This is a genomic window from Pseudomonas sp. LBUM1655, from assembly GCF_059716085.1.
Genome location: NZ_CP166801.1, coordinates 516746 through 574416 on the forward strand (window position 1 = coordinate 516746; position 57671 = coordinate 574416).

48 protein-coding genes, 2 pseudogenes and 1 riboswitch (2 of these 51 running past the window's edge) are annotated in these 57671 nt (G+C 59.1%); of the genes and pseudogenes, 34 read left to right on the forward strand and 16 right to left on the reverse strand.

Annotation, left to right across the window (positions count from 1 at the left end):
- The 3 genes from ACA074_RS02305 to ACA074_RS02315 form a co-directional block, all read left to right on the forward strand.
- Positions 1–264, forward strand: partial view of a type VI secretion system Vgr family protein gene (locus tag ACA074_RS02305; protein ID WP_497678363.1) — the 3' portion only. 1752 nt of this gene lie to the left of the window's left edge; only the last 264 of its 2016 coding nucleotides appear in the window; its start codon lies off the left edge, out of view; its stop codon occupies positions 262–264.
- Positions 254–961 carry a DUF4123 domain-containing protein gene (locus tag ACA074_RS02310; protein ID WP_497678364.1) on the forward strand — a complete coding sequence of 236 codons (708 nt, stop codon included), beginning with the start codon at positions 254–256 and terminating at the stop codon, positions 959–961. The genes ACA074_RS02305 and ACA074_RS02310 overlap by 11 nt, the downstream gene beginning before the upstream one ends.
- 330 nt (positions 962–1291) lie before the next feature.
- Entirely contained in the window at positions 1292–1612 is a 321-nt protein-coding gene (locus ACA074_RS02315; RefSeq protein ID WP_401269158.1) for a hypothetical protein, read from the forward strand.
- Between the two features lie 115 nt (positions 1613–1727).
- On the opposite strand, the gene ACA074_RS02320 is transcribed toward ACA074_RS02315, so the two are convergent.
- From ACA074_RS02320 to ACA074_RS02330, 3 genes are read right to left on the reverse strand one after another with little or no spacing between them, the layout of a single operon-like run.
- Positions 1728–2144, reverse strand: coding sequence for a T6SS amidase immunity protein Tai4 family protein (locus tag ACA074_RS02320; protein ID WP_095138064.1), 417 nt, complete (start codon positions 2142–2144; stop codon positions 1728–1730).
- A complete protein-coding gene (locus ACA074_RS02325) occupies positions 2141–2713 on the reverse strand; it encodes a type VI secretion system amidase effector protein Tae4 (protein ID WP_497678365.1) in 573 nt (190 codons plus the stop codon). The genes ACA074_RS02320 and ACA074_RS02325 overlap by 4 nt, the downstream gene beginning before the upstream one ends.
- Positions 2713–3297, reverse strand: coding sequence for a PAAR domain-containing protein (locus tag ACA074_RS02330; protein WP_497678366.1), 585 nt, complete (start codon positions 3295–3297; stop codon positions 2713–2715). Before ACA074_RS02330 ends, ACA074_RS02325 begins: the two co-directional genes overlap by 1 nt.
- Positions 3298–3425: 128 nt before the next feature.
- Here ACA074_RS02330 and ACA074_RS02335 point away from each other — a divergent pair.
- A pseudogene (locus ACA074_RS02335) lies at positions 3426–3605 on the forward strand (hypothetical protein); the annotation flags it as partial.
- A 182-nt stretch (positions 3606–3787) separates the two neighbouring features.
- Here the strand turns inward: ACA074_RS02335 and ACA074_RS02340 are convergent.
- On the reverse strand, positions 3788–4021 hold the full coding sequence (locus tag ACA074_RS02340; protein WP_497678367.1) for a hypothetical protein: 234 nt from the start codon (positions 4019–4021) through the stop codon (positions 3788–3790).
- Positions 4022–4234: 213 nt separating this feature from the next.
- Here ACA074_RS02340 and ACA074_RS02345 point away from each other — a divergent pair.
- Both ACA074_RS02345 and ACA074_RS02350 read left to right on the forward strand, forming a co-directional pair.
- Positions 4235–4444: pseudogene (locus ACA074_RS02345) on the forward strand (hypothetical protein); the annotation flags it as partial.
- A gap of 187 nt (positions 4445–4631) precedes the next feature.
- Positions 4632–5471 (forward strand): 23S rRNA (adenine(2030)-N(6))-methyltransferase RlmJ, encoded by an 840-nt coding sequence (locus ACA074_RS02350; protein ID WP_150593982.1) that lies wholly within the window; start codon positions 4632–4634, stop codon positions 5469–5471.
- A gap of 51 nt (positions 5472–5522) precedes the next feature.
- On the opposite strand, the gene msrA is transcribed toward ACA074_RS02350, so the two are convergent.
- The 5 genes from msrA to aceE form a co-directional block, all read right to left on the reverse strand.
- Positions 5523–6188, reverse strand: coding sequence for a peptide-methionine (S)-S-oxide reductase MsrA (msrA, locus tag ACA074_RS02355; protein WP_095187387.1), 666 nt, complete (start codon positions 6186–6188; stop codon positions 5523–5525).
- A gap of 109 nt (positions 6189–6297) precedes the next feature.
- The gene (locus tag ACA074_RS02360) at positions 6298–8994 is read right to left on the reverse strand and encodes a sensor domain-containing phosphodiesterase (protein ID WP_187677942.1); all 2697 of its coding nucleotides are present in this window, start codon (positions 8992–8994) and stop codon (positions 6298–6300) included.
- Positions 8995–9247: 253 nt separating this feature from the next.
- Positions 9248–10645 (reverse strand): alkaline phosphatase D family protein, encoded by a 1398-nt coding sequence (locus tag ACA074_RS02365; protein WP_497678368.1) that lies wholly within the window; start codon positions 10643–10645, stop codon positions 9248–9250.
- Between the two features lie 279 nt (positions 10646–10924).
- On the reverse strand, positions 10925–12886 hold the full coding sequence (gene aceF / locus ACA074_RS02370) for a dihydrolipoyllysine-residue acetyltransferase (RefSeq protein WP_401269169.1): 1962 nt from the start codon (positions 12884–12886) through the stop codon (positions 10925–10927).
- A gap of 11 nt (positions 12887–12897) precedes the next feature.
- On the reverse strand, positions 12898–15543 hold the full coding sequence (gene aceE / locus ACA074_RS02375; protein WP_489880389.1) for a pyruvate dehydrogenase (acetyl-transferring), homodimeric type: 2646 nt from the start codon (positions 15541–15543) through the stop codon (positions 12898–12900).
- A gap of 383 nt (positions 15544–15926) precedes the next feature.
- On the opposite strand from aceE, the gene glnE reads away from it, so the two are divergent.
- From glnE to ACA074_RS02435, 12 genes are all read left to right on the forward strand, one after another.
- Positions 15927–18866, forward strand: a complete 2940-nt coding sequence (glnE, locus tag ACA074_RS02380; protein ID WP_497616175.1) for a bifunctional [glutamate--ammonia ligase]-adenylyl-L-tyrosine phosphorylase/[glutamate--ammonia-ligase] adenylyltransferase — start codon at positions 15927–15929, stop codon at positions 18864–18866.
- 171 nt (positions 18867–19037) lie between these two features.
- Positions 19038–20072 (forward strand): lipopolysaccharide heptosyltransferase II, encoded by a 1035-nt coding sequence (gene waaF, locus ACA074_RS02385; protein WP_401271130.1) that lies wholly within the window; start codon positions 19038–19040, stop codon positions 20070–20072.
- A 1-nt stretch (position 20073) separates the two neighbouring features.
- A complete protein-coding gene (gene waaC, locus ACA074_RS02390; protein ID WP_187677936.1) occupies positions 20074–21135 on the forward strand; it encodes a lipopolysaccharide heptosyltransferase I in 1062 nt (353 codons plus the stop codon).
- Positions 21135–22256, forward strand: a complete 1122-nt coding sequence (locus ACA074_RS02395) for a glycosyltransferase family 4 protein (protein WP_497678369.1) — start codon at positions 21135–21137, stop codon at positions 22254–22256. The genes waaC and ACA074_RS02395 overlap by 1 nt, the downstream gene beginning before the upstream one ends.
- The gene (rfaP, locus tag ACA074_RS02400) at positions 22257–23063 is read left to right on the forward strand and encodes a lipopolysaccharide core heptose(I) kinase RfaP (RefSeq protein WP_187677934.1); all 807 of its coding nucleotides are present in this window, start codon (positions 22257–22259) and stop codon (positions 23061–23063) included.
- On the forward strand, positions 23063–23797 hold the full coding sequence (locus ACA074_RS02405; RefSeq protein ID WP_187677933.1) for a lipopolysaccharide kinase InaA family protein: 735 nt from the start codon (positions 23063–23065) through the stop codon (positions 23795–23797). The genes rfaP and ACA074_RS02405 overlap by 1 nt, the downstream gene beginning before the upstream one ends.
- The gene (locus tag ACA074_RS02410) at positions 23794–24546 is read left to right on the forward strand and encodes a lipopolysaccharide kinase InaA family protein (RefSeq protein ID WP_497616182.1); all 753 of its coding nucleotides are present in this window, start codon (positions 23794–23796) and stop codon (positions 24544–24546) included. The genes ACA074_RS02405 and ACA074_RS02410 overlap by 4 nt, the downstream gene beginning before the upstream one ends.
- Positions 24546–25997, forward strand: a complete 1452-nt coding sequence (locus tag ACA074_RS02415; RefSeq protein WP_497678370.1) for a lipopolysaccharide kinase InaA family protein — start codon at positions 24546–24548, stop codon at positions 25995–25997. The genes ACA074_RS02410 and ACA074_RS02415 overlap by 1 nt, the downstream gene beginning before the upstream one ends.
- Positions 25998–26140: 143 nt before the next feature.
- A complete protein-coding gene (locus tag ACA074_RS02420; RefSeq protein WP_497678371.1) occupies positions 26141–26476 on the forward strand; it encodes a YceK/YidQ family lipoprotein in 336 nt (111 codons plus the stop codon).
- Between the two features lie 172 nt (positions 26477–26648).
- Positions 26649–28403, forward strand: a complete 1755-nt coding sequence (locus ACA074_RS02425; RefSeq protein WP_497678372.1) for a carbamoyltransferase family protein — start codon at positions 26649–26651, stop codon at positions 28401–28403.
- Positions 28396–29304, forward strand: a complete 909-nt coding sequence (locus ACA074_RS02430; protein ID WP_497678373.1) for a glycosyltransferase family 2 protein — start codon at positions 28396–28398, stop codon at positions 29302–29304. The genes ACA074_RS02425 and ACA074_RS02430 overlap by 8 nt, the downstream gene beginning before the upstream one ends.
- Before the next feature lie 75 nt (positions 29305–29379).
- Positions 29380–30819: a hypothetical protein gene (locus tag ACA074_RS02435; RefSeq protein ID WP_497678374.1), complete on the forward strand. Its 1440-nt coding sequence runs from the start codon at positions 29380–29382 to the stop codon at positions 30817–30819.
- A gap of 3 nt (positions 30820–30822) precedes the next feature.
- On the opposite strand, the gene ACA074_RS02440 is transcribed toward ACA074_RS02435, so the two are convergent.
- A complete protein-coding gene (locus ACA074_RS02440; RefSeq protein WP_489880380.1) occupies positions 30823–31476 on the reverse strand; it encodes a BUD32 family EKC/KEOPS complex subunit in 654 nt (217 codons plus the stop codon).
- Between the two features lie 125 nt (positions 31477–31601).
- On the opposite strand from ACA074_RS02440, the gene msbA reads away from it, so the two are divergent.
- From msbA to ACA074_RS02475, 7 genes are all read left to right on the forward strand, one after another.
- On the forward strand, positions 31602–33422 hold the full coding sequence (gene msbA, locus ACA074_RS02445) for a lipid A export permease/ATP-binding protein MsbA (RefSeq protein WP_489880379.1): 1821 nt from the start codon (positions 31602–31604) through the stop codon (positions 33420–33422).
- Positions 33416–34312 carry a GNAT family N-acetyltransferase gene (locus tag ACA074_RS02450; protein WP_497678375.1) on the forward strand — a complete coding sequence of 299 codons (897 nt, stop codon included), beginning with the start codon at positions 33416–33418 and terminating at the stop codon, positions 34310–34312. Before msbA ends, ACA074_RS02450 begins: the two co-directional genes overlap by 7 nt.
- 4 nt (positions 34313–34316) lie before the next feature.
- Positions 34317–35717 (forward strand): PIG-L deacetylase family protein, encoded by a 1401-nt coding sequence (locus ACA074_RS02455; protein ID WP_497678376.1) that lies wholly within the window; start codon positions 34317–34319, stop codon positions 35715–35717.
- 64 nt (positions 35718–35781) lie between these two features.
- Positions 35782–37203: a bifunctional D-glycero-beta-D-manno-heptose-7-phosphate kinase/D-glycero-beta-D-manno-heptose 1-phosphate adenylyltransferase HldE gene (hldE, locus tag ACA074_RS02460; protein ID WP_497616192.1), complete on the forward strand. Its 1422-nt coding sequence runs from the start codon at positions 35782–35784 to the stop codon at positions 37201–37203.
- 130 nt (positions 37204–37333) lie between these two features.
- The gene (locus tag ACA074_RS02465; RefSeq protein ID WP_497678377.1) at positions 37334–38308 is read left to right on the forward strand and encodes a glycosyltransferase family protein; all 975 of its coding nucleotides are present in this window, start codon (positions 37334–37336) and stop codon (positions 38306–38308) included.
- Positions 38309–38995 carry a hypothetical protein gene (locus ACA074_RS02470; protein ID WP_497678378.1) on the forward strand — a complete coding sequence of 229 codons (687 nt, stop codon included), beginning with the start codon at positions 38309–38311 and terminating at the stop codon, positions 38993–38995. It abuts the gene before it with no gap.
- A 14-nt stretch (positions 38996–39009) separates the two neighbouring features.
- Entirely contained in the window at positions 39010–39810 is an 801-nt protein-coding gene (locus ACA074_RS02475; RefSeq protein ID WP_187677919.1) for a hypothetical protein, read from the forward strand.
- Positions 39811–39814: 4 nt separating this feature from the next.
- On the opposite strand, the gene ACA074_RS02480 is transcribed toward ACA074_RS02475, so the two are convergent.
- From ACA074_RS02480 to ACA074_RS02495, 4 genes are all read right to left on the reverse strand, one after another.
- A complete protein-coding gene (locus ACA074_RS02480) occupies positions 39815–40780 on the reverse strand; it encodes a metal ABC transporter ATPase (RefSeq protein WP_497678379.1) in 966 nt (321 codons plus the stop codon).
- A 31-nt stretch (positions 40781–40811) separates the two neighbouring features.
- On the reverse strand, positions 40812–41624 hold the full coding sequence (locus tag ACA074_RS02485) for an aldo/keto reductase (RefSeq protein WP_497678380.1): 813 nt from the start codon (positions 41622–41624) through the stop codon (positions 40812–40814).
- Positions 41621–42796, reverse strand: coding sequence for an NAD(P)/FAD-dependent oxidoreductase (locus ACA074_RS02490; protein WP_497616197.1), 1176 nt, complete (start codon positions 42794–42796; stop codon positions 41621–41623). Before ACA074_RS02490 ends, ACA074_RS02485 begins: the two co-directional genes overlap by 4 nt.
- Before the next feature lie 114 nt (positions 42797–42910).
- On the reverse strand, positions 42911–43243 hold the full coding sequence (locus tag ACA074_RS02495; protein WP_187677915.1) for a DMT family transporter: 333 nt from the start codon (positions 43241–43243) through the stop codon (positions 42911–42913).
- 109 nt (positions 43244–43352) lie between these two features.
- On the opposite strand from ACA074_RS02495, the gene ACA074_RS02500 reads away from it, so the two are divergent.
- The 3 genes from ACA074_RS02500 to ACA074_RS02510 all read left to right on the forward strand — a co-directional run bounded on the left by ACA074_RS02500 (position 43353) and on the right by ACA074_RS02510 (position 48423).
- A complete protein-coding gene (locus ACA074_RS02500; protein ID WP_187677914.1) occupies positions 43353–44249 on the forward strand; it encodes a LysR family transcriptional regulator in 897 nt (298 codons plus the stop codon).
- Between the two features lie 11 nt (positions 44250–44260).
- Positions 44261–45535, forward strand: coding sequence for a lipid IV(A) 3-deoxy-D-manno-octulosonic acid transferase (waaA, locus tag ACA074_RS02505; protein WP_489880369.1), 1275 nt, complete (start codon positions 44261–44263; stop codon positions 45533–45535).
- 134 nt (positions 45536–45669) lie between these two features.
- Complete coding sequence (locus tag ACA074_RS02510) at positions 45670–48423, forward strand: RHS repeat domain-containing protein (RefSeq protein WP_497678381.1); 2754 nt, start codon at positions 45670–45672, stop codon at positions 48421–48423.
- A gap of 96 nt (positions 48424–48519) precedes the next feature.
- Here the strand turns inward: ACA074_RS02510 and ACA074_RS02515 are convergent, their stop codons facing one another.
- Positions 48520–49953 carry a TolC family outer membrane protein gene (locus ACA074_RS02515; protein WP_187677912.1) on the reverse strand — a complete coding sequence of 478 codons (1434 nt, stop codon included), beginning with the start codon at positions 49951–49953 and terminating at the stop codon, positions 48520–48522.
- Between the two features lie 206 nt (positions 49954–50159).
- Positions 50160–50265: riboswitch (TPP riboswitch) on the forward strand.
- A gap of 146 nt (positions 50266–50411) precedes the next feature.
- Between ACA074_RS02515 and thiC the strand changes: the two genes are divergently transcribed.
- Together thiC and cytX are read left to right on the forward strand one after the other, a co-directional pair.
- A complete protein-coding gene (gene thiC, locus ACA074_RS02520) occupies positions 50412–52301 on the forward strand; it encodes a phosphomethylpyrimidine synthase ThiC (protein ID WP_187677911.1) in 1890 nt (629 codons plus the stop codon).
- Between the two features lie 199 nt (positions 52302–52500).
- Positions 52501–53793: a putative hydroxymethylpyrimidine transporter CytX gene (gene cytX, locus ACA074_RS02525; RefSeq protein WP_497678382.1), complete on the forward strand. Its 1293-nt coding sequence runs from the start codon at positions 52501–52503 to the stop codon at positions 53791–53793.
- Here the strand turns inward: cytX and ACA074_RS02530 are convergent.
- Positions 53762–54508 carry an RsiV family protein gene (locus ACA074_RS02530; RefSeq protein ID WP_401271993.1) on the reverse strand — a complete coding sequence of 249 codons (747 nt, stop codon included), beginning with the start codon at positions 54506–54508 and terminating at the stop codon, positions 53762–53764. The genes cytX and ACA074_RS02530 overlap by 32 nt on opposite strands.
- A gap of 227 nt (positions 54509–54735) precedes the next feature.
- Between ACA074_RS02530 and ACA074_RS02535 the strand changes: the two genes are divergently transcribed.
- The 4 genes from ACA074_RS02535 to ACA074_RS02550 form a co-directional block, all read left to right on the forward strand.
- Complete coding sequence (locus tag ACA074_RS02535) at positions 54736–55353, forward strand: NUDIX domain-containing protein (RefSeq protein WP_187677908.1); 618 nt, start codon at positions 54736–54738, stop codon at positions 55351–55353.
- Positions 55344–55796 carry a DUF1249 domain-containing protein gene (locus ACA074_RS02540; RefSeq protein WP_187677907.1) on the forward strand — a complete coding sequence of 151 codons (453 nt, stop codon included), beginning with the start codon at positions 55344–55346 and terminating at the stop codon, positions 55794–55796. The genes ACA074_RS02535 and ACA074_RS02540 overlap by 10 nt, the downstream gene beginning before the upstream one ends.
- Positions 55797–55895: 99 nt before the next feature.
- Positions 55896–56711 (forward strand): 3',5'-cyclic-AMP phosphodiesterase, encoded by an 816-nt coding sequence (gene cpdA, locus ACA074_RS02545; RefSeq protein ID WP_497678383.1) that lies wholly within the window; start codon positions 55896–55898, stop codon positions 56709–56711.
- A 352-nt stretch (positions 56712–57063) separates the two neighbouring features.
- A protein-coding gene (locus ACA074_RS02550; protein WP_489880364.1) for a YqiA/YcfP family alpha/beta fold hydrolase crosses the window boundary here: on the forward strand, positions 57064–57671 show its 5' portion. Its footprint extends 1 nt past the window's final position; the window shows 608 of its 609 coding nt (coding positions 1–608); the start codon lies at positions 57064–57066; the stop codon is cut by the window's right edge — 2 of its three bases fall inside, at positions 57670–57671.

Here is a 57671-nt window from a genome sequence, read left to right on the forward strand (position 1 = left end):
GATGGCGGCGCCAGCGCGACAATTCAGGCCGGCGGGCAGTGGATCAACATCGGCCCCGGCGGGATTTTCAGCAGCGTGCCGATTGTTGTGGGTGGCGCGCCGATGGCGGCGATGAATGCCGCGCCGAGTGTGCCGGGGTTGCCGGATACATTGGCGGCAGCGCCGGCGGCGATGCTGACGGCCGCGCAAATCATGAGTTTCAAAGGTGATGCGCCATTCTGCGAAGAATGTGAGCGTTGCAAGGACGGTGTCTGTGCAGCCTGACTTTTCTGAGCCTCGCGCATGGCTGGCGCGCGCCCCGCTGAAACCCTCGGAGCAATTGTTCGCGATCTTCAGCAATGCCAGTGATGACAAGCCGCCGCTGCCGTTGGCGCCGAGCCCGATCTGGGCAGACACGATTTACGCCGAGTGGGACGCGGTGATGCCCTATGTGGGAATTGTCGCGGCGGACAGTGAGTTTCTGGATTGGGTAGCGACTACTGCGTCCCGTGACTGGGGATGGTTGGCGGTGTCTTCGGCGAGTCTGGAAGTGGTGGTCGAGCACTTTCGCAGCCTGACGCAGGTGCTGATGCCGGACGGGAAAGCGGTGTTTTTCCGGTTTTGGGATGGGCGGTTTTTGTTGCCGATTTTGCAGTCCGATGCGGTGGAAGCGGCGCAGCTTTTGCCAGTAATTTCACGCGGACTGATCAATGGTCAGGCCTTGGAAATCGGCGGACGGTCGCCCGTTTCGGGGCGGGTGTTTCCTTGGTGGGCGGTGCCTGATTCGGTGTTGGCTTCGGCGGGGGATGACGTCCGAGTCGGTAACGTTGTGCAGTGGCTGAGCGAGGAGCATCCGGCATTGTTCGAGGCGTTTCCCGAGGCGGTTTTGCGCTGCAAGATCGGGCAGTTTTTTCAGCGTTCAACGTCGGAAGAATCGTCGCAATCGGCGTTGTTGGCGTATTTGCTGGCAGAGTTGGAGTGACATTTCCGGGCGAAGGCCTCGGACGTTTCCTTCGAGTTGCGGCGGTTTTCATGAACTGGTGGGCGATGGGTTGCAGGGATAGTCTTAAAAGGTCACCGCAGATGCGGCGACAGGGTGTAGGAGCCTTGAGACTAGAAGAGTGCATAAACGTCGTTGCCCGGTTTGCGGCAGTCTACTTGCGTCCGTAAGATCATTTGCGGCGGTTATGCGCGGGCACGCTTCGGCGTGGCCGAGTTCTCTGGTCTCGGTTCTCCTACCCCGCGCATGGCTGCCACCCAAACCCGTAGGAGGGAGATGGTGGAAGCCCATTTCACTACCAGAGGTTCAAAAATGAAAACGCTAACACCCGATCCACCCTACGAAAAGATCATCCCCCATCCCGACAATCGCTTCATGGCCCTCACCGGTAATTGCAGCGACATGCCCACCCTGTTCATCGATACCCACGTGCCCCTCGACATCCTCATGGACGCCGCCAACCACCGTCTGCGCGCCGTGATCCAAGTGCTGGAAAACATGTGCATGCGCGGCTCGGTCGAATGCGACTCCGTCATCCTCAGCGATTTCGCCCAGCTCTGCGTGATCCCGTTGCGCGACGGCTGTGATGTACTCGATGTCATCGGCAAGCGGTTGCGCGCGATGCCTTCCTGAGTTTCCAGAAGCAAAATCAAAAGATCGCAGCCTTCGGCAGCGCCTACACGGGATCATCTGTAGGAGCTGCCGAAGGCTGCGATCTTTTGACGTTGAGGCAACGTTGAGCGCGTAATCAGTCTGAGATATACGCATCCTGCGACTTGATAAATGCTTCGAAGGCAGGTGAGTTGTAAATTTCGAGGCAAGAATAAAACACAACATTTTTGCCCGACTGCTTGCTGGTAGAAGAAGCCTTCGCATATGCGTCAGTCATGAATTTTTCGGTTTCCGCATAAGGGTCATGGATGACTTCAAGCGTATCTTCATTCTGCGATATTGCGTGTTGCCCTTTCCCCATGGCGGAGTAAGCGCCGATAGCAAGTCCGATATCCGACTTAATATCGGACTGATTTTTGAATTGACTTGAAATACAGTTGGCGAGTCCGTAATTCTTCAATGAAGTCCTCGCACTGTTCACGTCAACTTCGCTCGCTAGGGCATTGCCAGAAAGGCCCAAAACGCTCAATGCGATGATTAGTTGGAATTTCATCCCTTTAACTCCCAAAAGTTGATCTTTTCCAGCTTTACGCCTGGCCGGTCGTAAGTGTGGCTATCCGGACGATGGTAGTCGCTGTTGTCTCCGGTGGTGCTGCCATTCCATAAAGTCGCATGACCCGTAGCATCGAGCCATCCCGTGATCTCCATGATAATCACGCCTTTCTTGCCATTGATGAAATCTGCCTCACTCATTTTTAGCTCGCGATCCGGAGCGCCCCAGTTGTGTTTCAGGAACGTCAGAAAATCTGCGACTTTCATGATGTAGGGGAGTTGGTCTGCACCGGCCAGACGATAAATGGACTTGCTCGGAATGATCGTTCCTTTCGGAATTTTGTATCCACCATAATTAAATCCCCTGCTTATCCTCAGTGCGCAAGCGTTCGCGTAAGCGTCAGGCTTTTCTGCTCGGGCTGCCTCAACGTTACCCCCAACAAGCGCATAAACATCAATTGAGCTTTTCAGGCCAACTTCCGCGTAAGCAGTCCACAGAGTGCTGAATTTTGGACGCTTTACGACGATGTTAGTGGTTACGCCACCTGAGCTGATATTGAGCTGAGCCATTAGACTTCACCTTCCATGTCGAAGACTTCACCTTGAAAAGCGTTTGGAATAATCGCTATACCTTTAGCCCCCACGAGGCCGGACAGAGTTTTTTCTGCTGCACCCGTGATCGTCACACTAACGATCTCGCCGGGTGCGTAACCCGAAGTTTTTACATGAATATTCAGGTCGGTGTAGAAGCGAGAAACCGAGTCGACCGGAATCTGGCTCTCCCCATATGAAAACGTAATACGTTGAATACTCTTTGGTTTGGGGATCAAAGGGATGATGGCTGAGAAGCTCGCAGCGCTGTGTTCGCCGCCGCCAAAAACGGATGATTGACCAGAGAGAACAGTGTTGGATTTCGGTGGACAACCACACGCTACATAATCGCCCTCTAGCGCAACCGGCCCTGCAGGTAGAGTGACTGTTCTTGGTCCGACAGCGACGATGGGGCCTTTGCCAGGAGGGCATACAGGGCAACTGGCTATGTGTCCGATGGACGAAGTGCTCACGGCGTAATCAATGTTAATTCCGACGTTTCCTTCCAGTACCGAGCCTCCTGTTGAAGTTGGAGCACCGATTCCGATCACCTTTCTACCCATGTAAATTTCCCTCTTTACAGGTTTTAAGTGAGACGGATCTTCGCATTCCCTCTGCGATTGGAACGACGTGAATTCAGTAGGAAGATGTTTCTTTATGTTGCTTTTGTCGCGATGAGGAGTGGACGGTCGCTGCCAACCACCGCATCCGCACCGTCGTCCAAGTGCTGGAAAACCTGTGCATGCGCGGCTCGATCGAGTGCGACTCGATGATCCTCAGCGACTTCGCCCAGCTCTGCGTGATTCCGTTACGTGATGGGTGCGATGTACTCGATGTCATCGGCAAGCGGTTGCGCGCGATGCCTTCCTGAGTTTCCAGGAGCAAGATCAAAAGATCGCAGCCTTCGGCAGCGCCTACACGGGATCATCTGTAGGAGCTGCCGAAGGCTGCGATCTTTTGACGTTGAAGGGCATAGTCACGGCGCTGTTTGAGGCTGCGAAGCCAACCTTATTGAAGCGGTAAACAGAGTTTTTTATCAGGGTTACTTTGTTCTTATATCTTTTTTACATCTCCCAGAAGTTTGCCAGCAGGACCGTCGGTAATGGTAAAGCTGACCTTGTCGCCGACTTTCAGGCTGGGATCGTACGGAGTGATTACGCTCAGGTCTCCACTGTTGTCATCGGGTTTCACCGTGACTGAGTACGTTGGGTACGTCCCGCTTGCACCTCTGGTGCTGGCGCCAGTCACGGTGCCATTGCCCGATGTAGTTACAATACTTTTTGCCATTTCCAATCTCCTTCCAGTCGTAGTCTAGAATTACGGCGATCGATTGATTTTCGAGTCGTTCAGACTATGAATCAGTAGTTACCGATAACGCGACTGTCAGATCTGACAGGTAGTTGCGTAAAATACTACCGTCTATCGAAATTCGACCGTTGTGCAGCTCCGTAAAGGTTCCTCATCTCCGATTTCCTCATATGGCCTTCAACTATCCCCCCACTTCGCGCCGTGCTCCAGATGCTGGAAAATCTGTGCATGCGCGGCTCGATCGAATGCGACTCGATGATCCTCAGCGACTTCGCCCAGCTCTGCGTGATCCCGTTACGTGATGGGTTTGACTTCCTGTCGGCTATTACCTGTCAGTTAAGCGAGATAAATGACCTGTGGCGAGGGGATTTATCCCCGATGGGCAGCGAAGCGGCCCTATGACCTGTCATCGCGATGCGCCAGACACACCACGTCGGCAGAATTGGGGCCGCTGCGCAGCCCATCGGGGATAAATCCCCTCGCCACGGGTATTGGGCCAGATTCTTGACGTGTCAGAGGCCGCTCGGCCGCCAACCCCTGACTTGCCGCCCGGTAAAAGGTAAACTTCGCGGCCTTCGCAGGAGCAATCATGAATTATCGTCACGCCTTCCATGCCGGCAATCACGCCGATGTGTTCAAACACCTGACCTTGACCCGCCTCATCGCCCTGATGTCGCGCAAGGAGCAGCCGTTTGCCTATCTCGACAGCCACGCCGGCATCGGTCTGTATGACTTGCAGGGCGATCAGGCCAACCGTACCGGCGAGTACCTGGAAGGCATCGCGCGCTTGTGGGATCAGCCGGACCTGCCGGCGCTGACCGCCGACTACATGAAAGTGCTGCACGAGATGAACCCGGATGGCCAGTTGCGCTATTACCCGGGCTCGCCGGAGCTGGCGCGGCGCCTGACGCGCCCACAAGATCGGGTGATGCTCAATGAGAAGCACCCGGAAGACGGCGTGCTGCTCAAGGACAACATGGCTGGCGATCGTCGGGTGAAGGTTCATCTGGGCGAGGGCTGGCATGTGGCGCGGGCGATGCTGCCGGTGCAGGAGAAGCGTGCGGTGATGTTGATTGACCCGCCGTTCGAACAGCTCGATGAGATGCAGCGGTGTGCGGCGTCGATGAAAGAGGCCATTGGCCGGATGCGTCAAACCGTGGCGGCGATCTGGTATCCGGTGAAGGATCAGCGCGCGCTGCGTCGTTTCTATCAAGATCTGGCCGGCACCGGTGCGCCGAAGTTGTTGCGCGTGGAGTTGCTGGTGCATCCGCTGGATACGCCGAACAGCTTGAACGGTTCGGGGATGGCGATTGCCAATCCGCCGTGGGGGCTGGAGGAAGAATTGCGTGAGCTGCTGCCGTGGTTGTCCAAGAAGCTTGGGCAGACTCAGGGTGGGTGGCAGATGGATTGGTTGATTGCCGAGAGTTGATCACTGAGTGATCGTTCCCACGCTCCGCGTGGGAACGATCAGCAAAGGGGTTTAATTACCCGCCAGGCTCGGTGGCATGCAAACGCCGGTGCCGCCGATCCCGCAGTAGCCTTCAGGGTTTTTCGCCAGGTATTGCTGGTGATACGCCTCGGCGAAGTACACGGTTGGCGCCTGTTCGATCTCGGTGCTGATTTCACCCAGGCCCGCCTTCGACAGTTCAGCCTGATAGGTCGCCTTGCTCTTCAGCGCTGCGTCCAGATGTTCCGGGCTGGTCGCATAGATCACCGAGCGGTACTGCGTGCCGATATCGTTGCCCTGCCGCATGCCCTGCGTCGGGTTGTGCAGTTCCCAGAACATCGCCAGCAGCTCTTCGTAGCTGACCTTGTCCTTGTCATACACCACCAGCACCACTTCGGCGTGACCGGTCAGGCCCGAGCAGACTTCTTCGTAAGTCGGGTTCGGTGTGAAGCCGCCGGCGTAACCGACCACGGTGCTGACCACGCCTTCACGTTGCCAGAAGCGACGTTCGGCGCCCCAGAAGCAACCCAGACCGAAAATCGCAAAATCGACGTCCTGGAAAAACGGGCCAAGCAGCGGTGTTTCTTCGAAGACGAAGTGCTTTTCAGGCAGGGTCATCGCGGTTTCGCGGCCGGGCAGAGCTTGTTCTTTAGTCGGGAGCACGTTTTTGTTCACCAGAATTTCCGAGCGCAGAACCATGATCGTTCCTCTCAGTCAGGATGGGATGTAAAAAGTCAGACCGCCAGTGTGCCCAATGATGCCCAGTTAATCACTAGTCAAAATGTGCGGGTTTCTCACGGGGGAGGGGTTACAGGCAGAGCGGGCCGCGCGGATAGCGCTTGAGTGCCTGGATCAGTTCGGCACCCGGGATCGGCCGGTCGAACAGGTAGCCCTGGCCGACGTCGCAGCGGTGGCGACGCAGGAATGCCAGTTGCTCGGCGGTCTCGATGCCTTCTGCCACAACTTTGAGTTTCAGGTTGTGGGCCATGGCGATCACGGCGGAGGTGATTTCCATGTCGTCCTGGTTGTCGGGGATTTCGTGGATGAAGCTGCGATCGATCTTGATGATGTCGATCGGGAATTTCTTCAGGTAGCTGAGCGACGAGTAACCGGTGCCGAAGTCGTCCATGGCCAGGGTCAGGCCCAGACGCTTGAGCTGGTCGAGTTGCAAGTGCGTGTCTTCGGTGGCTTCCAGCAGCAGGCCTTCGGTCAGCTCAAGCTCCAGCAGATTGGCCGGCAGCGCTTCTTCCTTGAGGATGTTGGCGATGGAGGCGACCAGATCCGGGTCGGAAAACTGTTTCGGCGACAGGTTGATCGCCACTTGCAGGTTGCCCAGGCCGGCGGCGGTCAACGCTTTGCTCATGCGGCAGGCCTGGCGGGCTATCCACTTGCCGATCGGGATGATCAGGCCGGTCTCTTCAGCAACGCTGATGAACTGATCCGGGCGGATCATGCCGCGTTCCGGGTGGTTCCAGCGCAGCAGCGCTTCCATGCCCAGCAGGCGACCGCTGCGCAGGCACAGCTTGGGCTGGTAGAACACGTCCAGTTCGTTCTGGGTCAGGGCGCGGCGCAGGTTGTTCTCGACGAACAGTTTGTAACTGGCCTCGGCGTTCAGCGCCTCGGTGAAGACTTGCACCTGATGTTTGCCGTTGGCTTTGGCCTTGTGCAGCGCCAAACCGGCGTTACGCATCAGGGTCTGCGGATCGCGACCGTGCAGCGGCGCACAGGCCAGGCCTACGGAGCCGGTGACGCTGATCAACTGGTTGTCGACGAACATCGGCTTGTCGAGGGTCATCAGCAATTGGCTGGCGATCTGCTGGCCGGCTTCAAGGTCGGTGTTGTCGAGCAACACGGCGAATTCGTTACTGGCAAAGCGGGCGAGGCTGCCGCTCGGGCTCAGGCTGTTGCGCAAGCGCCGGGCGAGGCTGATCAGCAGTTTGTCGCCAGTCTGGTGGCCGAGACTGTCGTTGATCCGCTTGAAATTGTCGATGTCGACCAGCAACAGGCTGATCGGCGTATCGCTATCCCGGGCAAAGCGTTCGTCCAGATTGCGGATAAACGCCGGGCGGTTGCCGAGGTTGGTCAGGTTGTCGGTGTAGGCCAGGCGCTCGATGCGCTGCTGCGCCAGTTTGGTCTGGGTGATGTCTTCGTAGATGCCGATGTAGTGGGTCAGTTCGCGGTTGTCGCCGTAAACCTTGGAGATCGATAACTGGCCCCAGTACGGTTCGAGGTTCTTGCGGCGGCTCTTGAATTCGCCCTGCCAACTGTTGCTCTTGGCCAGCGCCGAGGGCGCGTCGAACAGCAGTTCGCTGAGGTTTTCCAGGGCCGGCAGTTCCGACAGGCGCTGGCCGTGGACTTCTTCGGTGGTGTACTGGGTAATCGCGGTGAAGCTTGGGTTGACGTATTCGACCACGCCATCGCAGTTGACCAGCAAAAAGGCGTTGGCGCTTTGCTCGACCGCCCGCTGGAACAGGTGCAGGGCGCTGGTGGCGGTGCGGCGATTGTGGTTGTTGATGACCTGGGCGAACTGGTCGGCCAGTTCACCGGCAAAGGCGATTTCATCGGACTGCCAGGCGCGGGTCACACCGGTCTGTTCCAGGCACAACACGCCGACCACTTGGCCATCGACGCGAATACTGGCGTCGAGCATGGCATTGACGTCGCGCGGGCGCAGGGCTTCGGCCATCTCCCGGGTGCGCGGGTCACGCATCGCGTTGTGCGCGTCGATGGCGCGGCTGCTGTGCAGGGCTTCCATGTAATCGGGGAAGCTGCTGATGTCGATCACGTCCGGCAGGATGTATTCCTGAGTGGCGCGGTGGTAAGCCGAGATTGGCAGCAGTTGCTGACCTTCAAGGTTCCACAGGCTGGCGCAGTCGATTTCGTAGATATCGCAGGCGCAGCGGGTGATCAGTTCGGCGGCTTCTTGCAACGAGTTTTGGGTGCTGTAGCGCTGGCGGGCGAGCAGCAGAATCAGATCTTGCTGGGCGCGCACGCGCTCGAGGTGCTGCAGTTGTTCCTGCTGGGCGCGCTGGTTCAGTTCAAGGGCGATTTGCAGGCGGGAGTTCTGGGTTTCGAGGTCGACGGAGGGCAGCAGCGGCGCTTCGTCGAATACGTCATCGACCGCCAGCAGATAACCACGCAGCAGATGACGATTGTGCTGTTTATAGGCTTCGCCCAGTTCAAGGATGCTCAGCGCACCCGCAGCGGTGTGCAGGGTGTAGCGCACCAGGTAATGCGGACTTTTGGCGAGTTGCTGCTGGATCGCATCATGCTGCTGATAGCGTGCTTCCGGCTCCATCAGGCTGGCATAAGGTGAGCCGACCAGCGCACACAGCTCAACGGCGGGTTGGCCGAACTGGCGTTCGCAATTGGGATCAAGAAACAGCATTGCCCAACTGGCTTCATTCAAGCGCTCGAAACGCAGCATGCCGAGCCGCGAGGGCACAGGCAACTGCGTCACTACCTCGGCCACCATACGGCTGGCGGCATCGGGCTGGCTCTTCATGAAGGGAACTCGCTTGGAAATATGCTGAACGCGCCGGGCTCTCGCCCTCTTTACTGTTGCCTGCGGCAAGGTTGCATCATTGCGGCACTGACTGACAAGAGTGATGAAGGCCAAGTGCTATAAGAATGTGTCGGCTGCATCGGGTATTTCTCCAGCGCCTGATGGAAAAGAGCAAAAGATCGCAGCCTGCGGCAGCTCCTGGAGTGGAATGCGTTCCGTGTCAGCGCTGCCGCAGGCTGCGATCTTTTAAGGTTTAACGTAGTTTTATGACGATCGACTGCAGGTTTTTGCCATTGCGATCATGGTAATTGACCAAAATCTGATCAGCCTCGACCACCACGTGGGCAAAATTGTCCTCACTCACCACTTGGCTGGTCAGCTCATGTCGGTAATCGCCCGCAGCCGTGTGCACCAGTGGCTGATCGAGAATGAACGTGGAGGCCTTGGCATACGGCAACAGTTTGCTGTTGCACAGCGGCGAAGAAACGATGGTGTGGACTTCGAAGTCCGGGTCTTCGCTGTGGGTCAGGCGCGCGGTCAGCGAGCCGTGCACGTCGCCGGAGATGAACACGACATTCTTGATCTGCCGAGCGCGGATGGTTTCCAGCAGGCGCAGCCGTTGTTCCGGGAAGGCTTTCCAGGCGTCATCGCCATGCAGTTTGCGATCCGGGTAGAACATCACGCTGGTGACCACGAACTTGACACGCGCGGGGCTGTTGATCAGCCATTTGAGCAGCGCGTGTTCCTGAGCCTCATCGAGGATGCGTCGATCATCGGCCGACAAGTTACGGCGGGTGCGACTGTCGGTTACGAACCATTCGATATCGCCGTCGCTGAACTGATACCAGTAGTGCTCAAGTACCGAGCGATCAATCTGACCGTTAGTTGTGAGTGGATGTACCGGGCTGTGACTGGCTTGATACAACTCATAGGCGGCCATGGCATTGCGGTAAAGGTTGTCGTCGGACTTGCTGGCATTGGCAGGCCAGTTATCTTCGATTTCATGATCATCAAGAATCATGTAAGTAGAGGTGCCGGACATCAGTCGTTTAATGTTGGGCTGGGAGAAGGCTGCTCGGTATTTTTCAAGTATGTCTTTATATTCGCGATCCGGTGCAATCAGGTTCATGTCATCGGCATAGATTTGATCGCCGGTCATTAACGTTGCACTGATCGGCGGTTGCGCACCTTCAATCAATTGATTGATGGAGGCGAAGATCCGGTCGCCCAGTTGCGGCAGCGAAGCAATGCCTGCGGTCATGCGCAAGTAGCGGCAAGAGCCGACGATGTAGGCCCGCGCCTGCAAGGCTTTGCTGGAGCGGGTGCGGAACCGGTAGATCTCCCTGGGCCACTGCAGCGGTAGCTCCGCGACACTGTCCTGGGTGTGAACCGGACTCATCGGGCTGAACCAGCCTGCCTGATACTCGTATTCGGTATCGCCGCTCAAGTTGTTGAGTGCGAAAACTTCTGACATGTCACGAAGTTCGCTAAGTTTGGTAAAGAGTGCGGGTGACCATTGTTGCGCTCCGGAGGCGCGATAACGTATTGCGCCAAACACAGTGGCGTTGTTTTGTCGGTCGCCGCGAATGAATATGCGTGCGTGGTTAGTTGTGGTATGGCCAATAATAGGGCCGATAGTAGGTCTTAACATGTCGAATCCATTCGAATGGTTGCTGAATAAATATGAATGTGTACAAGTTGCAGTTGTACAACTATTGCGTGCCAAGGTTAGTTGCGCGGGAGATAAAAAAGATCGGTGTGAAGCCGACTTGGGTTGTGGCTGATATCAGCAAAACCTGTAGGAAAAAACCAAGCGTGGTTTTTTTCAGGCAAAAAAAGCCCCGTCAATTGACGGGGTTGAGGTACGAGCGTGTGGCGCTCGAAAACGTGGAGCACAAGCGACCCTCCGTTACCGGAGGGCCGCTTGGGATTACAGCAGGATGGTGCGGATGTCCGCCAGCAGGCTGCCCAGACGCTGGGTGAAGCGTGCGGCAGCAGCGCCGTTGATCACACGGTGATCGTAGGACAGCGACAGCGGCAGCATCAGTTTCGGCTGGAAGGCTTTGCCGTCCCAGACTGGCTGGATGGTTGCCTTGGAAACACCAAGGATCGCCACTTCCGGCGCGTTGACGATCGGCGTGAAGCCGGTGCCGCCAATGTGGCCGAGGCTGGAAATGGTGAAGCAGGCGCCTTGCATGTCGTCAGCGGTGAGCTTCTTGTCGCGGGCTTTAGCAGCCAGCGCAGCGGCTTCGGCTGCCAGTTGCAACAGGCTCTTCTGGTCGACGTTCTTGATGACCGGTACCAGCAGGCCATCCGGGGTGTCGACGGCGAAGCCGATGTTGACGTATTTCTTGCGGATGATTGCTTTGCCGCTTGGCGCCAGCGAACTGTTGAAGTCCGGCAGCTCCTTGAGCATGTGTGCGCAGGACTTGAGCAGCAGCGGCAGGATGGTCAGCTTGACGCCGGCCTTCTCTGCAACGGCTTTCTGCGCAACACGGAACGCTTCCAGCTCGGTGATATCAGCCGAATCGAACTGAGTCACGTGCGGGATGTTCAGCCAGCTGCGGTGCAGGCTCGACGCGCCGATCTGCATCAGGCGAGTCATCGGCACTTCTTCGATTTCGCCGAAACGGCTGAAGTCGACGACCGGAATCGGCGGGATGCCCGCGCCACCGGTTGCGCCAGCAGCAGCGGCCGGTGCTTCCTTGGCCTTCTGCATCATCGCTTTGACGTAAACCTGCACGTCTTCTTTCAGAATGCGACCGTGTGGACCGCTGGCGCCGACAGCGTTCAGCTCAACGCCGAACTCACGGGCCAGTTGACGCACGGCAGGGCCGGCGTGAACTTTCGCGCCAGGCTTGGCTGGAGCGGCGGCAGGAGTGGCAGCAGCAGGTGCAGCGGCAGCCGGAGCAGCAGCGGCTGGCGCTGGAGCACTTGGCGCAGCGGCAGCTGGAGCCGGGGCAGCAGCAGGCGCCGCGCCTTTGACTTTCAGCTTGAGGATCAGGTCGCCAGTGCCGACTTCGTCGTCCAGCTTGATGGAAACGCTTTCCACCACGCCGGCGGCAGGCGATGGAATTTCCATGCTGGCCTTGTCGGATTCCAGGGTGATCAGCGACTGGTCGGCTTCGACGGTGTCGCCAGCCTTGACCAGCACTTCGATGATCTTGGCCTTGCCGGCCGAACCGATGTCCGGAACGTGAATGTCCTGAACGCTGTCAGCCACCGGTGCAGCCGGGGCTGCTGCAGGAGCAGGCGCAGCAGCAGCGGCTGGCGCAGCAGCCTGAGCCGGAGCGGCCGCAGCAGGGGCCGCAGCACCCGCCACTTCCAGATCCAGAATCAGGTCGCCAGTGCCGACTTCGTCGTTGAGCTTGACGCTGATGGCTTTGACCACGCCAGCGGCAGGCGACGGGATTTCCATGCTGGCCTTGTCGGATTCCAGGGTGATCAACGATTGATCAGCCTCGACGGTGTCGCCGACCTTGACCTGGATCTCGATGATCTGAGCCTTGCCCGACGAACCGATGTCCGGCACGTGCACTTGCTGAACCGAAGCGGCAGCAGGTGCAGCGGCAGGCGCTGCAGCAGCAGGAGCGGCAGCCGGTTTGGCCTCAGCTTTTGCAGCAGGTGCAGCGGCAGCCGCAGGGGCTGCTTCAGCAGCACCCTCGACTTCCAGTTCCAGCAGTTCGTCACCTTCTTTCAGACGATCGCCCAGCTTCACTTTCAGGCTTTTGATGACGCCGGCTTTCGGGGCCGGCACTTCCATGCTGGCCTTGTCCGATTCCAGGGTCAGGATGCTCTGGTCGGCTTCGATACGGTCGCCGACCTTCACAAACAGTTCAATTACTTCACCTTCACCGCTGCCGATGTCAGGTACGCGAATGAGTTCGCTCACAGGGTTTCTCCTCAGCAGTCCAGTGGGTTGCGTTTTTCCGGGTCGATGCCGAACTTGGTGATGGCTTCAGCCACGACCTTAGGTTCGATATCACCACGGTCAGCCAGTGCTTCCAGGGCTGCCAACACCACGAAATGACGGTCGACTTCGAAGAAATGACGCAGTTTCTTGCGGCTGTCGCTACGGCCGAAACCGTCGGTGCCCAGGACTTTGAATTCCTTGGACGGTACCCACTGGCGGATCTGCTCAGCGAACAGCTTCATGTAGTCGGTGGACGCGATGACCGGACCTTTACGGCCGCTCAGGCATTCTTCGACGTAGCTCTGCTTAGGCTTCTGGCCTGGTTTCAGACGGTTGCTGCGCTCTACGGCCAGGCCGTCGCGACGCAGTTCGTTGAAGCTGGTGACGCTCCACACGTCGGCGCCAACGTTGAACTCTTCACGCAGGATCTTCGCCGCTTCACGCACTTCGCGCAGGATGGTGCCGGAGCCCATCAGCTGTACGTGGTGGGCCGCATCGCGGGTGTCTTCTTCGAGCAGGTACATGCCTTTCTTGATGCCTTCTTCGGCACCGGCCGGCATGGCTGGCTGCTGGTACGACTCGTTCATCACGGTGATGTAGTAGAAGATGTCCTGTTGCTCTTCGGTCATCTTCTTCATGCCGTCCTGAATGATCACCGCCAGCTCGTAGCCGTAGGTTGGATCGTAGGTGCGGCAGTTCGGGATGGTGGCAGCCAGCAGGTGGCTGTGACCGTCTTCGTGCTGCAGGCCTTCACCGTTCAGGGTGGTACGGCCGGCGGTGCCGCCGATCAGGAAACCACGGGTGCGGCTGTCGCCAGCGGCCCAGGCCAGGTCGCCAATACGCTGGAAACCGAACATCGAGTAGAAGATGTAGAACGGCAGCATCGGCTGGTTGTGGCTGGAATACGCAGTACCGGCAGCGATGAAGGAACTCATGGCGCCCGCTTCGTTGATGCCTTCTTCAAGGATCTGACCTTTCTGGTCTTCCTTGTAGAACATCACCTGGTCTTTATCGACTGGCTCGTAGAGTTGGCCGACGGACGAGTAGATGCCCAACTGACGGAACATGCCTTCCATACCGAAGGTACGGGCTTCGTCCGGGATGATCGGAACGATGCGCGGGCCGATTTCCTTGTCCTTGACCAGTTGCGCGAGGATCCGCACGAAGGCCATGGTGGTGGAAATTTCACGGTCGCCCGAACCATCGAGGATGGCCTTGAGGGTGTCCAGATCCGGCGTCGGCACGCTGAAGCTCTGCGCGCGGCGCTGAGGTACGAAACCGCCCAGTGCAGTGCGGCGCTCGCTCAGGTAGCGGGCTTCGGCGCTGTTTGGCTCTGGCTTGAAGAACGGCAGGTTCTCCAGCTCTTCGTCTTTTACCGGAATGTCGAAGCGATCGCGGAACAGCTTCAGGCTTTCAACATCGACTTTCTTGGTGTTGTGCGCGGTGTTCTTCGCTTCGCCGGCACCGGTGCCATAACCCTTGATGGTCTTGGCGAGGATGACGGTTGGTTGTTCTTTGTGGTTGACCGCTTCGTGGTAAGCCGCATAGACCTTGTACGGGTCGTGGCCGCCACGGTTGAGTTTCCAGATCTCGTCGTCGGACAGGTCTGCAACCATTGCCTTGAGTTCAGGCGTGTTGAAGAAGTGCTCGCGAACGAACGCGCCGTCTTTGGCTTTGTAGTTCTGGTACTCGCCGTCGATGACTTCGTCCATGCGACGTTGCAGGATGCCGTCGACGTCCTTGGCCAGCAGTGGGTCCCAGAAACGGCCCCAGATGACTTTGGTCACGTTCCACTGAGCGCCGCGGAACACGCCTTCGAGTTCCTGGATGATCTTGCCGTTACCGCGAACCGGGCCGTCGAGGCGCTGCAGGTTGCAGTTGATGACGAAGATCAGGTTGTCCAGCTTCTCGCGGCCGGCCAGGGAGATTGCGCCCAGGGATTCCGGCTCGTCGCACTCGCCGTCGCCAAGGAAGCACCAGACTTTCTGTTTGCCCGGCTGGATGAAGCCGCGGTGTTCCAGGTACTTCATGAAGCGTGCCTGGTAGATCGCCTGGATCGGGCCCAGACCCATGGATACGGTCGGGAACTGCCAGAAGTCGGGCATCAGCCAAGGGTGCGGGTAGGACGACAGGCCCTGACCGTCGACTTCCTGGCGGAAGTTGTTCATCTGGTCTTCGGTGATGCGGCCTTCCATGAACGCACGGGCGTAAACGCCTGGCGAGGTGTGGCCCTGGAAGTAGATCAGGTCGCCGCCGTGTTCGTCGGTCGGGGCCTGGAAGAAGTAGTTGAAGCCGATGTCATACAGGGTCGCACTGGAAGCGAAGCTGGAGATGTGACCACCCAGGTCAGAATCTTTCAGGTTCGTACGCATTACCATGGCCATCGCGTTCCAGCGTACCAACGAGCGAATGCGGCGTTCCATGAACAGGTCGCCAGGCATGCGTGCTTCGTGGGTAACAGGGATGGTGTTGCGGTAAGGCGTGGTGATGGCGTAAGGGAGTTGCGAGCCGCTGCGGGTCGCGAGTTCACCCATACGGGTCATCAGATAGTGAGCACGGTCTTCGCCTTCTTTGTCGAGAACCGATTCCAGGGCGTCCAGCCATTCCTGGGTTTCGACGGGATCGAGGTCTTGCATGGCTTGCTCCAGGGCGGAAAGGCTTCCAGAATCGGTTGCCTGAGTTTGCGACTGGCCTTGTGGGCAGACGATTTAAAATTCTTGGATTGCCGACAGGTTGTTCCGGCGGCGTGTAGTTTTACTACAAATCTTCCGGCATTTCAGCCTTTCGAATGTATAGACGAGTAGTAAAACTACAGATGAAAGGCTTGTGGCCTCTGACTGCGTTGTGAGAATAATCGTTAAGGTTGGTCGATTGCCATCCGAAAAGGTGAAAGTTTGATGCTGGGTGCCAAAGAAGAAGAAATTTCAGCTATTTATAACTTTTGTTCGACAGTCCATCGGGTAGCGGGTTTTCATCATTCACTACAAGCGGCCGTTTACACGCCGATCAAGGATAGACCATGACCCTGCCCGTGCTTGCCGAACTGCCTGCCATTCTCCTGCCGTTGGTCAGCCGATCCGAGCAGTCGTTCCGTACGGCCGTCGCCTCGCTTGATGACGATCACGGCTTCGCGACCTGGACACCTGAGCGCTGGGCGCAATTTGCCCGGGTCACCGCCGCCAGCGAGTTTGTCATTGAACAGAGTGTTCGTGACCCTTTGATGTTGCTGTCGCTGGTGCAGTCCGGCGAACTCGACCGCGCCTTTGCCCCCGGTGAACTGTGCGCACAAATTGCCGCCGCCGCGAATGCCGCGCAGACCGAAGATGAACTCGGTCGCGCGTTGCGCCGCCAACGCGCCCGCCATCAGGTGCGAATCATCTGGCGTGACCTGACTCGCCAGGCCGATCTGGTGCAGACCTGTCGCGACCTCTCGGATATGGCTGACGCCAGCATCGACCAGGCCTATCAATGGTTGTACAGCCGCCACTGCCAGCAATTCGGCACGCCGACCGGCCGCCGCAGTGGGTTGCCGCAGCAAATGGTCATCCTCGGCATGGGCAAGCTCGGCGCGGTCGAGCTGAACCTGTCCTCGGACATCGACCTGATATTCGCTTACCCCGAAGGCGGCGAAACCGTTGGAGTGAAACGCGCGCTGGATAATCAGGAATTCTTCATCCGCCTCGGCCAGCGCCTGATCAAGGCGCTGGACCCGATGACCGTCGACGGTTTTGTCTTTCGCGTCGACATGCGCCTGCGTCCATACGGTTCTTCCGGCGCGCTGGTGCTGAGCTTCAATGCACTGGAGCAGTATTACCAGGATCAGGGCCGTGACTGGGAACGCTACGCGATGATCAAGGCGCGGGTGGTGGCTGGCGATCAAGTGGCTGGCGCGCAGTTGCTCGACATGCTGCGGCCGTTCGTTTACCGGCGTTATCTGGATTTCTCGGCGATCGAAGCGCTGCGCACCATGAAGCAGTTGATCCAGCAGGAAGTGCGACGCAAAGGCATGGCCGACAACATCAAGCTCGGCTCTGGCGGTATCCGCGAAGTCGAGTTCATCGCCCAGGCGTTTCAGTTGATTCACGGCGGGCGCGACCTGAGCCTGCAACAGCGTCCTCTATTAAAGGTGTTGAGCACGCTGGAGGGGCAGGGTTATCTGCCGCCAGCGGTGATCAGCGAGTTGCGCGAAGGCTACGAGTTTCTACGTTACACCGAGCACGCGATTCAAGCGATTGCCGACCGCCAGACCCAGATGCTGCCGGACGGCGCGCAGGATCAGGCGCGCATTGCCTTCATGCTCGGATTCGCCGACTGGGACGCCTTCCACGAAAAACTGATGTTCTGGCGCGGCCGCGTAGCGTGGCACTTTGCGCAGGTGATCGCCGATCCCGATGAAGAAGAGGGCGCCGAAAGTGAAGTGGTGGTCGGCGGTGAATGGCTGCCGTTGTGGGAAGAGGCGCAGGATGAAGAAGCCGCTTGCCGTCAGTTGGAAGAGGGCGGTTTTGCCGATGCGACCAAAGCTTTAAAGGCACTGGCCGGTCTGCGCGGCAGTCCGCAACTGCGTGCGATGCAGCGTTTGGGGCGCGAGCGTCTCGATGCCTTTATTCCGCGTCTGATCGCCCAGGCTGTGGAGCATGACAACCCGGATCTGGTCCTTGAGCGAGTGCTGCCGCTGGTTGAAGCGGTTGCTCGGCGTTCGGCTTATTTAGTCTTGCTGACGGAGAATCCCGGTGCATTACGGCGTTTGCTGACGTTGTGTGCGGCGAGCCCTTGGATTGCCGAGCAGATCACTCGTTTCCCGCTGCTGCTCGATGAGTTGCTCAACGAGGGCCGACTGTTCAAGCCGCCATTGGCGCCAGAACTGGCCGCCGAATTGCGCGAACGCCTTACGCGGATTCCTGAAGATGACCTCGAACAACAGATGGAAGCTCTGCGCCATTTCAAACTGGCGCATCGCTTGCGCGTCGCCGCCTCGGAAATCGCCGGTAGCCTGCCGCTGATGAAGGTCAGTGATTACCTGACGTGGCTGGCCGAGGCTATCCTCGAGCAAGTGTTGGCCCTGGCCTGGCGCCAGACCGTGGCCAAGTACGGCACGCCGCTGCGCACTGACGGCAGCTTGTGCGATCCCGGCTTCATCATTGTCGGTTACGGCAAGGTCGGTGGTATCGAGTTGGGGCACGGTTCGGATCTGGATCTGGTGTTCATCCACGACGGTGATCCGCAGGCGGAAACCGATGGACCTAAGCCGATTGATGGTGCGCAGTTCTTCACGCGTCTCGGGCAGCGGATCATTCACTTGCTGACGGCGCAGACCAACTCTGGCCAGCTCTATGAAGTGGATATGCGTCTGCGCCCGTCCGGCGCATCCGGGCTGTTGGTGAGTTCGCTGGGGGCTTTTGAGCGCTATCAGGAAAACGAAGCCTGGACCTGGGAACATCAGGCTCTGGTGCGCGCGCGGGTGCTGGTCGGCAGCCAGGATGTCGGGCAGGCATTCGAGAAAGTCCGCGCGCAAGTGCTGGGCAAGGCGCGGGATCTGCCCAAGTTGCAACAGGAAGTCAGCGAGATGCGCGCGAAGATGCGCGACAACCTCGGCAGCAAGAGCACCGCGGCCGGTACGGCGGCGAATGCCTTCGAGGCCTCGGCGCCGTTCGACCTCAAGCAGGACGCCGGAGGTATCGTCGATATTGAATTTATGGTGCAATACGCGGCTCTGGCGTGGTCGCACAGCCACCCGCCACTGCTGCGCTGGACCGATAACATCCGCATTCTGGAAGAGCTGGAGCACGAAGGGCTGATGCCTGCCGAAGATGCCAGTCTGTTGCGCGAGGCCTATAAAGCCTACCGCTCCGCCGCCCACCGGCAGGCCTTGCAGAAGGATGCCGGGGTGATAACAGGTGACCAGTTTGTCGACGAACGTCGGCAGGTATTGCGGATCTGGCGTGAGTTGGGGCTAAGCTGAACACGGTTCGAGCAGCACCCGATACCCTGTGGGAGCGAGCCTGCTCGCGATAGCGGAGTGACAGTCGACAGTTATGTTGAAGGTAATGACCCATCGCAAGCTGCATGGCTCCCACAATGATTCTCGAGGCGGGGAGGCGTAAAGCCTCCCCGGTTCGTTTATGGAAACCACATGAATATTCTGATCGTTGGGCCCAGTTGGGTCGGTGACATGGTGATGGCGCAGACACTGTTTCAGTGCCTCAAGCAGCGCCACCCGCAGTGCGAAATCGACGTGCTGGCTCCCGAGTGGAGCCGGCCGATCCTTGAGCGCATGCCTGAAGTGCGCAAGGCCTTGAGCTTTCCGCTCGGTCACGGCGCGCTGGAGTTGGCGACGCGTCGGCGCATCGGCAAATCTCTGGCCGGCCAGTACGATCAGGCTATCCTGTTGCCCAACTCGCTAAAGTCGGCGCTGGTACCTTTTTTCGCCGGTATCAAGAAGCGCACCGGCTGGCGCGGCGAGTTCCGCTACGGCCTGCTCAATGACGTGCGTACGCTCGATAAAGAACGCTATCCGCTGATGATCGAGCGCTTCATGGCGTTGGCCTATGAGCCGAATGCCGAGTTGCCGAAACCGTATCCGCGTCCAAGCCTGCAAATCGACCCGGTGACCCGCGAAGCGGCACTGGCCAAATTTGGCCTGACCCTCGACCGCCCGGTTTTGGCCCTGTGCCCTGGCGCCGAGTTCGGCGAATCCAAGCGCTGGCCGTCCGAGCATTACGCCAAAGTCGCCGAAGCGCGGATTCGCGAAGGCTGGCAGGTGTGGCTGTTCGGTTCGAAAAATGATCATGCGGTGGGTGAAGACATCCGCGCACGATTGATCCCGGGCCTGCGAGAAGAATCGGTGAACCTCAGCGGCGACACTTCTTTGGCCGAGGCGATTGACCTGCTGTCCTGTGCTGATTCGGTGGTGTCCAACGACTCCGGCTTGATGCACGTTGCGGCAGCGCTGAACCGCCCGTTGGTGGCGGTTTACGGTTCGACCTCGCCGGGCTTCACCCCACCGCTGGCCGAGCACGTCGAAATCGTCCGCCTGGGCCTCGATTGCAGTCCGTGCTTCGACCGTACTTGCCGTTTCGGCCATTACAACTGCCTGCGCCAATTGATGCCGGAAGCGGTCAACGATGCCTTGCAGAAATTGCAGGGCTCTGTGGTCGAGGTTCATTAAGTTGCGGGTATTGCTGATCAAGACTTCATCGCTGGGCGACGTGATTCACGCGTTGCCGGCGCTGACCGACGCGGCTCGGGCGATTCCCGGGATCCAGTTCGATTGGGTTGTGGAAGAAGGCTTTGCCGAAATCCCGACCTGGCACCCGGCCGTCGGCAAAGTGATTCCGGTGGCGATTCGCCGCTGGCGCAAAAACCTCTGGCAGACCATCAAGAGTGGCGAGTGGAAGCGCTTCAAGCAAAGCGTTCGCGCGAGCAAATATGACTTGGTGATCGACGCGCAGGGCCTGCTGAAAAGCGCCTGGCTGACCCGTTATGTCAAAGCCCCGGTGGCCGGCCTCGATAAAGGCTCGGCACGCGAGCCGATGGCGTCGCGTTTCTATGACCGCAAATTGGCCGTGGCCCGTGGTCAGCACGCCGTCGAACGCGTGCGTCAGTTGTTCGCGATTGCCTTGGGTTACGACCTCCCCAAAGGTTTGGGCGATTACGGCCTGAACGTCGAGCGTCTGGTCGAACTGCCGCGCAAAAACGCTTTCGTGGTGTTCCTCCACGGCACCACTTGGGACACCAAGCACTGGCCGGAAGCCTACTGGCGCGAGCTGACCGAGCGTGTTGGTTACCTTGGCGTTGGCGTCAAACTGCCATGGGGCAACCCGCTGGAGAAAGCCCGCGCCGAGCGCATCGCCGCCGGTTTCAAACACGCTGAAGTGTTGCCGAAACTGAATCTGGCCGGCGTCGGCAAGGTGCTGGCCGGGGCTCAGGCCTGCGTGGCGGTGGATACCGGTCTCGGTCACCTTGCGGCAGCGCTGGATGTACCGACGATTTCGCTGTTCGGTCCGACCAACCCGGGCCTGACCGGCGCCTACGGCAAACTGCAGATTCACTTGGCCAGCGATTTCCCGTGCGCGCCGTGCCTGCAAAAGAAATGTACCTATCAACCGACCGCGCAGGATGCCCGTCAGTTTGACCTGAAACGCGAGCAGCCTCTGTGCTTCACGCGTCTGAATCCCGAGCGTGTCGCCAGCCGACTGAGCACGTTGTTAATGGCTGAGGAGCTGCGCTGATGCAATTGGCTTTTGTCCTGTACAAATATTTCCCGTTTGGTGGTTTGCAGCGCGACTTCATGCGCATCGCCCTCGAATGCCAGAAGCGCGGCCACCAGATCCGCGTCTACACGCTGATCTGGGAAGGCGACGTGCCGCCGGGTTTCGAAGTGCTGGTGGCGCCGGTCAAGGCGTTTTTCAATCACCGTCGCAACGAAAAACTCAGCGCATGGATGGAAGCGGATCTGGCCAAGCGTCCGGTGGATCGCCTGATCGGTTTCAACAAGATGCCGGGGCTGGACGTCTACTACGCCGCCGACGGCTGCTTTGAAGACAAGGCGCAGAACCTGCGCAATTCGCTGTACCGCCGTTGGGGCCGCTATCGCCACTTCGCCGAGTACGAACGCGCGGTATTCGCCAAAGACGCGAAAACCGAAGTGCTGATGATTTCCGAAGTGCAGCAGCCGCTGTTCATCAAACATTACGACACCCCGCTGGAGCGCTTCCATCTGCTGCCGCCGGGCATCGCTCAGGATCGTCGCCGCCCTGCGGATGCTGACGAAATTCGCGCCGGCTTCCGCGCCGAATTCAACCTCAAGGACGACGACCTGCTGCTGGTGCAGATCGGCTCCGGGTTCAAGACCAAAGGCGTAGATCGCAGCCTCAAGGCGCTGGCCGCATTGCCGGCCGAACTGAAGAAGCGCACCCGGCTGTTTGTAATCGGCCAGGATGACCCCAAATTGTTCCAGATGCAGAGTGCAACTTTGGGCCTGGGCGATAACGTGACGTTCCTCAAGGGTCGCAGCGATATCCCGCGTTTTCTGCTCGGCGCCGATTTGTTGATCCACCCGGCGTACAACGAAAACACCGGTACAGTGCTGCTCGAAGCGCTGGTCGCCGGTCTACCGGTGCTGGTCAGCGCTGTCTGCGGTTACGCCCATTACATTGCCGAGGCGGATGCCGGGCGAGTGCTGGACGAACCGCTCGATCAGGCGCAACTGACGCAGTATCTGACCGAAATGTTGAAAGACGACGCTGCACGCGCGGCCTGGAGCCGCAATGGTCTGGCCTTCGCCGAGACGGCCGACCTCTACAGCATGCCGCAGCACGCGGCCGATGTGATTCTGGCGGAGCACGCTTAAATGAAGTTGATGCTGGCTGAACCGTTCAAGAGCCTCTGGGCCGGACGCGACCCGTTCGCCGAAGTCGAGGGCTTGCAGGGCGAGGTTTATCGCGAGCTGGAAGCCCGCCGGACATTGCGCACGGAAGTCGATGGCAACGGATTTTTCGTCAAGATCCACCGTGGCATCGGCTGGGGCGAGATTTTCAAGAACCTGCTGACCGCCAAGCTGCCGGTGCTCGGCGCGGGTCAGGAGTGGCAGGCTATTCAGCGTTTGCAGGAAGTCGGCGTGCCGACCATGACTGCCGTCGCCTATGGCGAGAAGGGCAGTAACCCGGCGGATCAGCATTCGTTCATCGTCACTGAAGAGCTGGCGCCGACCATCAGCCTCGAAGACTTCAGTATCGACTGGGTCAAACAGCCGCCCGAGCCAAAACTCAAGCGTGCGCTGATCGCCGAAGTGGCGCGTATGACCGGCATGATGCATCGCGCCGGCGTCAACCACCGCGACTGCTACATCTGCCATTTCCTGCTGCACACCGACAAACCGGTGATGGCGGAGGATTTCAAGCTGTCGGTGATCGACCTGCACCGTGCCCAGACCCGTGCGAAGATTACCCAACGCTGGCGCAACAAGGATCTGGCGGCGCTGTACTTTTCCGCGCTGGACATCGGCCTGACCCGTCGCGACAAACTGCGCTTCCTCAAAAGCTATTTCCAGCAGCCGCTGCGCCAGATCCTGGCTGAAGAAGCGCCGCTGCTGAACTGGCTGGAAGGCAAGGCCAACAAGCTCTATGCGCGTAAACAGCGGTACGGGGATGCGCTCTGATGGCGGGCTGGACTCTTGAGCCGCAATACAGCGATCTCGCCGAAGACTTTGGCAGCCTCGACGCCGTATTTGCCCTGCAAGGCGAGCGCCTGACCCGTGACCCGTTGTCCGAGGTCATTCGCGTGCAACGCAATGGCGTCAACTATTACGTCAAGCGCTACGTCGGTGCCGGAAAAGGCCTGCGCCGTTACCTCGGCAAGCCACGGGTGAAAATGGAATGGCAGAACCTCAAACGCTTCGCCAAGTGGGGCATTCCCACCGCCGAAGTGGTTGCCTGGGGCCTGGAGCGCCGTGGCGCGGCGTATGACCGTGGCGCGATGATCACCCGCGAACTGCCCAACACCGAAGACCTCTCGGCGCTCGCCGAGCGCAAGGACCCGAAGCTCAAGGATCGCGCCTGGGTCGACGGCGTCAGCCGGCAATTGGCCGGCTATACACGGACAATGCACGATCAGCGTTTTACCCATAACGATCTGAAATGGCGCAACCTGTTGATCGATGATCAGGCGCGCATATTTCTCATCGATTGCCCCAATGGCGAGTTCTGGCGCGGGTTCTGGCTCAAGTATCGGATCACCAAGGATCTGGCCTGTCTCGACAAACTCGCCAAATACCACCTGTCCAATACCCAACGCCTGCGCTTCTATATGCAATACCGCCAGTGCGATCGGCTGAATGTTGCCGACAAGAAACGGATTCGGCACGTGGTGAGATTTTTCGAGGGACGTGAATGACTGATTTTCTGGCCGAAGAAGACCGGGCGCTGCTTGAGCGCCACGGTCTAGGCACTTTTGACGCCCTGTGGGCCAAGCAGCTCGAAGCGGTGGACGAGCCTAATACCGCTCGTGGCGGCTGGAGCAGCGTGTTTCGTCTGGATCTGGAAGGCCAGGGTTACTACCTCAAGCGCCAGAGCAATTACCTGACCCGTACCTTGCATGCGCCTTTCGGCGAGCCAAGCTTTGCTCGTGAATTTCGCAACATCAGCCGTTATCGCAAGCTCGGCATTCCGGCGCTGCAAGCGGCATTTTTCGGTGAGCGCAAAGTCGATGGCGAAGTTCGCGCGATCCTGCTGACGCGCGCGCTGGACGGCTGGAGCGACCTTGAGTCGCTGCTGGCGGGCTGGTCGCAGCTGAGCGCCGTGCAGCAATCGGCGATCCTCAAGGCCTGCGGGTTGCTGGCTCGGCATCTGCACGGCGTACGCCAGGTGCATGGCTGCTTCTATCCCAAACACATTTTTCTGCGGGCCAACGGCGACGGGTATCAGGCGCAACTGATCGACCTGGAAAAAACCCGACCGTTATTGTTCGGCATGCGTGACCGGATCAAGGATCTGGAGCCGCTGCAGCGTCGTGCGCCGGAGTGGCGCGAGGCGCAATTGCGTGAATTGCTCGCGGCTTATCTCGATCAGTCGACCGACAGTTCGCTGCTCGACAACTGGCTTGCCCGGCTGACGGCGCGACGTAGTCACAAGGAGACCCGCTGATGCAATTGTCCGCGCTGGCCGCTGTCGGGCGAGCCCCAGAACTGCCGCTGACGGTGACCCTTTCTGATGCGGCCGGTGCTGCGGATCTGCAGTTGTTGAGTCTGCTGCGCGTGTTGCCTGGGCAGCGTTACGTTGGTGCCGGTGTCTGGCGCGGCCGGCCGGTGCTGGCCAAGTTGCTGGTCGGCAGCAAGGCTGCCCGGCACTTTCAGCGTGAGCTGGAAGGCGTGCGCTTGCTGGCTGCTCAAGGTCTGACGACTCCGCTGCTGCTGGCCGATGGTCTGGTGAACGGTGAGGGTGGCTGGCTGCTGTTCGATTTCCTTGAGGGAGCCGAAAGCCTTGGTGAGGCCTGGAGCAAAGTCGAGGCGCTGCCGGTGCTGGCGGATGAGCAATCCGCCGTGTTGGCCGAGGCGCTCGGCGCCATCGGTCTGTTGCACGGCAAGGGGCTTTGGCAGGAAGACCTGCATCTGGACAACCTGCTGCGACATGGCGGTCAGTTGTACTTGATCGACGGTGCCGGCATTTGTGTGGAAACCGCCGGTCAACCGCTGTCACGGCAGAAGGTTCTGGAAAACCTCGGTGTGTTTTTTGCTCAGTTGCCCAAGGCGCTCGAGCAGTACACCGAAGAGTTGCTGGTTTATTACCTGCTGAGCAACAGCGAGCACGCGTTGCCGCTGGAAGCCTTGCAGAAACAGATCGACAAGGTGCGCCGCTGGCGTTTGAAGGATTACCTGATCAAGGTCGGCCGCGAATGCACGCTGTTCAGCGTCCAGCGTGGGGCGTTTGGTTTGCGGGCGATCCGGCGCGAGGAAGAAACGGCCATGGTGCCGGTGCTTGAGCAGGCCGATGCGCTCCTTGATCAGGGCCATCTCTATAAAACCGGCGGGGCCGCGAGCGTCGGCAAGGTCGAAGTGGGCGCACGCACACTGGTGATCAAGCGCTATAACATCAAGAGCTTTGCCCATTGGCTCAAGCGTTTCTGGCGTCCGAGTCGTGCCTGGCACTCATGGCGCGAGGGCAATCGCCTGGCGTTTCTTGGTATTGCCACGCCCAAGCCGCTGGCAGTGCTGGAAAAGCGTTTTTTGTGGTTGCGCAGTCGCGCGTATCTGGTGACCGAGTTCCTGCCGGGGCCAGACATCATCGAGCGCTTCGCGCCTTACGTTGAAAATGGCGAGGCGCCGGAATCGGAATTGCAGGCGCTGGATGTGCTGTTTGCGCAATTGATTGCCGAACGCATCAGTCATGGTGATTTCAAAGGCCATAATCTGTTCTGGCAGGACGATCGCTGGGCTCTGATCGATCTGGATTCGATGTGCCAGCATGGCTCGATGGGCACCTTCGTGGGGGCCTATGCGCGGGATCGCGCGCGGTTCATGCGTAACTGGCCGGAGAGTAGCGCGCTCTATCAGGTGATTGATCAGCGGTTGCCCAAAGATATCTCCAGCGCGACCTGAGAGGTTTGTTGAGCGCAGCCAATCGCGCGCTCGGCAATGGGGGACAAGATCCAGCGACTTGTCCTACAGCCTCATCAGAAGCGATGAACTGTGCCCGCTGCAGCCTCGATGCTAGTTTGCCTGACGACTTCGGAGGGCAACTCTTGACGATCAAAAAGGCTATGACTCTGGGCGCTTTTTCATGGGTTTTGTCAGGCTGCGGCAGCGCCCTGACGATATTGCAAGACGATGCCGACGTTGCTCGCGACATGCGCAAGCAAAAAACCTACTGCCAATCCATTTCGCGCATTTACAGCGGCCTGGCCTACGACTTCTGCGTATTGAACGCACCGCCAGATCCAAGCGGCTACCTCGTACCTTTCGTGTTGCTGGATTTGCCGCTATCCGGTGCATTCGACACGGTTGTGCTGCCCTATACGATTTATCGGCAGGTCACTGAGGGCCACCTCAGCATTTATTGGCGCAGGGGCGGTTATTGAGCCAAACGACAAGGTATATCTGAACCATTCGCTCCGGGGCAATTCGCACAGGGTAATTCCCGTCTTGTTTACGCTATAATCCCGCCCTTTAGCTGTCTCTCGCCTCGCGCGAGGGCACATCAATTTTCAAGGCGCATCGCGCCTGCATGCAGACTAAAGAGGCTAGACCCCTGTGGCATTGACGATTCTTGGCCTGTCCGGCGCCCTTAGCCATGACCCTTCAGCAGCCTTGTACATCGACGGCAAGCTGGTGGCGGCGGCTGAAGAAGAGCGCTTCGTACGCGATAAGCATGCAAAGAACCGCATGCCCTACGAGTCGGCGAAGTTCTGTCTTGAACAGGCCGGCATCAAGCCGTCCGACGTTGACGTGGTTGCGATCCCGTTCGCCCCGATCAGCCTGTTCGGCAAGGCCCGCTGGCACTATGCCAAGCGGTACTGGTACGCCCCGGACCGTGCCCTCGACGCGATCCTGATGGGTAACCGTCGCTACAAGCGCTATCGCAACAAGATTGTCTGGTGCCTCGAGCAACTGGGCTTTGATCCGAAAAAAATCAAGATCGAGCCCGTCGAGCATCATTTGGCTCACGCTTCCAGCGCATACCACTGCTCCGGTTTCAAAGAGAAAACCGCGATCCTCGGTATCGACGGCAAGGGCGAGTACGCCACGACCTTCTTCGGTTACGGCGAAAACGGCAAGATCCACAAGATCAAGGAATTCTTCGATCCGGACTCCCTCGGCGGCCTGTACGGTGCGATCACCGAATTCCTCGGTTTCGAGATGCTCGACGGCGAGTTCAAGGTCATGGGCATGGCGCCATACGGTGACGCCAGCAAATACGACTTCTCGCGTCTGGCTTCGTTTGAGAACGGCGAACTGGTGATCAATACCGACTACGCCAACGTGATCGGCCTGCGTCGTTACAAAGAGAAGGGCAAGGGTTTCTACTTCTCGCCGAAGCTGATCGAATGGCTTGGCCCGAAACGTGAAGGCGATATCGCTGACGAACCTTACATCCACTACGCCGCGAGCATGCAAGCGCTGTTCGAGAAACTGGCGTTGCAGATGATCGACTACTACCTGGGCGATGTGCTCAAGGAAACCGGCAAACTGGCATTCGCCGGTGGCTGTGCGTTGAACGTCAAGCTCAACCAGAAAATCATCGCCCGTGATGACATCAAGGAATTGTTCGTACAACCGGCGTCCGGCGATGCCGGCACCGCAGTTGGCGCAGCAGCCTATGTGTCCCACGCCCGTGGCGTACCGGTCGAGAAGATGGAGCACGTCTACCTCGGCCCGTCCTACAGCAACGAAGACGTGATCGCCGCGTGCGCCCGTCACGAGAGCAAGCCGGCCTGGCGCAAACTCGACAACATGCCGGAGCAGATCGCCAAAATCATGGTTGAAGGCAATCCTGTTGCCTGGTTCCAGGGTCGCATGGAGTTTGGTCCGCGTGCGTTGGGTGGCCGTTCGATCATTGGCTGCCCAAGCGTGGCTGGCGTGGCTGACCGCATCAACCACCAGATCAAGTTCCGCGAGCGCTGGAGGCCTTTCTGCCCGTCGATGCTCGACACCGTCGCCCCACAGATGATCAAGATTGATCACCCGGCGCCGTTCATGACCTTCACCTTTGAAGTGGCCGAAGAGTGGAAGACCCGCGTGCCGGAAGTCGTCCACGAAGACGGTACGTCCCGTGCCCAGGTGCTCAAGCGCGAGTACAATCCGCGCTACTACGACATGATGAAGGCATTGGAAAATCTGACCGGCAATGGCGTGTCGCTGAACACCTCGCTCAACCGTCGAGGTGAACCGATGATCTGCTCGCCGACCGACGCGCTGAACATGTTTTTCGGCTCGGATCTGGAATACCTGATCATGGAAGATATTCTGGTCGTTAAAGAGGGTGTGAAAGGATACTGTCTTGACTGAGACACTGATCAGCGTTGTGATTCCCGTTTACAACTACGCGAGAACCCTGCCCCGTGCAGTGGAATCGGTGTTGGCGCAACTGGATGAAGCGACGGCAGATCTGTTGATCATCGACGATGGGTCGACGGACGAGACGCCTGAGGTAGTGGAGAGACTTCTGCTCAAGCATGGCGGGCGTTTTCGCGCGCTGCGCAAAAGCAATGGCGGCTTGTCGACAGTGCGCAATCGGGGTCTCGAAGAGACGACCGGGCAGTATCTGGTCTTTCTTGATTCCGACGACGAAATGGCGCCCGGCGCACTGGCTGCGCTTTCAGAACATATCGCCAGCAACCCTGAAAGTCGGATGGTCATTGGCGCGCACTGGTCGGTGTTTGCTGACGGCAGGCGCAGCTTGCAGCCAGCCAAACCCTTGCCTTTGACCCCCCGGCAGCGATTGCAGGGCTACCTGCTGGACAAGACCGTGTCGATTTCCAACGGCGCCTGTGCAATGCATCGTGATGTATTCGTTCCGGGTAATTACCCGGAGCATTTGCGCAACGTCGAGGACCTGCCAGTGTTTGCTCAAGTGCTGGCGCGTTTTCCTTGCAGCGTTCTGGACAAGCCTCTGGCACTTATCTACAAGCATGCCGACAGCATGCGCCATGATTTGCGCCAAAGTCTTGCGGCCGGCACCGAGCAGGTTGTCAGCGAAGTGTTCTCCAAGCGACGGATGCCGGAAGGGATGCACGACCTGCGGCAGGCATTTCTGGCGCAGCGTTGCCTGTCGCTGTTCCGCGATTGTTATTCCCATGGCAAGTACGACTTGGCCAAGACCTTCTATTTTCAGGCGTTGCGTGCAGACTGGCGTACGGTTTCGCGTTGGTCATACACTCGCAAGGCTTTGCGGCTGCTGTTTCGGTAATGGTTCGCGCAGTGCATGCGCGTACCTGGTAATGGGTGTCGATGAGGTGGCTGGGTGAAAGGTACGGGCAGCAAGATGGGAGTTAAAGTCTCCAGGATCGTCGACGAATACCCGGTACGGCTGGCATTTTTTGGCAGTTTGCTGCTCTCGCTGATTGCGGTCATGGGCACCGCGACAGTAGGGCGAGATGCCGCGCTGTACATTGATATTGCGCAACAGGTAACTGAACACGGCCCCAATGTGGCCTGGGCAACTTTCGACTGGCCCTGGTTTTCCTTTCTGCTGGCTGGCACGCATCTCGTCCTGCGTTTGCCGCTGGAACTGAGCGCCTATCTCTGGTGCGGGCTTTTCTTTGCCGGTACCAGTGCGTTGATGGTGGACTGCATACGTCAGCGTTCACCTGACATCACCCGCTGGGCTTGCCTGGTGGTGCTGGCGATGCCGGCAGTCAATGCCTTTCGAAATGACATCATTCGTGAATGCGGTTTCTGGTTTTTCTGTACGCTGACGCTCTGGCTTGCGTTGCGCTGGCAGGCCCGTGGTGGCTGGTTTCGTGCGGCATTCATCCATCTGGCCATAGTCGCGGCCGCCTTGTTCCGGCTGGAAGCCTTGTTGCTGATTCCGGCGTTGGCGCTCTGGCAGTTGCCCAGTCTGTGGTCGTCGACTCGACGCTTGCAATTTCTTCAGTTCTCGCTGCTGCCGGTTTTGGGGTTGCTGGTCATCTCGGTATCGGGCGTGCTCCTGTCGGCGCGTGTGATGCTTTATCTGGACATGATTGCCCCCCGCGGCGTGCTGTCATCGTTTCAGATGCTATGCGATCAATTCGCCAACTCGCTGATCAACAAGTACTCCCAGGATGAAGCTGGCCGAATCATTTTCTTCGGCATCCTGGCGACAATGACCATCAGTTTCGTGAAATTGATGGGGCCTTTCGCCGTTCCGTTCATTTTGCGTCGCAACTGGGGTGCGCTAAGCATCTACTGGCGCGAATATCGCCCCTTCGCATGGACGGCGTTGCTGTACCTGGTGGTGCTGGTGCTGTTTTTCATCAAGCAGCAGTTCATGAATACGCGCTACCTGAGTTTTCTGAATCTGCTGTTCGTGCCGGTGCTGGCGATGGGGTTGGCGGCGTTTGTGCGCGAGTTCCCGCGTTGGGGCAAGTGGTTGGTTGTTTTGGCGCTGTTGGTGATGCTGTCGAACGTCATTTCCACCGGGGCCGGCAAAACTCACTATGTCGACGCGGGCCGCTGGGTGTCTTCCCACGTTGAACCGGGTGCGCCGATCTGGTTCGAGGATGGGCGGATCAGTTACTACGCCGGTCGCGGCTATGTGCTGCCTGCTCTGACCCAGGAAGAGGCACTGTCGCCAGCGCATGCCGGCGACTATCGGTATTTTGTGATCGAGGCGAAGGGTGACGAGCCTTGGCTGAAGGAGTGGCTGCAAGCGCACAAGCTGCGCATCATCGAGCACTTCGCCAATCGAAAAGGTGCAACGGTCGTAGTCATTGGCCGCTAAGGTTTAACTCAGCAGCGGCCGCAGGCGCGAGATCAATGGCGCCTGCCGGTTGCTCGGCAGGGCTTGGCGGTAACCTTCAATAAAGCTGTTGCCGGCGTCCTGCCCCAGCAGCCATTGCCGGTCTTCCTTGTAACGCAGCAAGTGGGCGAAATTGCGCAGGCGTTTGCTGTCGCTGAGTGCGCGCTTCTGGCAGCGCAGGTCGGCGATATCGATCAGGCCCAGGTGGTTGTCGGGAGTCAGTACGACGTTGCCAAAGTGCAGCGATCGAAAGTACACACCTTTCTCGTGCAATTGCGCAAAGAACCCGCCCAGTTGGAATCTCAGAGAATCATTGCCTTCGCGGGTGCCTTGTAACTGGCGCACCGTTTCGCCCGCGAGCGGGGTGTAATACACGCAGTCACGTTCGATGCTCGGGATGCGATAGACCGCGATGACTTTCGGGCAGAGGATGCCGCGCTCCTCAAGTGCCCGGGTGTTGTCGGCAAAGCGTTGCGCGTATGGATAGAGCAGCGCCGAACTGAGCAGCCGTTTGCGGCGGAACAGCTTGAGCATGCGACCATCGGCCAATCTGAGCACTTTGTCGCCGGAACCGTCGGCTTCCAGTACGTGTGCACCTTCGCGCAGTGCCTCGTAAGTGCTGTGATCAATCGATTGCATGTCCGGCTCCCCATCATTAGCGGCGTATCTTAACCGACTTGGTCAAGGGCTGGCGTGAAGTCATGTTTATCGAGGGAAAAACGCGTGTGATATCATCCCCGCCTCACTGAATTGTGCGGATCACCATGAGCAGTCCTGAACCGAAAGCCCAGTCAACGCTGGCGATCTACTTCCGCCTATTGGCTTACGTGCGGCCTTATGCCGGTCTCTTCCTTCTCAGCATCGTCGGGTTTCTGATCTTCGCATCGACTCAGCCGATGCTCGCTTACATCCTCAAGTACTTTGTCGATGGTCTGGCCAATCCTGAAGCCAGTCTGTTTCCGGGCAACCCCTATCTGGGCAAATTGCAGTTGCTCCAAACCGTGCCGCTGATGATCGTCTTCATCGCTCTGTTGCAGGGCGTCGGGTCGTATCTGGGCAACTTCTTCCTGGCGCGGGTTTCACTGGGCCTGGTGCATGACCTGCGGGTCGTGCTGTTCAACAAATTGCTGGAGTTGCCTAACCGCTTCTTCGACAAGAACAACTCCGGCCATCTGATTTCCCGGATCACCTTTAACGTGACGATGGTCACCGGTGCGGCGACGGATGCGATCAAAGTGGTCATCCGTGAAGGTATGACCGTAATTTTCCTGTTCTGCACCCTGTTGTGGATGAACTGGAAACTCACCCTGGTGATGGTGGCCATCCTGCCGGTGATCGGCATCATGGTGAACAGCACCAGCAAGAAATTCCGCAAGCAAAGCAAAAAGATCCAGGTGTCGATGGGCAACGTTACGCACGTCGCTTCCGAGACGATCCATGGTTATCGCGTCGTGCGCAGCTTCGGCGGTGAAGTCTACGAGAAAAACCGCTTTCGCGACGCCAGCCAGAGCAACACCGACAAGCAACTGACGATGACCAAGACCGGCGCGGTTTACACGCCGATGCTGCAACTGGTGACTTACAGCGCCATGGCCGTGGTCATGTTCCTTGTGCTGTACCTTCGTGGTGACGCATCACCGGGTGATCTGGTGGCTTACATCACCATGGCCGGTCTGTTGCCCAAGCCTATCCGTCAGTTGTCCGAAGTCAGCTCGACCATCCAGAAAGGTGTGGCCGGTGCCGAGAGTATCTTCGAACAGTTGGATGAGCCGGCTGAAGTGGATCAGGGCACGGTCGAGCGCGATCGTCTTGAAGGCCGACTGGAAGTGCGCAATCTCAGCTTCCAGTACCCGGACACCGACAAGCAGGTGCTCAACGACATCAGCTTTGTCGTGGAGCCAGGGCAAATGGTCGCATTGGTTGGCCGTTCGGGCAGCGGCAAGTCCACCCTTGCCGGGCTGATTCCGCGTTTTTACCAGCACGAACAGGGGCAGATTCTGCTCGATGGCGTCCAAGTGCAGGATTTCACCTTGCGCAGTCTTCGTCGTCAGATCGCTCTGGTAACCCAGGCGGTCACGCTGTTCAACGATACGGTGACCAACAACATCGCGTACGGCGATCTGGCGGGTGCACCTTTCGAAGAGGTCAAGCGTGCCGCTTCCGAGGCCTATGCCGACGAGTTCATCGTCAAGATGCCGCAGGGCTATGAAACCATGGTCGGCGAAAACGGCGTGCTGCTTTCCGGCGGCCAGCGTCAGCGTATCGCCATCGCTCGGGCGCTTCTCAAAGACGCGCCGCTGTTGATACTCGATGAAGCCACTTCAGCCCTCGATACCGAGTCGGAGCGGCATATTCAGGCAGCGTTGGATCATGTGGTGCAGAACCGCACGACCCTGGTGATTGCGCACCGCTTGAGCACCATCGAGAAGGCTGACCTGATTCTGGTCATGGATGAAGGCCGGATCGTTGAACGCGGTACCCACGCACAACTGCTGGAGCAGAACGGCTATTACTCCCGTCTGCACGCCAAAGAGTTTGAAGAGGGTGATGAAATTCAGCCGGCCCACGCGACCAACGTATGCTGACGATGTTTCGCAGCTTTCGTGAACGTGGCTGGACGGAGATCGACCGGGACGCCTACTCCCGGGCATGGCAGTGTTTCGGCGGCAGCTTCGCGACGCATCCCGAGGTGGTCGAGCGCCTGTCGACGTTCGTGGGTATCGAACTGCGCTATCTGGGCTGGATCGTTGGCGGCGATGTTGTCGCCGCCATTCCCTGCTGGGGTCGGCATGTAGCTTTGTCCAAGGAAGTGCTCAAGCGCGAGGGCAAGCGCGGGTTGCTGGACATGGGCAATGCGGAAATCATTCTGCCGATCGCGCCCGATGTCGTCGTGCCGGTTCGCCAGCGCATGGCTTATGTCTCCCAGCTCAATGCCGAGCAGATCAGTACCTTGAAAGTGCAGCCGGAGGGCCTGGCCCTGGCCCGATTGCCGGAAGAGTATTCGAAGAAGTTCCGCTACAACCAGCGTCGCGAGCAGCGCTTGCTTGAAGAGGCGGGTGGTTCGCTGGTGCCGATGTCCGAGTTTTCTGCCCAAGAGCAGGCGCAGGCATACGCTGATCTGTTTCAGCGTCGCTGGGGTTTTGAAGTGCCGGGCAAGGCCGGGCTCGTAGAAGTCTTTACACTGCTGCGCGAATTCATGACAGGTTCCGTCGCCATGCTCGAATCGGCACCGGTGGCCATTCAGGTGCTGTACCGCGTCGAGGCGCCGCAATGGGTTTCGCTGGAATACATCAATGGTGGTGTCGACCCGCAGAGTCGTGAGTTCAGCCCCGGTAGCGTACTGAGTTTCGTCAACACTCAGCAGGCCTGGGCAGACGCGCAGGCGCTGGGCAAGCCTTTGCGTTATTCATTCGGTCGTGCCGACCGTGAGTACAAGGATCGCTGGTGCCACACGGTGCCGGTCTACAAGGTCTGAATTGATGAGCGCTCGCAAGCAACAGCTACTTAAGGCCCACCGGCGCAACAAGCGGATGTTCCTTGTCGCGTTCCTGGTTGCGCTGCTGGTGATCGGATTCCTGATCGGCTGGTGGCTGGTGCCGCTGTTGCTGGTGCTGGCCTGGGTTGCCCACGAGGCATGGTTTGCCGATCACTTGTTTTACCGGCCATCCGACGATTATCGATACGACTTTCCAGCGAATGCTGCGCGTCAGCAGGTAAGCCTGGACGGCGGCGTGGTGCGCCTGAGCGGCTCGTTGGCGCCGGGCGAAACGCTCATTCTCGAGCTTGAATTGAAGTCCGGCTGGCTGGGGCGCTGGCTCGATCCTTACGTTCAGGTGGGTGATGATCGCCAGGACTTCGAACGTGGGGTCAAGGGGCGGCGTTTCCTGAATCTTTCCGGGCAGGCGGATACGCTAAGTCAAGGCGCGCTGACGCTGCGCGGCCGATATTGCGCGCTGGGTGCCACGGGCACGCTGTGGGTCATGGCTAATCCCGATTACACCCGTCAGCGCGTGATGGTCATTGCGCCCCATGCCGATGATGCGGAACTGGCTGCCTTCGGCCTCTACAGTCGCAGCGAAGACGTTAGCATCGTCACCCTGACCCAGGGCGAAATCGAGGCTGAAAACTTCCAGTCACTGGGCCTCGATCAAGCCGCCGCTGCCCGACTGAAGGGGCGTTTACGCAGTTGGGACAGTCTAGTTATTCCTTTATGGGGCGGCGTACCGGCCGAGCGTTGCGTGCAATTGGGTTATTACTGCCTGCAATTGCCAGCGATGGCCGCAGAACCGGCCACGGCGTTCGGTTCCCGTGAGTCGCAGGAAAGCGATGTACGCAGTGTGCGCCGACACAATCCGCTGACCTTGCCTGCCGACGCCGATGGGCAGCCGACCTGGCAGAATCTGGTCGCAGACGTGACCGCGCTGCTGGAACACTATCGTCCAGAGGTAGTGGTGACGCCGCATCCTGAGCTGGATCCGCATAGCGACCACGTTGCCTCCACCCAGGCACTGCTTGCGGCGATTGCCCTGAGCGACTGGAAACCCAAAACCTTGCTCATGTACGCCAATCACCTGCATGACAACGACCGCTGGCCGATGGGGCCTGCCGGTGCCGGTGTCGCGTTGCCGCCGGCCATCGAACCATTGCCGGCCGACCGCTTGTGGAGCCCGCTGCTTTCAGCGGACGTGCAACTGGACAAGGCCATGGCGTTGGCCATGGAGCACGACTTGCAGGGTGGGCAAGTGTTCAAGCGCCAACTGCGACGCTGGATCCAGCACGCTTTGGCGGGTCGTCGCTGGCCTGTCACGGGCAGTAACGAGTTTTTCCGCAAGGCTGTCCGGCGTCATGAGTTGTTCTGGGTGCGCGACCTTTCAGATTGAGGCGGACGGCGCTTTACCCTGTGTTAATATCGCGCCCCTGTTCATTTTGTATGTGGGTTGCTCCATGAAGTTGTCCATGCCGCGTTTCGATCAAGCCCCGGTCTTGGTAGTCGGCGATGTCATGCTCGACCGTTACTGGCATGGCGGAACCTCACGGATTTCCCCTGAGGCCCCGGTGCCGGTCGTTAAAGTCGAGCAAATCGAAGATCGTCCGGGCGGTGCCGCGAACGTTGCCTTGAACATTGCCGCGCTGGGTGCGCCGGCGTCCCTGGTCGGTGTGACCGGTGACGACGAAGCCGCCGACAGCCTGAGCAACAGCCTCAAGGGCGCGGGCGTACGAGCTTTGTTCCAGCGCATTGCGCATCAGCCAACCATCGTCAAGCTGCGGGTCATGAGCCGGCACCAGCAATTGCTGCGTATCGACTTCGAAGAACCGTTCGCCACCGACGCCCTGGCCCTTGGCTCGCAGGTCGATGACTTGCTCGAAGGCATCAAGGTGCTGGTGTTGTCCGATTACGGCAAAGGCGCGCTGAAAAACCACCAGGCATTGATCCAGGCGGCACGCGCGAAGAATATTCCGGTGCTGGCCGACCCGAAAGGCAAGGATTTCTCGATCTACCGTGGCGCCAGCCTGATCACCCCGAACCTCAGCGAATTCGAAGCCATCGTCGGCGGCTGCGCCGATGAGCACGAACTCGTCAGCAAGGGTGCGACGCTGATGCACGACCTGGAGCTCGGCGCTTTGCTGGTGACTCGCGGTGAGCACGGCATGACCCTGCTGCGTCCTGACCAGCCTGCGCTGCACCTGCCGGCCCGGGCCCGTGAAGTGTTCGACGTGACCGGTGCCGGTGACACAGTGATTTCCACCCTGGCGGCGGCCATTGCGGCGGGCGAGGATCTGCCTCATGCGGTGGCGTTGGCCAACCTGGCGGCAGGCATCGTGGTCGGCAAGCTCGGTACGGCGGCCATCAGCGCCCCGGAACTGCGTCGCGCCATTCAGCGTGAAGAAGGTTCCGAGCGTGGTGTATTGGGCCTGGAGCAGTTGCTGCTCGCGGTGGCCGATGCCCGCGCGCACAACGAAAAAATCGTGTTCACCAATGGCTGCTTCGACATCCTGCATGCCGGCCATGTGACCTATCTGGAACAGGCGCGGGCCCAGGGTGATCGCCTGATTGTCGCAGTCAACGACGATGCGTCGGTCAGCCGTCTGAAAGGGCCGGGGCGCCCGATCAACAGCGTCGACCGGCGCATGGCTGTGCTGGCCGGGCTTGGGGCGGTGGACTGGGTTATCAGCTTCCCTGAAGGCACCCCGGAAAATCTGTTGCGCGAGGTCAAACCGGACGTACTGGTCAAGGGCGGCGATTACGGGATCGAGCAAGTGGTCGGCGCTGACATCGTGACCGCTTATGGCGGCACCGTGAAAGTGCTGGGACTGGTGGAAAACAGCTCGACAACTGCGATTGTCGAAAAAATCCGCAGTCGCTGATCAGATGGATTTTTACCGTTGTGTACTGCGTGTGAACGGATTTTGCCTTGGGGATCTAACCGTTTCCGTTGATGTTGGCAGGGTTGAATCCGATGCGCTTGCCTGCTTACGTCGCGTGGTCATTTAATTTATGAAAGTCATGCTCTTGGTGATGGACGAGCAGCGGGTCATTCTTGATCGGCTATACGACATCGTGCAGCAGAACTGTGATGAATGTGTCATCTACCGCTTGAGCAAGCAGCAACAGATGAACTTGGGACCGTTTCTGGCGTCGGTCGATTACCACACTTTCGACCGTGTGGTGATCTTCTCCCGGGTCAAGCGCCTGGCCCCGCAACTGCGGGTGCTCAAGTGTATTCCCGGGCTGGTTTTTCTCGAACACGATGCCTACCAGAACTACATGCCGGCGAGTAAATACCGTGGCGTGTATTCGCGTCTCTACAGTCGTCTTCCGAGCTGTCGGGCGCTGGTTTCTGGAGCAGTAGTCGCGCGCAAGATGCTGGCTGAGGGCATCGACACGGTGTTCGTCTCCAAGGGTTACGACGAGCAGATGCTGCGCAACACGGGTGCCGAGCGCGACATTCCCATCGGTTTTCTCGGCAGCCTGAAAAGTACCGAGTACGCCCAGCGCAAGGCACTGCTCGAATCGCTCGCGCAGCGCACCGGTATGCTGGTGACGCGCACCAAATCGGGCGAGGAATATCTGGAAACGCTCAATCGCATCAAGATCTTCGTCAGTGCCGACATCGGCATGAACGAGTTCATGATCAAGAACTACGAAGCCATGGCCTGCGGTTGCGTGCTGCTGGCCTGGAGCCAGGGCGAAGAAGATCAGTTGCTCGGTTTCGAAGACATGCACAACACCGTGTTTTATCGCAGCGAAGACGAGGCGGTGGAAAAGATCAAACTGCTGCAGGGCGATCCGGAGCTGTCGCAGCTTATCGCCAGCAACGGTCAGGCGTTCGCGCAAAGTCGCTATTCCTTCGCTCGTGTCGGTCAGGCCCTCGCTACTGAAATCCAGCGCGAGATGCGCCCCTGGCAGTCGCCTTCGGCCTTCACACGGTTCTGGGTCAAACTGCGTTACGGCATGAAGGTGCCGGTCTGAATGATCGACGAACACATGGCGCTGGATGCGCTACCCGGCGGTGACCAGTCCGTTCTGGACGCGTTGCCCGAGCCATTGCGCGATTGCCTGAGCCGAGCGGCTCGGGTCGTACTGATTGCCAACAATCCGGCCATCACGGCGGCAGATTTTCAGGCGCTGAATATCAGCGCCAATGACGTTGTCGTCAGCTTCAATACCTGCATCAAGGCGCCGCTGCTCAACTCGCTATGCGTGAATGTCTTTGTGCATGGCTATAACGCACCGGACGCCTATTTTTTTGGTCTGCCTTACGGCCCGGACGTGCAACGGTTGTTCGAGCACGCGGGTGAGCGTTGTTTCACCATGCTGGTCGGCTGCGCCGCACCGATGTGTCCGTTGCCACGAGTGGCCATGTATTGGGATCGCATCCCGTTGCCGCCGCTGTGGAACTACCCGGTCGATCGGCCGGGCGGCAAGCGATACGTCGGGCCGTCCACCGGCTTCAACACGCTGGTGTTGTTTGACTGGTTGCGCGGACACGCCGGTTATACCTATCAGCTCATGACCCTGGGATTTTCCAACGAAGCGGGAAAACTGTGGGGTGGTCACGCGTGGGATTATGAGCGGGACTGGCTGCAGAAGTCCGACGTCATTGTGGTGCCTTTGCAACCCCGACGCTGGTGGCAAAAGCTGTTTCGCCAAAAATAAAAAGGTGCCGTTGAGTGTTGAAAATCGCCGTAGCTTTTTTCGGGATCCCGAGAAACTCGCAGATATGCTTCCCCTCCATCGAACAGAACGTACTGGCGCAGTTGCCTGCGGGCAGCGACGTAAAGTGCTTCTATCACCTGTACAAAATCGATGAAGTGCAGAATGTGCGATCGGGAGAGAAGGGCGAGCTGGCGGCTGACAACTATCAGCCGTTCGAGTCGATGACCGGCGCGCTGACTTCGACCGAAGGCGTGCTGGATCGCTGGGACTTCGAACAGGTCAAAGCACAGGGCGATACCTGGGCCGATGACTATGCGTCGCTGCGCAACCTGATCTATCAGCTCAACTCATTGCACACCGTCACCACCATGATCGAAACCTTCAATCCGGATTTCGTCGTGTTCGTGCGCCCGGACAATTTCTTCCATAACCCGCTTCCCGGCTATGTGTTCAATCATGCAGAGGCCCGGCGGCACAATGCCTACATTCCGGACTGGCAGTGGTGGGGCGGCTTGAATGATCGCTTTGCCATTTGTGGGCGCGATACCTATCTCGCGTACGGCAAGCGGATCGAGCGCATCTTTGATTTTTGCAAGGCAACTGGACGCAAGCTGCATTCCGAGCGTTTGCTCAAGTACGCATTGCTGGAGGCGGGAGCCAAAGTCTGCACGCTGCCGACCCAAGCCTCTCGGGTGCGAATCACCGGCGTTTTTGCTGAAGAGTCGTTTTCGCCCAAGCGCGGCATGGGCAAACGCGAAAACCGCTATTTCCATTTCTTCGCCACGTTGCGTACCTGGATGGATCGTCGGCGCTAACCGGCTATTTGCTCGCGCGTTTCTTGCCGATTCCAACCAGGCTCAGCGCCTTCAGACTCAATTGCTTGAGTCCCGCGCGAGGCGGCTTCGCCGGTTGCAGGCCCTGTTGCACGACCCAGTCTTTCCAGCGAATCCGCTCGTCGCGCACGACCCAGCCTTGCTGGGTCGCAAAGCTCTCGGCCAGGTAAAGTCCACGGGTGCTGGCCGGCAGGAGTTTATCGCGGTTGAGGGTGTACAGCTCGGCCAGTGGCGCGCCGTCCTTGAGCGGCATCAAGTACAGGTCGGGGCGTTTGCGGTCGAGCCGCGCCACCAGTTGATCACCTTCCAGACGCTCATCGACGTGGAACAGACTCAGGGATTTGGCTTCTTTGGGCACGTCCAGACGCAGGTCGTAGATCAATTGCAATGAAGCGGTCGGTAAATGGACATAGGCCTGCGGCCGCTCCTGCAATTGCAGATTGGCGCACCGCACCGGTCGTGCTGCGCCGGACAGTGGCGTCAGGCGAAACGGCAAGGCCTCGCGATAATGCAGCGCAGATGAGTAGGGCGCCGGCAGCCAGGTATCGTTGAAGCGCCCGCCGAGCCAGCCCTCCGGGGTTTCCAGCAAACACTCTTCGGCGATCTCTTGAATGGCCGTGTGCAGCGGAATATTCAGTTCGTGAGCCGGCACGTAACCGGAAATCAGCTTGAGCACCACATCGCCGCGATCCTGCCGCCGCTGACGCACCAACACCCAGTAATCGCGATTTTGCCAATGCAGGGTCAGGCGCACCGAAACCCCGAGATTGGCCAGCTCCAGCGAGAAGCGCTCGGCGTCCGCCACGCTGACCGGTTTGCGTCGTTGCAAGGTCTGCGCGAAGTTCAGCGGCATGCCGACGCTCTGATAGGTCAGGCCTTCGGGCGTAGCTTCTACGTACAGGGGCAGGGTCTTGAAGTTGCTCGGGTTCTTTCTGATGAGCGTGCGCGGCATATCGGCTCCTGCTTAAGGCCGCGGGGCGGCGTCAGTGACCACGAAGGACCTGGGCAACGGTCGCAACGTTGTGGGCGAGGTGCAGCGGATTGATCGTTCCGACAATAGCACTGGCCACGCCAGGCTGGGCAAACAGCAACTCGAAGCTGGCGCGCACCGGGTCGACGCCTGGGCTCAGGCAAACGTGACCACTGGCCAAGGCTTTTTTCACCAGAACGGCTTTGCCGTGGGCAGCAGCATAGTCAATGACAGCTTTCTCGTTTTGTTCGTTCAGATTGTAGGTGACCATCGCACAGTCGCCTTGCTCCAGTGCTTTCAATCCGCCTTCGACGGTTTTGCCGGAAAAGCCGAAGCCGCGAATCTTGCCCTCAGCCTTGAGCGTCGCAAGTGTGGCGTAAACCTCCTCGTGCTCAAGGATGGCCATGTCGTTGCCGTCGGAATGCACCAGCACCAGATCGATGAAATCCGTTTCCAGACGTTGCAGGCTGCGCTCCACCGACATCCGCGTGTGCGCTGCGCTGAAGTCATGGCGCGAAAGGCCGTCGGCAAACTCTTCGCCGACCTTGCTGACGATCACCCAGTCATTGCGCTGGCCGCGCAACAGCGGGCCGAGGCGCTCTTCGCTGCGACCGTAGGCCGGCGCGGTGTCGATCAGGTTGATGCCCATATCGCGGCTGAGCTTGAGTAGCCGGCGCGCGTCATCGTCATCGGGAATCTCAAAGCCGTTGGGGTATTTCACGCCTTGGTCGCGCCCGAGTTTGACCGTGCCCAGGCCCAGTGGCGAAACCAACAGGCCGGTGCTGCCCAGCGGGCGGTGCAAGTCGTGCAGGGTCGCTATCGTCATGGCAGCAGTTGCTCCCAGGCAGGCACGCCCATCGGCGGTTTTGGCAGAGGTGGCAGTGGTTCAGTGGCTTGCGGCTGGATGCCGTCGCGTTGCAAGGAGGCGATCACCCGATCAGCGAAGTCTGGTGCCAGTGCCAGTTTGGTTGGCCAGCCAACCAGCAAGCGCCCCTCTTCAGCGAGGAAGGCGTTGTCCGGGCGCGTCAGGCCGGTTTGCAGCGGCTCGGCACGGTCGACACGCAGGGTTGCCCATTGCGTGGTGCTTAGGTCGATCCATGGCAGCAACTGCGAGATTTCTTTTTGCGCGGTGGCGATCTGTTCGGCTGGCTCGCGGTTCACGCCTTCGCTCTCGGCAATGTCGCCGCCCATGTACCAGACCCACTGCCCATCAGCGGCCGGGTGGGTGGTGACGGTGATGCGCGGCTTGGTGCCGCCGCCCAGGCAGTGGGCGTAAAGCGGTTTCAGGCCCGGGCCCTTGGCGATGATCATGTGCAATGGGCGGCGTTGCATGGCCGGGTGACTCAGGCCCAGAGCGGTGAGCAGGTCGGCAGTGCCGGCGCCGGCGCTGAGGACGATGCGCTGGGCGCGGATCTCGCGACCGTCGACTTTCAGGCCGACCAGCACGCCAGCTTCCAGCAGCGGCTCGATGGTTTGCCCGGCGAGCAATCCATCACCGGCCAGATCGGCCAGACGCTGGATCAGGCTCGGAACGTCGATCACCAGTTCGGCGAGACGATAGACCTTGCCCTTGAAGCGCTTGTCTTGCAGCGCCGGCGGCAATTGCTCGCCCTTGACCTGATCGACACGGCCACGCACTGCTTTGCTGGCGAAGAAACTGGTGAGGTTGCCGGCGAGGGTGCCCGGCGACCACAGGTAATGCGCTTCGGAGAGCAGACGAACGCCGGAAAGATCCAGTTCACCGTCGCCGGCCAGTGCTTCACGCCAGCGGCGCGGCATGTCGGCGATGGCTTCCGAGGCGCCGGTCAGCGCACCGTGCAACGCGTACTTGGCGCCGCCGTGGATGATGCCTTGTGATTTCACACTCTGCCCGCCGCCGAGGCTGGCGCTTTCCACCAGCACGGTCGAAAAACCCTGGCGGCGCAGGCGCGCGTTCAGCCAGAGGCCGGCAACACCAGCGCCGACAATCAGAACGTCGGTGGAAATAACGGATGGCATGCAACGACCTCAGTGTTCAAGACGAGGGCGCAGTATACAGACTCGGGAAAGAGGCGGATTTGTCGATGATCAACAGAGCTGACGCAAAACCAAATGTGGGAGCGAGCTTGCCCGTTAGTGCCCGGCGGTTTTCGAGAACAGCTGGATAACTACAACACCCAGAACAATCAACGCCATCCCCAGCATCGCCGGGATATCCAGCTTCTGCCCATAGATAAACAGCGCCGCAACGCTGACCATCACGATGCCCATCCCGGCCCACACCGCGTAAGCGACGCCCACTGGCACCGTGCGCACCACCAGCGTCAGCATCCAGAAGGCGATCCCGTAGCCGACGATCACTAGCAGCAGTGGCAGCGGTGTGCTGAAACCTTTGACGGCTTTCATCGAAACGGTGGCGATCACTTCGGCGCAAATGGCGATAGCCAGGTAGGCGTAGGCGTTCATGGTTCAAATCCTCATGTAAAACGTTGCTTTCTGAGCCGGCATTTTAGAGATTCATCAGATGGGGTAAAGTCATTACCTATCTGTTTTGAAGATGGGTTGGTGAGCCAGCATGCAGTGGAATCTTGATCAGCTACGGGTATTTGTCGATGTCGCCGAACAGCGTTCGTTCTCCGCCGTCGCACGCCAGCAACGCAAGGCGCAGTCGGCGATCAGCAGCGCCATCGCCATGCTCGAAGACGATCTGGGCGTGAGCCTGTTCGAGCGTAGCAGCGGCCGCCAGCCGAGCCTCACCGAAGCGGGCGATGCGTTGCTGGAAGAGGCCCGCGAAGTCTTGCGCCAATGCGAGCGCCTGAACGGTCGGGCGATGGCGATGATGCGCGGCCAGGAAGCGCAATTGCGTGTGGCGCAGGATGAAGCCATGCCCTATCAGGCGCTGGTGGAAAGTTTTGGCGCGCTGGCCGAGCAATTTCCCAGTCTGGAGTTGCAACTGACCAGCGCTGCCCAAGGTGAAGTTTCACGCAAACTGGTCGAACGTCGCGCCGATCTCGGGCTGCTGTTCTATCACGATGAAATCCCCGAGGCGCTGGAGCGGCGGGTGCTGGGCAGCGTGGAAATGGTCACCGTCTGCGGCATCAATCATCCGTTGGCGACTCAGCCCTACGTCACCTGCCAGCAACTGGCGCAACACCGGCAATTGCTGATGTCCACGCAAACCAGCGTTTATCCCGGCAACGAGCCGGCCAGCCCGCAGGTGTGGCGCGCCGACAGTTTCTACGTGATGGCCGAATGGCTGGTGCGGGATCTTGGCTGGGCGTGGCTGCCTCGGCATGTGGTGCAGTATTCGGCGTATCAGGGCTTGATGGTCGAGCTCGACAGCGAATGGACGCCGCCGGCGCTGGTGGTGGAACTGGTCTGGCGCCGCGACGAGCCGCTCGGCCCGGCCGCCCGCTGGCTGGCAGAACGTTTTGCCGTGCACTTGCAGGCGATCGGCGACAAAAGTCGATAAACTCCGGCGCCATGAATAGAACTCTCTACACCGCGCTGTTTTACCTGGGGCTGCCATTGGTGGCGATTCGGCTGTGGCTGCGGGCGCGCAAGGCGCCGGCGTATGCCAAACGGATTGGCGAACGTTTCACTTATGGCATGCCGACACTGCAACCCGGCGGCATCTGGGTACATGCGGTATCGGTGGGCGAAAGCATTGCCGCGGCGCCGATGATTCGCGCCTTGCTGCAACGTTATCCACAGCTGCCGATCACCGTGACCTGCATGACCCCAACCGGCTCGGAACGCATTCACGCACTGTTCGCCAACGAGCCGCGCATCCAGCATTGCTACCTGCCGTACGACTTGCCGTGCGCGGCGGCGCGGTTTCTTGATCGCGTGCAGCCGAAGCTCGCGGTGATCATGGAAACCGAGCTCTGGCCCAACCACATTCACCAATGTGCCAAGCGCGGCATTCCGGTGGCGCTGGCCAACGGTCGATTGTCCGAACGCTCAGCCAAGGGCTACGGCCGCTTCAGCAAACTGACCGCGCCGATGCTTGCCGAGATGAGTTTTTTCGCCGTGCAGACCGAAACCGAAGCGCAGCGTTTCCGCGATCTCGGCGCACGTTCTGAGACTGTCGAAGTCACCGGCTCGATCAAGTTCGACCTGACCATCGACCCGCAACTGCTGCAACGCGCCGCTGAACTGCGTGGCCAATGGCAGGCGCAGGAGCGTCCGGTATGGATCGCCGCGAGCACCCACGAAGGTGAGGACGAAGTGGTGCTGAATGCCCATCGTCGACTGCTGACCAACTACCCGAATGCGCTGTTGATTCTGGTGCCGCGTCATCCGGAGCGGTTCAACTCGGTGTTCGAACTGTGTCAGCGCGAAGGGTTTGCCACCGTGCGCCGTTCGACCGGCGCTAACGTTGCGGCCGAAACATCTGTTCTGCTCGGCGACACCATGGGCGAATTGCTGTTTCTGTATGCCTTGGCGGACAGTGCTTTTGTCGGTGGCAGTCTGGTGCCGAACGGCGGGCACAACCTGCTGGAACCGGCAGCCCTGGCGAAACCGGTGCTCAGCGGCCCGCACCTGTTTAACTTCCTCGACATCGCCGCGCAATTGCGCGAAGCCGGGGCGCTGGTCGAGGTGGATGATGCTGAAGGGCTGGCGGTGGAAGTGCAGCGCTTGTTCGAACTGCCACGTGATGCGCAGCGCATGGCTGAGGCTGGGCTGGCGGTGATGCGCCGCAATCAGGGCGCTTTGCAGCGATTGCTGGATGGGTTGGGCAGGTTGATCCCTTAGCCCCGCGCAGAAAGGGGCAAAATCAGCTAGGGCGCAACACAGTGATGCCCGTACTGCACCTGTTAGTTCTTACAGTATCGGACCTGCAAGAAAGCGTTCAGTCTTTCCCTCAAGTGAGAGGGACCGTCGTAGTCATGAACGTACAGTATTCAACCACCACACCGACGCTGTCTGTCCTGGACCCCCGCAAACTGGTGATCCGCAGCGTGGGTTATTACCTGCATCCCGATACGCCGGACATTGAGCCGCGCATTACCCGGCAAGTGTTCGATGGGGCGGGACGGCAGGTGGCCGCGTGGGATCCGCGATTGTGGGGAACAGCACCGAAGTCAAACATGGCGACAGCTTATGGTTTGAGCGCTCAGGTTTTATTGGCTGACAGTGTCGATGCGGGTTGGCAATTGAGTCTGTTGAATCACGCCGGCTCGCCGCATTTACTTTGGGATGGCCGGGGCAGTCAGCGCCAATTCGAGTATGACAATCAGCAGCGCACGGTTGCGATTACGGAACAGGCGATTGATGAGTCGCCGAAAGTGGTTGAGCGGCTGATCTACGGTGTTTCTGCTGATGAGCACAATCAATGCGGCCGTTTGATTCGCCATGATGATCCCGCTGGCTCTCTAACTGTCGATGAGTATGGTCTTGCCGGTGGTGTGCTAGTTGAAAGCAGGCGTTTTCTCATCAATCTCGAAACGCCCGACTGGCCACTTGAAACAAACGCCAAAGAGGAGTGCCTGGAGACTCAGGCATTCGTCACACGCCACACACTCAGCCCAGCGGGCGAAATACATCGCCAAACTGATGCCATGGGTAATGTTCGAACCTTTGGTTACGACGTCTCAGGCCAGTTACTTGAAACCTGGCTGCTACGGGCAGGTGAAAACCGGCAACCACAGCAATTGGTCGGCGACGTCCGCTATAACGCACAGGGCCAGATTGAAAGTGAAACTGCTGGCAATGGCGTGATAAGCCGAGCCGAGTACGCAGCCGATGACGGTAGCCTGATCAGGCTGGTTGCCACAGTTGGCAACCACAAACCCTTGCAGGACCTGAACTACGTTTACGACGCGATGGGTAATGTCATCGAGATGGAAGACAAGTCCCAGACCGTCAGCCATTTCAACAATCAACGCATTGAGCCGATTACCCGCTACCGTTACGACAGTCTCAATCAATTGGTTGAAGTCCGAGGCTGGGAAGTCAGTCAGCCAAACCATGGTCCGGGTTTGCCGGGGTTATTGCCGCTGCCTCTGGACCCCAACCAGCGACGTAACTACACCCGGCGTTTTGATTATGATCGGGCCGGTAACATGCTTGCTCGCCACCACAGTGGCAGGCCCGGTTTTTCGATGTTTACCTCGTCCCGCAGTAATCGCAGCCTCGCTCAACGCGATGATGGATCTTTGCCCGGAGAATCCGACATTGCTTCGGGCTTCGATGCCTGCGGCAACCAGCGGGAACTGCTGCGTGGCCAAGTCATGAGCTGGGACTGTCGCAATCTTTTGCGCAAGGTGACGTTGGTCAACCGCGAAGGCGAGCCTGACGATGATGAGTGCTATGTCTACGATCACCCCGGTCACCGGATACGTAAAACAAGAATCATCCGAAGCAACGGCCGCACGCTGCGCCCTGAAGTCCGTTACCTCCCGGGAGTGGAAATCCACCGTGAGAGAGATGGCGTAGAACGCCATGTCGTTAGCGTCGAGGCTGGACGAAGCCAGGTACGCGCGCTGCACTGGCCTCTCGGCGCGGAAAGCGATCAATTGCGCTACAGCCTCAACGATCATCTTGGCTCCAGCTCTCTGGAGCTGGACCACACTGCCTCTGTGCTGACGCAGGAGCACTATTACGCCTTTGGCGGAACGGCGTGCTGGGCGGGACGAAGCGCATTGGTGGCGCAGTACAAAACCATTCGCTATTCAGGAAAGGAACGGGATGCGACGGGACTCTATTACTACGGTTATCGTTATTACGCACCGTGGTTACAGCGCTGGATAGCAGCAGATCCCGCGAAAGACATAGATGGGCTGAATGTCTACCTGTTTTGCGCTAATAATCCCGCCACTTATCAAGATGCGTCAGGGCTGGCGAAATACAAGGGCAAGGGCGATGCCATAGAAAAGCAGAGAGCTGCATGGGGAAGCGACATCGTTGCCAGAGGCTTAAAGGAAATCAAGAAACAGGCGCCGGACAAAGGTCAACGTTTGGAGAAAGCGTTAGAAATGATTCCCAAGGCGACCGCAGAGACGATCCGAGTATTAAAGGATGGCGATGTCGACGAGGTATACAAAAACTTCACGTCGAGAATTTTTGGTACTCACACCAGTCCGCAGGCGCTACGGCAGAAACTATTGGAAGTGCTTGTTCCACTCAAGGAAACGGTAGACAAATATGCTGGAAGGCGGTCTGAACGATTGGTGTGGTCGACAAAGAGTCAAATCTTGCCAAGTGAAGCAAATACACATCCTGAAGACCCTGCAAAACGAATATTTTTAAGCTCTGAGGCGTTCGATTCATCTCCGATAAACATGATGACGATGATCGTTCATGAGGCATCGCATCGCCTTGAAAATCCGACTCATGATTTCATGTACTACGCGCTGGAGTCAGATTTAAGCGATGAGCATGCTGGCCCTTCGAACTCTATGGTTGATCGGATTTCCAGCGGGAAGGCGAATGAATATCTGGCTTCAGTGGCGATGGAAAAGCTGACTGATGACGCACGGAAAGATTTTTTTGGTGACATGCAAGTGAGTGCTGTTACAAGCAAACTGAATACCGATCCCGGTTTCTTGCAAAAGACTCTGCTGTTTAATGCTGACTCTTATGCACTTTTGGTGAAGTCGATTTGGTCTGCCTCTACGTTGTCCAAAAGCAATAACAACTGATCACTCGTCCTTCGCTCGGTGTGATCTCAAGTCTGCGGTTGTTCCTACAGGTAAATCCTGTAGGAACAACCGCAGACTGCGATCTTTTGCTTTAGCTTAAGGCCGCGCCCTGAGCTGCGCCTCGGCAGCCTTGGCCAGATCCGGCGGCAGGAAGTCTTTGTCCGGGTTGTAATCGGCTTTCAGATAACGCGCCAGATCCTGCAAGTCGCCCGGGTTCAACGTGCCGGCGGCTTGCTTCAAGCGCAGGTTGTCGAGGATGTAGTCGTAGCGGGTATTGTTGTAATTGCGCACCGAAGAGTACAGCTGACGCTGCGCATCGAGTACGTCGACGATGTTGCGGGTACCCACCTGATAGCCGATTTCCGTGGCTTCCACCGCGCTCTGGTTGGAGATGATCGACTGGCGGCGCGCCTGCACCTGTTCGACGTCGGTGTTCACCGCGCGGTGCAGGTTGCGGGTGTTTTCCACCACTTGCCGACGCAGGCCTTCGCGCTGCTGTTCGGTTTGATCGAGGCGCGAGTAGGACTCGCGCACCTGCGAGCTGGTCAGCCCGCCGCTGTAGATCGGGATGTTCAGTTGCAGTCCCAGCGTGCTCTGTTCGACGTTGCCACGGTAGGGCGTGCCGAAGGCGTTCGGGTTGGCGAAACCGAGGGCGTCGTTGTCACCCTTTTCGTATTTGGCCACGGCGTCGAGGGTCGGCAAGTGGCCGGCCTTGCGCTGCTTCAAGGTCTGTTCGGCCGAGCTGACGGCATAGTTGCTAGCCAGCAGATTGAGGTTCTGTTTTGCTGCGGTGTCGACCCAGGCCTTGGCGTCGTTCGGTGCCGGCGGCAGGATCGGCAGCGTGTGCACGATGCCCTGAATCGCGTTGTACTGACGGTTGGTCAGGGTGATCAGCGCTTCGAACGCATCATCAACCTGACGCTGCGCGACGATCCGGTTGGCCCGCGCGGTGTCGTAACTGGCTTGCGATTGCAGCACATCGGTCTTGTCCGACAGGCCGACGTCAAAGCGCTCGTTGGACTGGTCGAGCTGACGCTTGAACGCCGCTTCTTCAGCTTTGGTCGAGGCTAGATTGTCCTGGCTGCGCAGCACGTTGAAGTAGCTTTCGGCCGATTGCAGGATCAGGTTCTGCTCGGTAGCCGACAGTTGCAACGCGGCTTGCTCATTGACGTCTTTGGCGGCCTGGAACTGGAACCAGCGATCGGCGCGGAACAGCGGTTGGGCAAGGGTTGCCTGATAGGAATGCGCACTGCGGTTGGCAATGGCCGAAGGCTGGTCGATCGAGGTGCGTACGTCGGCGACTTCGGCGCCGCCGGACAGGTTCGGCAGCAAGCCGGCGCGGGCCTGCGGCACCACTTCTTTCTGCGCGCCATACTGGGCGCGGGCGGCGGCCAGATCGGCGTTGTTGTCGACCGCTTCCTGATAGACGCTGACCAGATCGGTTTTGCTCGACAAGGGCGCTTCTGCTGCCCAGGCCATTGCGTTGGACGCACAAGACACGGCAAGAGCCAGTGAAAGTTTGCGCAGCATGAGGCGATCCCTAGCATGAATATTATGGAAATAATGTGCGCGCCAAGGCTACGGCGCAGCCCCTGCAGCGTCAAGGCGCAGCGGGGCAAGGCGAGTGTAGTTGCGCATTGAAGCGGCAACAATCCTGCACGTCCTGCCAATTGCGCCATTCATCATGGTGTTTGCCGCGGTGTTGGCGTTCTTTGCCGGTTGTGTCTAGACTGGCCGGGTTCTTGTCGGGGTGCCTTGCTATGAGGCTGAGATCGAATAATTTCGGATCCCGTTGAACCTGATCAGGTTAGCGCCTGCGTAGGGAACAAGATTTCTCGTCACCCGGCGAGTCCTCTTGTGCTTCGTCCGGGAAATTGTTCGACAATCGAACGCTCGACGACGATGCACAGCACCAGTCCTGGTGCGTCCGTGCCTTTCAGGTTCTGCTCCGACAATCCACTGCCTGGATGCTGTCTGGAGAGCCCGTGATGACTACAAAATCTAAAAACGCGATCAACCTGAGCGATTCGGCCAAGGTCGACGAACAATCGGTCAAGCCGTTCACCCGTTCGCAAAAAGTCTACGTTCAGGGTTCTCGCCCGGACATCCTCGTGCCGATGCGCGAAATCAGCCTCGACGTGACCCCGACCGACTTCGGCGGCGAGATCAACGCGCCGGTCGTCGTGTACGACACCTCAGGCCCGTACACCGATCCCAACGTCATCATCGACGTGCGCAAAGGCTTGGGCGATGTGCGCTCGGCGTGGATCGAATCCCGTGGTGATACCGAGCGCCTGCCTGGCTTGAGTTCCAATTTTGGCCAGGAACGCCTGGCTGACGCCGAGCTGACCAAGCTGCGTTTCGCCCACGTCAACAACCCGCGCCGCGCCAAGGCAGGGGCCAACGTCAGCCAAATGCACTATGCACGCAAGGGCATCATTACCGCCGAGATGGAATACGTCGCCATCCGCGAAAACATGAAGCTCGAAGTGGCTCGCGCCGCCGGGCTGCTGGACCAGCAACACGCCGGGCACAGCTTCGGCGCCAGCGTGCCGAAAATCATCACCCCTGAATTCGTCCGTGAAGAAATTGCCCGTGGCCGCGCGATCATTCCGGCCAACATCAACCACACCGAACTGGAACCGATGATCATCGGCCGTAACTTCCTGGTGAAGATCAACGGCAACATCGGCAACAGCGCACTGGGTTCGTCCATCGAAGAAGAAGTGGCGAAACTGACCTGGGGCATTCGCTGGGGTTCGGACACGGTCATGGACTTGTCCACCGGCAAACACATTCACGAAACCCGCGAGTGGATCATCCGCAACTCGCCAGTGCCGATCGGTACCGTGCCGATTTACCAAGCTCTGGAAAAAGTCGGCGGCGCTGCTGAAGACCTGACCTGGGAGCTGTTCCGCGACACGCTGATCGAGCAGGCGGAGCAGGGCGTCGACTACTTCACCATCCACGCTGGCGTGTTGTTGCGCTACGTGCCGCTGACCGCCAAACGCGTGACCGGCATTGTTTCCCGTGGCGGCTCGATCATGGCCAAGTGGTGCCTGGCGCACCACAAAGAGAACTTCCTCTACACCCACTTCGATGAAATCTGCGAAATCATGAAGGCCTACGACGTCAGCTTCTCGCTGGGCGATGGTCTGCGTCCGGGGTCGATTGCCGACGCCAACGACGAAGCGCAGTTCGGCGAACTGGAAACCCTCGGCGAGCTGACCAAAATCGCCTGGAAGCACGACGTGCAGTGCATGATCGAAGGCCCGGGCCACGTGCCGATGCAGTTGATCAAAGAGAACATGGACAAGCAGCTGGAGTGCTGCGACGAGGCGCCGTTCTACACCCTCGGCCCGCTGACCACTGACATCGCGCCGGGCTATGACCACATCACTTCCGGCATCGGTGCGGCGATGATCGGCTGGTTCGGTTGCGCCATGCTCTGCTACGTGACGCCGAAGGAACACTTGGGTCTGCCGAACAAGGATGACGTGAAGACCGGGATCATCACCTACAAGATCGCCGCTCACGCAGCGGATTTGGCCAAAGGTCACCCGGGCGCGCAGATCCGCGACAACGCCTTGAGCAAGGCGCGTTTCGAGTTCCGCTGGGAAGACCAGTTCAACCTCGGTCTGGACCCGGACACCGCCCGTTCGTATCACGATGAAACCCTGCCGAAGGACTCGGCCAAGGTCGCGCATTTCTGTTCGATGTGCGGGCCTAAATTCTGCTCGATGAAGATCACTCAGGAAGTCCGCGAATACGCGGCCAACCAGCGGATCGACGCGGTCGACGTGGACGTCGCCCAAGGCCTGGCGGAACAGGCCGAGCGGTTCAAGAAGGAAGGCAGTCAGCTGTACAAAAAAGTCTGATCCCTAGCTGGTCTTTTGTGGTGAGGGGATTTATCCCCGATGGGTTGCGAAGCAGCCCCAAAATCTGAGAATGCGGTACGTCTGAAAGACCCGGTTCTCAAAGTTGCGACTGCTGCGCAGTCGATCGGGGATAAATCCCCTCGCCACAAGAGGGCAGCTTGATCAACACAACAACAAATGTCCCTCTGAGATAACACCCTTGAGCATTCAACCCGGCACGTATTCCCCCGACCTCGCCATACCCGCCGACAAGCGTGTGTTCGGCGGTCGTGATCTGTTTTCCCTGTGGTTCTCTCTCGGTATCGGCCTGATGGTGCTACAGACCGGTGCGCTGCTGGCGCCGGGTCTGGGCCTGTCCGGTTCGCTGCTGGCGATTTTCCTCGGCACGCTGGTCGGCGTTTTACTGCTGGCCGCCGTCGGCGTGATCGGCAGCGACACCGGCCTGTCGTCGATGGCCGCGCTCAAACTCAGCCTCGGCAGCAGAGGCGCAAGCCTGCCGGCGCTGCTCAATCTGCTGCAACTGATCGGTTGGGGCTCCTTCGAAATCATCGTCATGCGCGATGCCGCCAGCCTGCTTGGCACGCGCGCGTTCAGCGAAGGTTCGCTGTGGTCGAACCCGGTGTTGTGGACGCTGTTCTTCGGCGCGCTGGCCACTTTGCTCGCTGTAAGCGGCCCGCTGACGTTCGTCCGGCAGATCCTGCGCAAATGGGGCATCTGGTTGCTGTTGGCGGCATGCCTCTGGCTGACCTGGAACCTGTTCGCCAAGGCTGATCTGGCTGCTCTGTGGGCGCGTGCCGGTGATGGTTCGATGCCATTTGCCGTGGGCTTCGACATTGCTATCGCGATGCCGCTGTCGTGGCTGCCGCTGATCGCCGACTATTCGCGATTTGGCAAACGGGCGAAGAATGTGTTCGGTGGTACTGCGGTCGGTTTCTTTATCGGCAACTTCTGGCTGATGAGCCTTGGCGTGGCGTACACCCTGGCGTTTGCGCCGAGCGGTGAGGTCAATGCGCTGCTGCTGGCCCTGGCCGGTGCCGGTCTGGGTATTCCGCTGCTGCTGATTCTGCTCGACGAGTCGGAAAACGCTTTTGCCGATATACACTCGGCGGCGGTGTCCAGCGGGATTCTGTTGCGCCTGAAAGTCGAGCATCTGGCCTTGGCCATCGGCGTGATCTGCACGCTGATCGCACTGCTGGCGCCGTTGGCGCAGTACCAGAACTTCCTGCTGCTGATCGGTTCGGTGTTTGCGCCGCTGTTCGGCGTGGTGCTGGTGGATCACTTCATTCTGCGTAAACGCAGCGGTCAGGTCGCATCAGCCGCATTGCGCTGGCCGGCACTGTTGGCGTGGCTGGGTGGCGTCAGCACCTACCACTTGCTGGCGAATCTGTATCCGGACATCGGCGCAACCCTGCCGGCGCTGGTGCTGGCAGGGCTGCTGCAGTTTGTGCTCGGTCGTGCCTTCAGTTACGGCCGGGAAACAGCTCGGGCTTGAGAATGCCGTTCAGGCGCGGGTAAGGAATCTTCAGTTCGACGTGGCCCAGCGCGTAAGGCGCGATGGTGCTCACTTCGTACTTGAGGATCACCGCGCCGTAGGTCAGTGCCACGTTCGGGGTTTTCTTGAACGGCCAGCTCGAAACGAACTCCGCTTCCTGATCGAGCTTGGTGCTGATCAACCAGCTGTTATGCGCAACCTGCGCTGCCTTCCAGAATGCGTCTTCCTGACCCGGCATCAACATGTCGGACAGGTTCAGCACTTTGTGCTGCTGGCGCGAATAGTTGATGAAGCCACGACCCGGTGTGCCGTGGGCGCCGCCGGTGTCGAGGTAGCTCGACAATTCGATGATCACCAAGCCGTCATGCTGCTCGCGTACTTTCGCTTGCAGATAGCTGCTGTTGCGCGGACCGGCATTGGCCAGAAACTGCTCGCGATAGGCCGCCAGCGTCGGCGCCACGGGTGCGTTCGCCTCGGTGCGGGTCATTTGCAGCAGGCGTTTTTCGATGATGCCATCCAGAGCAGGTTCTGCCGGGAAGCGCAGGGTGTCGATGTTCACCAGTGGGCAGTCAGGGTTGGAGCAGCCGGTTTTCAGCTGCTCCGACGCATCGCGGGTGGTTTCCAGCGGCGTACGGTAGTTGGGCTGGAACAGGCTCGCACACGCGCCCAGGGTCAGGGCGATGGCGGCCACGGAGGCAATTTTGAAAAGCGACATGGGCGTCCTTTCTGAAACAGGGGAAGGCAAAAAGTTACCGCTTCGACTCTCAACGAAGCAGTCAGTTCGCCACTAAGCTAATTAGAGTGGGTTTCGCCTCCACCGTCCATCCCGCTGACGGTAAAGGGGCTGCATCAATCGGTGCGGGCGCGTTAGGATGGCGCGAAGTCGAGGTTGCAAGTAACAAATAGGAACCTCGTAACGGATTTGCAGTAAAGAGGATGCTCATGACTGACTTTGCCAACGCCATTCCGACCGCCGTCGATATCGTGCGGCGTGAAAAATGCTACGAGGGTTTTTACAAACTCGACCGCGTGCACCTGCGCCATGAGTTGTTTGCTGGCGGCATGAGCCGCGAAATCAACCGCGAAGTGTTCGTGCGCCACGATGCCGTGTGCATGTTGCCTTACGATCCGCAGCGTGACGAAGTGGTACTGATCGAGCAGTTTCGCGTCGGCGCCATGGGCAAGGCTGACAATCCCTGGCTGGTCGAACTGGTCGCCGGTCTGATCGATAAGGACGAAGAGCCGGAAGAAGTTGCTCACCGCGAGGCGCAGGAGGAAGCTGGGCTGGACATCAAGGCCCTGTGGCCGATGACCAAATATTTCCCGTCGCCGGGCGGCAGCAACGAGTTCGTGCATTTGTATCTGGGGCGTTGCAGCACGGATGGCGTCGGCGGCCTGCATGGGTTAGAGGAAGAGGCCGAAGATATCCGCGTCACGGTCTGGGCGTTCGAAGATGCCCTGCAAGCCGTACGTGATGGACGTATTGCCAACGCGGCGAGCATCATCGCTTTGCAGTGGCTGGCGCTGAACCGCGCCGAAGTGAGGGGGTTATGGTCGTAAACAAGTTGCGCGATCGTTATCGAGTCGACCTCGCGGGGCTGCAAGCCGCCTGCGAGGCCAACTACGCGCGCCTGATGCGACTGTTGCCGGACATGCGCAACGAACCCGAGGCGCGGCGCATCGCCGTGACCCAGGGCGAGCAGATGCTCGGCGTGCTGGCCCTCGAAGTGCTGCAAACCTGCCCGTACACCACCACGCTGCAAGTGCGTCAGGAACACAGCCTGCCTTGGCTGCCGGTGCCGCAGCTGGAAGTGCAGGTTTATCACGACGCGCGGATGGCTGAGGTGATCAGCGCCGAACATGCACGACGCTTTCGCGGCATCTATCCTTACCCGAACGCCGCGATGCATCAGCCCGATGAAAAAGCTCAGCTCAATCTGTTCCTGGGGGAATGGCTGAGTCATTGTCTGGCGTTGGGGCACGAGTACGAAGTCGTACGCTAGTTGTGAACTGCGTCCGGTTCCTCGGTTTCCCCTTTCAGTGATCCCCCAGCATAATTGCGGCACTTGACCGATTCCGTGCTTTTGCCTTGGGAGAACGCCTTGCCGAGCGTATCCACGTTGACCACCGCCGATCCGGCGCTGCTGGTGCAGTTGTCCGACAGCCATCTGTTCGCTGAAGCGGACGGCACGTTGCTGGGTATGAATACTCGGGAGAGCCTGCAAAAGGTCATTGAGTTGGTGCTGGCGCAGCAGCCGCAGATTGATCTGATGCTGGCCACCGGCGATATCTCGCAGGACGGCACCCTCGAGTCGTATCAGCAGTTTCGTGAAATGAGCGGGCAGATCGATGCGCCGGCACGCTGGATTCCCGGCAATCACGATGAGCCGCAGATCATGGCGGTGGCGGCAGTGCAGAGTGCGCTGCTGGAGTCGGTGGTCGATGTCGGCAACTGGCGCGTGACCTTGCTCGACTCGGCTGTGCCGGGTTCAGTGCCGGGATATCTTCAAGACGATCAATTGCAGTTGCTGGCCCGCTCGTTGAGCGAAGCGCCCGAGCGCCATCATCTGGTGTGCTTCCATCATCATCCGGTGTCGATTGGTTGCCCGTGGATGGAGCCGATTGGCCTGCGCAATCCCGAGGCGTTTTTCGAAGTGCTGGATCGTTTTCCACAGGCTCGTGCGGTGTTGTGGGGGCATGTGCATCAGGAGATCGACCGCGAACGCAATGGCGTGCGGTTGTTGGCATCGCCGTCGACCTGCATTCAGTTCGAGCCGGGGAGTGAAGACTTCAAGGTCGGCGAACAGGCGCCGGGGTATCGCTGGTTGCGGCTGTTGCCGGATGGGCGGCTGGAAACCGGTGTGGAGCGCGTTGCAGACTTCGCATTTACTGTCGATTACGGTTCCAACGGTTACTGATTGCCAATCAAAAGCCCCTCACCCCAGCCCTCTCCCGGAGGGAGAGGGGGCCGACCGAGGTGTCTGGCGTCATACGCCGACGTGAAATACCGAGTCGATTATGAATTCGCTGAAGCTTGAATATCCCTCATTCAGCCCCTCGCTCTCAGAAAGAGAGGGACTGACCGAGGTGTCTGGCGTTATCCATCGACCTGAGCGATTGTGTCGATTGTGGATTCGGCGAAGCTCTTTCAGGTCGGCGTACTTCTGAAATATCCCCCATTCGGTCCCCTCTCCCTCCGGGAGAGGGCTAGGGTGAGGGGCTTTCTCCCTGTAAACTCCGCTTTCCTAAACCGACACTCAGGGAGCTCAAATGTCTGGTTCGATCCTCTATATCCACGGTTTCAACAGCGCCCCGGCCTCGAAAAAGGCCTGTCAGCTGGTCGCGGTGATGGAGCGGCTGGGCTTGAGCGATCAACTGCGTGTTCCCGCCCTGCATCACCATCCGCGCGAAGCCATCGGTCAGTTGGAGCAAGCGATTGCCGAACTGGGCCGGCCGCTGCTGGTGGGAAGCTCACTCGGCGGCTACTATGCGACTCACTTGGCCGAGCGCCATGGCCTCAAAGCCCTGCTGGTCAACCCGGCCGTCAGTCCGCACCGGATGTTCGACGGTTACCTGGGGACGCAGAAAAACCTGTACACCGATGAAACCTGGGAATTGACCCACGACCACGTAACGGCCCTGGCCGAACTGGAAGTGCCGGCGCCCCAGGATGCGCTGCGCTATCAGGTATGGTTGCAGACTGGCGATGAAACACTGGATTATCGCCTCGCCCAGCAGTATTACCGCGCCTGTGCCTTGCGCATTCAGGCTGGCGGTGATCACAGTTTTCAAGGTTTTGCCGGGCAATTGCCGGCGTTGCTGAGTTTTGCCGGCATTGGCGCCGATGTGTATCAGGCAATCGATTTCACCGCACTGTG

Excerpts from the sequence above, each read along its gene's own strand:
- ACA074_RS02315 (WP_401269158.1), top strand. The coding sequence starts at position 1,292 with ATGAAAACGCTAACACCCGATCCACCCTACGAAAAGATCATCCCCCAT.
- ACA074_RS02320 (WP_095138064.1), bottom strand. The coding sequence starts at position 2,144 with ATGAAATTCCAACTAATCATCGCATTGAGCGTTTTGGGCCTTTCTGGC.
- ACA074_RS02325 (WP_497678365.1), bottom strand. The coding sequence starts at position 2,713 with ATGGCTCAGCTCAATATCAGCTCAGGTGGCGTAACCACTAACATCGTC.
- ACA074_RS02330 (WP_497678366.1), bottom strand. The coding sequence starts at position 3,297 with ATGGGTAGAAAGGTGATCGGAATCGGTGCTCCAACTTCAACAGGAGGC.
- ACA074_RS02340 (WP_497678367.1), bottom strand. The coding sequence starts at position 4,021 with ATGGCAAAAAGTATTGTAACTACATCGGGCAATGGCACCGTGACTGGC.
- ACA074_RS02350 (WP_150593982.1), top strand. The coding sequence starts at position 4,632 with ATGAATTATCGTCACGCCTTCCATGCCGGCAATCACGCCGATGTGTTC.
- msrA (WP_095187387.1), bottom strand. The coding sequence starts at position 6,188 with ATGGTTCTGCGCTCGGAAATTCTGGTGAACAAAAACGTGCTCCCGACT.
- ACA074_RS02360 (WP_187677942.1), bottom strand. The coding sequence starts at position 8,994 with ATGAAGAGCCAGCCCGATGCCGCCAGCCGTATGGTGGCCGAGGTAGTG.
- ACA074_RS02365 (WP_497678368.1), bottom strand. The coding sequence starts at position 10,645 with ATGTTAAGACCTACTATCGGCCCTATTATTGGCCATACCACAACTAAC.
- aceE (WP_489880389.1), bottom strand. The coding sequence starts at position 15,543 with ATGCAAGACCTCGATCCCGTCGAAACCCAGGAATGGCTGGACGCCCTG.
- glnE (WP_497616175.1), top strand. The coding sequence starts at position 15,927 with ATGACCCTGCCCGTGCTTGCCGAACTGCCTGCCATTCTCCTGCCGTTG.
- waaF (WP_401271130.1), top strand. The coding sequence starts at position 19,038 with ATGAATATTCTGATCGTTGGGCCCAGTTGGGTCGGTGACATGGTGATG.
- ACA074_RS02395 (WP_497678369.1), top strand. The coding sequence starts at position 21,135 with ATGCAATTGGCTTTTGTCCTGTACAAATATTTCCCGTTTGGTGGTTTG.
- rfaP (WP_187677934.1), top strand. The coding sequence starts at position 22,257 with ATGAAGTTGATGCTGGCTGAACCGTTCAAGAGCCTCTGGGCCGGACGC.
- ACA074_RS02405 (WP_187677933.1), top strand. The coding sequence starts at position 23,063 with ATGGCGGGCTGGACTCTTGAGCCGCAATACAGCGATCTCGCCGAAGAC.
- ACA074_RS02410 (WP_497616182.1), top strand. The coding sequence starts at position 23,794 with ATGACTGATTTTCTGGCCGAAGAAGACCGGGCGCTGCTTGAGCGCCAC.
- ACA074_RS02415 (WP_497678370.1), top strand. The coding sequence starts at position 24,546 with ATGCAATTGTCCGCGCTGGCCGCTGTCGGGCGAGCCCCAGAACTGCCG.
- ACA074_RS02435 (WP_497678374.1), top strand. The coding sequence starts at position 29,380 with ATGGGAGTTAAAGTCTCCAGGATCGTCGACGAATACCCGGTACGGCTG.
- ACA074_RS02440 (WP_489880380.1), bottom strand. The coding sequence starts at position 31,476 with ATGCAATCGATTGATCACAGCACTTACGAGGCACTGCGCGAAGGTGCA.
- msbA (WP_489880379.1), top strand. The coding sequence starts at position 31,602 with ATGAGCAGTCCTGAACCGAAAGCCCAGTCAACGCTGGCGATCTACTTC.
- ACA074_RS02450 (WP_497678375.1), top strand. The coding sequence starts at position 33,416 with ATGCTGACGATGTTTCGCAGCTTTCGTGAACGTGGCTGGACGGAGATC.
- ACA074_RS02455 (WP_497678376.1), top strand. The coding sequence starts at position 34,317 with ATGAGCGCTCGCAAGCAACAGCTACTTAAGGCCCACCGGCGCAACAAG.
- hldE (WP_497616192.1), top strand. The coding sequence starts at position 35,782 with ATGAAGTTGTCCATGCCGCGTTTCGATCAAGCCCCGGTCTTGGTAGTC.
- ACA074_RS02465 (WP_497678377.1), top strand. The coding sequence starts at position 37,334 with ATGAAAGTCATGCTCTTGGTGATGGACGAGCAGCGGGTCATTCTTGAT.
- ACA074_RS02470 (WP_497678378.1), top strand. The coding sequence starts at position 38,309 with ATGATCGACGAACACATGGCGCTGGATGCGCTACCCGGCGGTGACCAG.
- ACA074_RS02480 (WP_497678379.1), bottom strand. The coding sequence starts at position 40,780 with ATGCCGCGCACGCTCATCAGAAAGAACCCGAGCAACTTCAAGACCCTG.
- ACA074_RS02485 (WP_497678380.1), bottom strand. The coding sequence starts at position 41,624 with ATGACGATAGCGACCCTGCACGACTTGCACCGCCCGCTGGGCAGCACC.
- ACA074_RS02490 (WP_497616197.1), bottom strand. The coding sequence starts at position 42,796 with ATGCCATCCGTTATTTCCACCGACGTTCTGATTGTCGGCGCTGGTGTT.
- ACA074_RS02495 (WP_187677915.1), bottom strand. The coding sequence starts at position 43,243 with ATGAACGCCTACGCCTACCTGGCTATCGCCATTTGCGCCGAAGTGATC.
- ACA074_RS02500 (WP_187677914.1), top strand. The coding sequence starts at position 43,353 with ATGCAGTGGAATCTTGATCAGCTACGGGTATTTGTCGATGTCGCCGAA.
- waaA (WP_489880369.1), top strand. The coding sequence starts at position 44,261 with ATGAATAGAACTCTCTACACCGCGCTGTTTTACCTGGGGCTGCCATTG.
- ACA074_RS02510 (WP_497678381.1), top strand. The coding sequence starts at position 45,670 with ATGAACGTACAGTATTCAACCACCACACCGACGCTGTCTGTCCTGGAC.
- ACA074_RS02515 (WP_187677912.1), bottom strand. The coding sequence starts at position 49,953 with ATGCTGCGCAAACTTTCACTGGCTCTTGCCGTGTCTTGTGCGTCCAAC.
- thiC (WP_187677911.1), top strand. The coding sequence starts at position 50,412 with ATGACTACAAAATCTAAAAACGCGATCAACCTGAGCGATTCGGCCAAG.
- ACA074_RS02530 (WP_401271993.1), bottom strand. The coding sequence starts at position 54,508 with ATGTCGCTTTTCAAAATTGCCTCCGTGGCCGCCATCGCCCTGACCCTG.
- ACA074_RS02535 (WP_187677908.1), top strand. The coding sequence starts at position 54,736 with ATGACTGACTTTGCCAACGCCATTCCGACCGCCGTCGATATCGTGCGG.
- ACA074_RS02540 (WP_187677907.1), top strand. The coding sequence starts at position 55,344 with ATGGTCGTAAACAAGTTGCGCGATCGTTATCGAGTCGACCTCGCGGGG.